Source organism: Algibacter sp. YIN40 (assembly GCF_057219435.1).
Window position 1 is genome coordinate 115,343 of sequence record NZ_JBXVVC010000001.1, and the last position, 57,671, is coordinate 173,013.

Consider the following 57,671-nt stretch of genomic DNA (forward strand, 5'->3'; position numbering starts at 1 on the left):
TATCTGATTTGCTAAACCAATAATCATCAGGTGTTTTTTCTTTAAACGAAAGATGACCTGTCACCTTTAATTCATCCATTAATTTTATAAAATTGTCAAAACGATACTTATATAAATTATTAAACGCATCAAAATCAGCTTCATCATAAATCTCATGAATTGTTTTATTTCCAACGTCCTCATATTTTATATATGGGATTTTATAAAACTCTGCTATTTCTTGAACTCTAATGTCTCTGGCCACCATAACAGCTGGTATTCCTTGTATTAGTGCTGCTACACATCCATGAAGGCGAGCTCCCAATACAAAATCATACTCTCTAATCTCAGAAAACCATTCATCAAATGTTCTATAAAATAATCCGTTCTCAGATACTTTTTTTAATGTATAATTACCATTTTTATGTTTATCATAATTATCTAGTTCTATTTGCTTTAAAACATGATTTTTTTCTATTCTATCATCAAAAATAACTTCATCTAAAAAGTCCTGCCCCAAAAGTGTCGCTCCTCCTATTAAATCTTGATTTAGATCTGCCATAGTACGATGGAATACAATTAGCGGTTTAGTAAAAGTTTTATTCTTATTGATTTTTAAATTTCTATTTAAAGGTTTAAATAAAGTAGGGCAGCCTATTCTTATTATATTTTCAGGGTTGTACCCTGCTTTTATTAAAACAGAAGCTGTATTAGGCCCTCTTACCCCACAAAAACCTGATGAAGCAATAACATAATTTAATAATTCCTTTAAAGAAGGGTGAATTTTATTGACTTTATAGGAAGCATCTGCATAATCTTGAATTCCTAACGAAAAAGCGATAGTTTTTATTCCTAGCTCTTTAATAAATGCGCTATAACGGGAAACATCTCTCCAATCGGTAACATGTGTAGCAAAGGCTATTATACATAAATCATATTCCTTTTTATATAAATCAATCTTTGTAAAATCATCAACATAATCCGCATTAAAGAATTCTAATAATGTTCTAGAAATTAAACTTGCCCCATGATTACTTGCATATTTTGTATTATCATTTCCCCAAATACTATGATCTTCGATATTGTAATTATATTCTGGTCCAAGACCAATTACCATTGATTTCATTTAACATGTTTTTTATTATTAAGAGCAAAACTAAATTTAGACATTGGCGAACTTAGATTTTAATAAAAATGGCACCCAAACTTCTTCTTCATCTAGAATTTGAAACACTAAAACGTTATTCACTCTTAATATGGGTTCTTTTCGTTCACTGGTAACTACAGAAATACTTACTGAATAAACCCCCTTAGATAATTGAATATCCTTATGAGTAACAATAAACTCAAAATAATTATCTTTTACACTAATTGTAGAGTTTTCATTATTTCTTTCAAGCATTGCCACTTGTCTCTGCTCCTTATCTAAGATTATTATTGAAAACAAGGGAAGTTTTATTTTTTCTAGACACTTAAATTTAAAATATAGTTTAAAATCACTAGTTCGTCTCAACTGGGCTACTGAATTTAAAACTCCCTCAGTTTGAATCAATTTTACATCGCTTAATTCCAAAAAGTCATTCGTATATACTATATTTTGATCATTTGAGGCAAATTTATTGTAATATAAATCTAAAGCTTTACTCACATTACCCCCTTGAAATAAAGACATCCCCTTTTCTAATAAAATTATTTGACTACATATTCTAGACACCATGGGCATACTATGAGACACAAAAATAATAGCAGTATTTGGTAAAATGGTATCAATAGTTTTATAACATTTTAGTACAAACCCCAAATCGCCTACTGCCAAAACCTCATCAATAATTAATACATCCGGTTGCATTTGGGCCGCCACGGCAAAGCCCAAGCGTACCTTCATACCAGAACTATAGTTTTGAACCGGCATATCAATAAATTCCTCAAGTTCTGCAAAAGCAATAATTTCTTGAAGTTTATTATCAATTTCCCTTTTTGAAAAACCTAAAATAGCCCCATTATTATAAATGTTTTCACGCCCACTAAGAATGGGATTAAAGCCTGCACCTAACTCAATAAGCGCTCCTACTCTACCTTTTATGGTTATTTTACCAGCATCGGGATTAATTAATCCGTTTATTATTTTTAACAAGGTTGATTTTCCTGCACCATTATGGCCAATGAGCCCTAAACACTCCCCTCTTCTTAACTCGAAACTAATATCTTTTACTGCCCAAAATTCTTTAGGACGGAGCAACCTGTCGTTTTTATTACCTCTAACACCTGCAAATAAATCGAGTACGCCATATTTAAGGCTTGTTTTTAAGTCTTTACAAAACTTTTTACTTAAGCCTTCAACTTTTACTAATATGTCGTCTTCAATGTTCATTTACAAATATTATTTTGTTTTTATAGATTAAAGTAAATATTAAGCGTTCATACGTTCTACAATTATTGGAATGGATATGCGATAAAACACCAATGCCATAAAAAATAAAGGCATGCAAATAAGCATAACCAAAAAGAAATAACCTAAATACTCTGGATTGGCTCCAACCATTAAATCACGCATGGTAACTATTATGGGGGTTAAAGGATTTATTTCCATAAGGGTTTTTAAAATACCTGTTTTTGGTATAACATAGACTACCGGTGTTATGTACATTAAAAAATTTAGCCCAAATCCTACTATGCGACCAACGTCGCTATACAATATAGACAATGGTGTAATAAACAAGCCAATGGTTACACCAAAAAACACAGCACCCAAAATAGCAAAAGGTACAAATAACAGACTCCAATGAAAACCTACTCCAAATGCAAAAACAAAAACGATTAACAATACTAATTTTATTGAACTATTAAAAAACATTTTATAAATACCAGAAAGGACTAAGGCCTCTTTTGGAAAGTTAATTTTAGACAATATAGATTTAGCACCTCTAGTACTTTTTCCTGGTATATTTATAGACTCTCTTATAATAGACCAGAGCAATGTACCTGAAAAAGCATAAACAGGATACGGCATACCAGTATCTGTTAGTTTTATAGTACCTGAACTGTTAAGAAATATCCACACAAAAGCTGTAGTTAAAGGGGTAATAAAGGCCCAAATAATTCCTAAATAAGATTGCCTATACTGGGCTTTTATATCTCTAACTGCCAACTGTTTTGCTAAAAAACGAGATGTATAAACATCGCTAAGGCTTGCTTTTAATTGTTTTAAAAAGCGAATATTATTTTCTTTTTGATATACTCTTATTTCCAAATTAATACATTATTAAATTAGCAGAACTTGCTTTTAACCTTCGCTTAAAAATCTAGAGTATCCTGCTTCAATTAAAGCCATTTCTAACTCCTTATAATTTATAACTAAATCCTTTAATGGCTCAGTATTCTGTTTTTTTAAATTTGAAGTCACCTTCATACTAGACAACCCTAAAAATTTATATAGATAGTTCATTATATTTTGCTTGTCTAGAATAAAATCTTCGTATGCAACTTCTTTGTAACAATGACTTTTAAACTTTTTCTTAACTTTTTGAAATGACTTTTCAGTTTGTTGAAAATAATTTAAACAATCTGTAATATTAATAGTCACTCTTTTATCTTTTAGTAAAACGTTATTGCCTCCATCTCTATTTACCCAAACATCCGATTTATAAGCAATTTGTAAAGATGCATAGGTTTTTAATAAATTATTTCTTTTTAAATGTATTATTTTTATTGACTTATTGTTTTCTACTAAATCCCAAATAAATTGATTGTCAATATTTAAAGGATGCTCATAAAAAAGTTTAAATCCAACATGCTGTCTTTTAGTATTCGCCTTTTGAAAAATAGTATCCCAATTTGATTGTAGTGACTCCTTGTTAGTATAAACTTTAAAGACCTCGCCATGACAACTAATTTCCGGATGTGCATTAAGCAAACTCACCAAGAGATTTGAGCCCGTTCGGGCAGTAGCAATAATTACAAACTTATTAGGTCGCTTTTTAAGAGCTAAATCTAAAATAGTCTTTTTAATTTTCTTAATCACCACTAAATTAATCAGTTATTTCCTAAACACCTTTAAAATTATTGGAGGAATTAACTCTTTCAAAACTTTTTTACATTGTGATTTAAAATTAAACTCCTTTTTATTAAAATCGTCTTCGTTTTCTCGTTCTTTAAAAATAGTCCCATGGCTAGTAATAGTTGCGTTTAATTCATGCTCCGGCCTACCATTTGTATAATAATATAAAGCTAGTGATTTTCTACTCATGTTTTCAGGGCATTTTAATGGGTTAGGGTGCCCATGAAAAGAATAATCTGTTGTAGAAAAAATTGCCATGGTATTAAACTTTGGTGATATTTTCTTGTTACAAGCTTTCATTTCTTTATCCCATAATTCAAAATGCCCACCATATTCGTCTTTCCAGTCTTTATTTAAATAAATTAAAACATTTAAACGTCTATCTAACTTTGTTCTTTTATGTACATTAAAATCTGCATGAATTTTTAACAAACCCTCTCTCTTGATTTCGTGCAATCCTCCGCCTTCGAAATATGGATCTCCAATGAGTGTTTCCTTAATCCCAGTTAATTCTTGAAGAAACTCTAAAAACGGTTGAGAATTTAAAGTATGCATCAGTTTTTTGGTATGATAACCAAAATAAGATTCGCCATTACCAGCAAACTTTTTTTCTTTTACGTTATTGTATTTTATAGACCCTACTTTAGACAAATCTGGGAATTCGTTTAAAATATTTTCTAAAAATTCTGAATCAAAAAAACCCGAAAAACTTATGTTTGGAAATGGCGCTGCACTGTTATAAGCTTCCTTACTAGCTAAAGCGACTTGATTTAAATTAGTAAACTTTGGTCCTAGAATATTTTTCATATGAATAACAAATTACTAAAGCTTTTTTAATTTGGGCTCATTTTACTAAGTCCTTTTTTTAATTGTTTAACTTTTGTACTAGAATATACTTTATTATATAGCTTAAGTCTTTTTAATTCGAAATTAAAATTTGGAATTTCCTCTAGTTGAGATTTAAATCGTCGTAAACAAAAATCATACAAAACATTATCTTCTTTATTAAGTTTATTAATAATATTTAAATCATTTGCACTTAAAGTTATGTTTTTAGATTTATTTAAATTAACATTCCTCTTTTTGTAATAAGGCACGTTCCAATTATATAAATACTTTAACAACAGTAATGATTCGTTAAAATGCTCTTTAAACCCTATCATTGAAAAACTTCTGTCGATATTTTCTAATGCTTTTTCTAGCATTAAATCTCCTCTATCATCAATTCCACTTATCATTCTTACTTGCGCATTATTTATATCTTTGTGTTTCATTTGCTGTGCAAATTCAACCAACGTGGTTTTATTCTCAATCATTTTTTTGTAAAGTGAATGATTAGGTAAGGATAATATATAATAATAGTAAGAAATTATTCGTTCTTCTGGTTTTCTTAAAAAAGAAACATAGTCGTATTTCCCTTTTAGATAATTATGCAATCCATGATACAAATGACCTTTTAAAAGAAGAATATTATCTCTTTCTGATTGAGGTAAATCTATAAAACTCTTAGTATCGATATCGGTATCATCGATAATATTGTATATATTCTCGTTTTTGTAAAGTCTATTAAAAATAGAATGCATTGTTGTACCTCCATTTTTAGCTATATGTATATAAATAATTCTATCCTTCGACATAAAATTATACAAGGTTTTATTTATAATTATAAAATTGTAAAAGCACTAAACCTTTTTTATCCAACTTCTAATTTTATTATAAAAATTTCGATTTTTAGATGCTTCATGATAAGATTCTCCATATACTCCATACCCATACCCATACCCATAGCCATAGCCATAGCCATAATTTTGGTTGGTTTTATGCTTATAAAAATTTAAAATGATACTAATATCCTTCAACTCACCACTTCTATATTTTGTATTTACAAGCTGTAACATCCCTTTCTTGGTATAGTCTAACCTCACTACAAACAAAGTAGCATCTGCATATTGCGTAAGCTCTAAGGCATCTGTAACTAAACCAAGAGGTGGTGTGTCTAAAACAATAATATCATACTCTTCTCGAAGTTTTTTCATTAATGTCTCCAATAATTTCCCCATAAGTAATTCTGAAGGGTTTGGTGGAATTGGTCCAGAAATTGCAACGTCAAGGTTATCAATATGTGTCTTATTTACAATATTTTCGAAGGTATCATCACCAATTAAATAATTAACAATCCCTTTATCATTAACTAAATCAAAATCATTGAAAATTTTTGGTTTGCGCAAATCTAGACCCAAAAGGATGGTTTTCTTTCCAGATAACGCATAGGCTGTCGCTATATTAATAGAACAAAATGTTTTTCCTTCCCCACTAACAGAGGAGCTAACCATTACTGTTTTACCTAAACCTTTTGAAATCTCTCTTTTTTTATAAAAAAATTGTAAGCTTGAGCGGATAGCACGAAAAGACTCTGCTACAGCCGACTTGGGTCTTTCATAAACAACTAAATTATTTTTGTAACGGTATTTACCAATTAAACCAATTATAGGAATGTTGGATAAACGTTCTACTTCATCAGACCCATGTATGGTTGAATCTAATAAAAATATAACAAATATAAGCGCAAGAGGTGCAAAAAAGCCAATCATTAAAGCCATCATATAATTCAAGCTTTTATTTGGCCCAATTAAACCACCACCAATATCTTTTGCTTCATCTATTACTGTAATATCTGATACATTGGCTGCTTTAACAATAGCTGCTTCACTGCGTTTTGCTAAATATACGTTGTATGCTTCCTGACTTAAATCTAGTTTACGTTGTATTTTTAAAAACTTTTGTTGCTCTTCGGGCAAATCATTTAATTTGGCCTCATTGGTTGCAATTTGATAATTAACTGTACTTAATTTCGCCCGTATCGTCTTGACTGTAGCATCTATAATTTCTAATAAGACATTCTTCTCAGCATCAATCCTATTATCTATATCCATAAATAAACTTGACCCTTCTTTGGTTGTCATTTCTAAATTTTGTCTCTCAATGGCTAAAGATGTTATTTTTGAAACACTATTTAAAATATTTGACTCTTCTATACCAACTGAAGAGGGTGCTGCTATTTTTGTGTAATCGGTCTTGGTCCGTAAATATTTCTCTAAAAGATTTAAGTAGTTTAATTTAGCATCAATTGCTTCTTTTTCACGATCTAAACCTTTTAATTTACTGGAAATATCTAGCACCTCTGAATCCATATCGAAAACCTTACTTTGTTTTCTAAAATCGTTCATCTCTTCGTTAACAACCTTCAAGTCTGCATTTACTTCGTTAAGACTGCTATCAATAAACTTAATGGTATTGGAAGCATACAGGTTTTTACGCTCTAACTCACTACGACTCAAAATAGCCACCGTAGCATTTAAATAATCAACAATTTTTTGTTTGTTGTTCCCCGTCATTGATAATCTTAAAACGGAGGATGACTGGGAGTTTAATTTGGCCCTGACCACCCTTTTATATCGATTAACAATCCCATCAAAACTTAAAAACTGAATAAAAAACTCAGATTGTGGATTAATAATTGCCTTAGGTCGCTTAAACAAAGTGAAATTAAGGAACGGTAAGCTCACAACCTCTCCTACATGATAGGTCTTGCTAAATGACCCTAAAGGCAATGAAACTCTTTGCCCTTTCTTTGTTTCATCGTATTTCTGCCCCCATGCATGCGGCGTTGTGAAATCTGTAAATAATTCATACAAACTGTCATTTAAAAAACGCACCCCAATAGGCATGTTCAACAGTTGTGGTTTTTCTTTATTAAGAACAATTTTAAATGGACCACTTTTATATATATCTACCTTACGATACTTTCCCTGTACTAAATATTGCATATAATACTGCAGAGAATCTACAACTTTTTCATTATGTCGTCTCGTATTTAGGGATGTAATAATCTTACCAACTTTACCAGAAACACCTCCCCAATTAAAAGATATACTTGTATTAGCAGTAAAAAAAGGGTTTTGTTCATTTTCTATTGATATCAAGGATTCTAAACTATAAATATTTTGTTTCCTAACATTAATAGAATAAGCTATAATTAAAGCAACTCCAATGCATAAAAAGACTAATTTCCATAAATGAAGCACCTTAAATAAAAAACCCTTAAAATCAAAAGTCATGCCTTTTGATTCAATATGGTCTAAGTCTTCAAATTCATTATATGACATATCTTAAAGGCGATTAAATAATAAAATTGTAGTGGTAACTAAAGAAAGAATGGTTGCAATAGATCCTAAATTTTGAAGTACCGTAGTTCCGCCCCCTAATGATTTTTGTTTTAACGGCTTTACATATATCATATCGTTAGGCTGAATATAATAATAAGGCGAATTCATAATATTTATATCTGTTAGATCTAAATGATGGATCTTTTGTCCTCCAGGGTATTGCCTAATAAGTAATACGTCCTTTTTATCTCCAGTAATAGGAATGTCTCCAGCATTAGCAATAGCCTCAAAAACATTAACACGATCCTGAAATAAAATTCGTGTGCCTCGAGTTCCAATTTCGCCATTAGTAACATAGCGCAATCCTGTAAGTTTTACAGTAACAAAAATATTAGCCGTTTCTTTAAATTGGTCTTTTAAAAGCTTAACCTTAATAAGTTCTTCAACTTCAAAAGTTGTAAAACCTAATACATTTATCAATCCCAACTCTGGTATGCGGATATTCCCGTGGAGATCAACCGTAAAGCCATCAAAATAAGCGCGCTCGCCAGCGGTAGCATTTAGACTACCCTCCCCTATAGGATTAAAAATTTGAACATTGTCTTGATCGGTCACTTTAATACGAATATTTAAAATATCGTTAATTTGTACCCGATACGGCTTTTGATTTTCCACAATAACTTGAGTGGAATCGGTTGCTGTATTTTTATTCTGTAAATAAATAGTGTCCTTATAAGGAATACAAGATGCCAACAAAACACTTATAAATAAGCATGTAGCAAAAAAAAATCTCTTCATATTGAGGCATGATTGATTAATCACAAATCTACATATTTTTTTGGTTAATGACGAATAGGTAAAACCTAAATAGATAATACCATTCTTCATTATTTTTGTAAACGTATCATCTTACTAATTTTTACATAAATTAAATCTACGGATTCGTCAATAGTATGAAGTTCTGTTAATTCTATATCTGGGTTTATAGGTGCTTCGTAGGGTGCCGAAACACCAGTGAAATTTTTAAGCTCTCCAGCTTGTGCCTTTTTATATAAGCCTTTTACGTCGCGTCGCTCACACTCTTTAAGGCTCGTATTAACAAAAACCTCTATAAAATTATTTGCACCAACGGTTTCTTTTATAAATGTTCTGTCCTTTTTATACGGGGAAATAAAAGCACATAAAACAACAATACCTGCATCAATAAACAATTTTGATATTTCAGCTATCCGCCTGTTGTTTTCAGATCTATCCTCTGGTGAAAAGCCTAAATTTTTATTAATACCTTTTCTAACATTATCGCCATCTAAAACATAGGTATGAATACCTTCATTATATAATCGTTCCTCCAATCTATTTGCCAAAGTAGATTTACCAGCACCCGACAACCCAGTAAAAAAGACCAAAAACGAATGATGCTTATTTAAGGCGCGTCTTTCATCGCATGATATTTTATATGTATGCTTTGTAATATTCTTTTTCATCTGTTTAAATTTTATTGTTTTTTATCGGTCAGATGTAATGCGTCAATAATCATTTCGGTTAGCATCAACTTCTTGTTATGCTTATTTCATAGTTTAATAATAACTAATTCTGTTGATATTTATTTTTACGTCTTTTTTCAATTCCATAATCTAACTTATACCATACACGTTCATGCAGGTAATAAAAAACCATTTTGGTAATAATTTCCACAACACCAATTTTAACTCCTGTTAATGGATTTCCAGTAATAAACCAAGCGAGTAAAATGGTGTCTACTGTCCCAATAATACGCCATGTTATGGTTTTAAGTAAATGTCTTTTATTTTTTTCTCGAACATTACTTTTAAACCAAATACGTTCATGCGTATAATATAATATCATTTTCGTTATACTTTCAAGAAGTCCAATTTTTAAACCCACCAAAGAATCTCCAGAAATAAGCCATGACAATAAAATGGTGTCTAATGTACCTACAACTCGCCAGGTAATGGTTTTTGCTATATGCCTCTTATAAGACTTATCTGCCATTTTTAGAGACTAAAAAATGACTGTTCAATAAATCCTTCCTATTATACAGCATATTTTTCTTGGTTTTCATATCCATAACACCTACCCCCGCAGCTTCACATATAGCTTGACCCGCAGCCGTATCCCATTCCATGGTTGGTGCGAATCTGGGATATATATCAGCTTTACCTTCTGCTACCAAACAAAATTTTAAAGAACTTCCTTTAGACACAATATTAACGGTTTCATATTTTGATTTCAAGTCATTTATAAAATTTAAGGTAGTATCATCAATATGTGATCTGCTTGCAACAATATTTACAACTTCTTTCGAATCTAATGAAGGTCTTATTTTATCTTGTTCTTTGAAAAGTTTGTCTTCATATTGCTCAATATTTTCTAAATATAACTTATAAGCATTCGATTTGGTGGCATCTGTGTAATACAATTCCTTTAATGCTGGCGCATAAATTACGCCTAAAAGAGTAACACCTTTTTCAACTAGCGCAATATTAACTGTAAACTCATCATTCCTTTTAATAAATTCTTTAGTACCATCTAATGGGTCGACAATCCAGCAGCGTTCCCATGTTTTTCTTTCGGAATAATCTATTTGCTTGTTTTCCTCACTAATTATTGGAATATCTGTTTGCTCTAAATACGAATTAATAACTTGATTTGAAGCAACATCTGCCTCTGTTAACGGCGATTGATCTTTTTTATAATCAATAGTAAAATCTAGACTATAAATTTCCATTATTTCATCTCCTGCCTCAAGCGAAGCCTTTATAGCAACATTTAGTAGTTCTTTTAACATAGTAATTTCATATAGATGCCCCCAATCAATAAAGACATTTTTGGTGTTTTGGGTTTAAACAAAGATTAAAAAAATTAAAAACCTAAACAACTGCTCTTAGTTTACTTGTTCATACATTTTTTCCGTTATTTGCAAAAAACTACCTTTGAATTACCTCACAGTAGAAAATATAGCAAAATCTTACGGCGAACTTGTTCTTTTTGAAGACCTTTCTTTTAGCGTGCATAAAGACCATAAAATAGCATTTGTTGCTAAAAATGGCACTGGAAAAACATCCATTTTGAACATGCTTTCTGGCGACGACCAACCAGACTCTGGAACTATTGTGTATAGAAAAGATATAAAAGTGTCCTTTCTATCTCAAGACCCAAAATTTGATAATACCCTTACTATTGAAGACAGCATTCTAGCTAGTGACAATCCTATTTTAAAAATAATTTCAAATTACGAAAAAGCGCTTTTAAACCCTGAAGATACCGAGGTCTACCAAGATGCTTTCGACGCCATGGAACGCAATCAAGCTTGGGATTTCGAAACATTGTACAAACAAATACTCTTTAAACTCAAATTAGATAACCTCGATCAAAAAGTTAGTACGCTTTCTGGCGGACAAAAAAAGCGCCTTGCTTTAGCCAATGCCCTTATAAACAAACCAGATTTATTAATATTGGACGAACCTACCAACCATTTAGATTTAGAAATGATTGAGTGGTTAGAATCTTTTTTTGCTAAAGAAAACATAACGCTATTCATGGTAACACACGATCGTTATTTTTTAGAGCGCGTTTGTAACGAAATTATTGAATTAGACGAAGGACAACTGTACAGCTACAAAGGCAACTACTCCTATTACCTGGAAAAGCGTGATGCGCGTATTGAGCGTGATGCTGTAGAAACAGGTAAAGCAAAACAGTTATTTAAAAAAGAGCTGACCTGGATGCGTCGACAACCTAAAGCGCGAACCACGAAATCTAAATCTAGAATTAACGATTTTGCCGATATAAAGCACCGGGCACACCAACGAAGAAACGACCATGAAGTCCAGTTAGAACTTAATATGGAACGCCTTGGGAGTAAAATTCTAGAATTCCACAAGGTTTCCAAAGCGTTTAAAGACAAAACCATTCTTAACAGTTTCGATTACACGTTTAAAAAAGGAGAACGCGTTGGTATCATTGGAAAAAATGGTACTGGTAAAACCACCTTTTTAAATATTTTAACCCATACCGACCAACCAGATTCTGGAAAAGTGGTTAAAGGGGATACCGTAAAGTTTGGTTATTACACACAAGATGGTATTACTATAAAACCTGAGCAAAAGGTTATTGATGTAATTAAAGAGTTTGGGGATTACATTCCACTTAAAAAAGGGCGTCAAATTTCTGCACAACAACTACTAGAACGTTTTTTATTTAGCAGAAAAAAGCAATATGATTTTGTTGAAAAACTAAGTGGTGGCGAGCGTAAGCGCCTGTATTTATGTACTGTATTAATTCAGAATCCAAACTTCTTAATTCTAGATGAGCCTACAAACGACTTAGATATTGTAACCTTAAATGTTTTAGAAAGTTTTTTACTAGATTTTCCTGGATGCATTATTGTCGTATCTCACGACCGTTATTTTATGGATAAAGTTGTCGATCACTTATTTATTTTTCAAGGCGAAGGTATAATTGAAGATTTCCCTGGAAATTATAGTGATTATCGCGTTTATGAAGATAGTCAACCTGTTATTTCAACTACCTCGGAAGACAAAAAAGACAAACAGTCTTGGAAACAGAATGAAGCCTCTAAGCTCTCATACAACGAAGAAAAAGAATTGAAGAATATAGAGAGTAAACTGAATGCTTTGACTTACGACAAGAAAGAACTCGAGTCTAAATTTAATAATCCAGATTTATCTCAAGAAGACATAAACAAACTTTCTGAAGAACTACAAGCTATAATTGTAACGATTGATACTAAAGAAGCACGTTGGTTTGAGTTATCGTCTAAGTTGGAAGAATGACTTCTCGATACAATGCTCCTGCGTCGCATCACTCGAAGTGACAGCATAGATTCTTGTCACTTAATTAATAGTTAATGTCAGTTCGAGTGAAATTCTGAGGTAGGAAGAATTTAGTATCGAGAACCTAATGAAAGGATTTTAAAAATGAAAATATATTACGTTTACATTCTTAAATGCTCAGATAAAACTTATTACACAGGTATCACATATAATTTAACTAAGCGCATAAAAGAACACAAAGCAGGAAAACACATAGACAGTTATACTTTTAAACGTAGACCCGTAACTTTAGAGTTTTATGCAGAATTCACTAATGTTGAACAAGCTATCGATACCGAAAAACAAATAAAAAAATGGTCGAGAGCAAAAAAGCAAGCGCTTATTAACGGTGATTTTGAAAAGCTACCTAACTTAGCTAAAAAGAAATTTAAATAATCATAATGTTCTCGATACAATGCTCCTGCGTCGCATCACTCGAACAGACAGTTCGTTAAAAAAATTGTCGTTCAACTGTCCAGGTAGTTCAGGACAAAATTACACGAAGTGCCATGAAAAGTTAGTTGTCAGTTCGAGTGAAATTCTGAGGCACTAAGAATTTAGTATCGAGAACCAAAAATATCGAGAACCAAAAGTATCGAGAACAAATCAAAATAATGTTTTACCAAATAAAACAATACATAAAATTCCTTTTCAAATCAACCAACCAACATGGAGTGCACTCCCCTTTTGTTTATGCTTTGATAACTAAATGCCTTTATGACAACACGCACTACTCAGATTATAACAAGATTTTAAAGTACCGTAAATCATTACTTAAGAATAATGCTCGAATTAAAGTAACCGATTTAGGTGCAGGGTCTCATGTAATGAAACAACAAGACCGAAGCATATCTAATTTGGCGAAAAACGCAGGTACGACCAATAAAAGAGCACAACTTTTATACCGCCTTATCGCCTATTTTAAACCCACAAACATATTAGAATTAGGAACTTCATTAGGAATTGCAACGTACACCATGCGATTAGGAAATACTAAGTCTAATATCACCACCATAGAAGGCTGTCCTAATATTTCGGAATTTGCTTCAGAGCAATTTCTTAAATCTAAAATAAAGAATATTCATTTAATTAATGGTGATTTTAATAATGAAATTAAAGCGCTTACTTCCAATAAATATGACTTTATATTCTTTGATGGTAATCATCAAAAAGAGGCTACACTTCACTATTTTGAATCTTTATTAGAGACGGCAAATAACAATTCTGTTTGGATTTTCGATGACATCTACTGGTCGAAAGGAATGACAGAAGCTTGGGAGATCATAAAGCAGCACCCAAAAGTAACCGTGACTGTTGACGTCTTTAATTGGGGAATTGTATTTTTTAGAAAAGAACAGGAGAAGGAGCATTTTGTTATTAGGGTTTAGTTGTCATTCTGAGGGAGGCACGACCGTAAGAATCTGTTTAATGAAATAAACAAACTTTATCAATAAATTCTGTAAAGAAGAAGATTGCTACGTCACTTCGTTCCTCACAATGACATTATGTTTATTATCTTCCGTCATTCTGAGGGAGGAACGACCGTAAGAATCTGTTTAATGAATAGAATTAAATTTCATTTATGAAACAATCATACGTTTACATTTTAACAAATAAGAACAATACCGTTTTGTACACAGGGGTTACTAGTGATTTAACAAAGCGTATATATCAGCATAAATCAAAAACCTTTAAAGGTTTTGCAGCTAAATACAACTGTGAAAAGCTAATCTATATTGAAACCCTAGACTCAATTGAAATGGCCATTGAAAGAGAAAAACAAATTAAAAATTACAAACGCTATAAAAAGCTTAACTTAATTGAGCAAGATAACCCAGAATGGAAAGATTTGTCTGATGGGTGGTTATTTTATTTTAATTAGCACCTAATTTGATGAGATTGTTACGTCATTCTGAGGGAGGCACGACCGTAAGAATCTGTTTAATGAAATAAACAAACTTTATCAATAAGTTCTGTAAAGAAGAGATTGCTACGTCACTTTGTTCCTCACAATGACGTTATGTTTATTATCTTTCGTCATTCTGAGGGAGGCACGACCGTAAGAATCTGTTTAATGAAATAAACAAACTTTATCAATAAGTTCTGTAAAGAAGAGATTGCTACGTCACTTTGTTCCTCACAATGACGTTATGTTTATTATCTTTCGTCATTCTGATGGAGGCACGACTAAAGAATCTACTTAATTAAATAGACAAACTTTATCAACAAGTTCTGTAAAGAAGGAGATTGCTACCTCACTTCGTTCTTTACAATGACGATTTATAAATTGTCATTTCTCACCTTGAAAAGAAGATTAAATGACTGTGAGATTCTTCGATGTACTCTGAATGACAAAAAACACTTTGAATTAAAATTCATAACAAAATGTTTTACTTTTAATTATTAACTTTGAGCTATGAAAATCTACACAAAAACAGGGGATAAAGGCACAACTGCTTTATTTGGCGGCACAAGAGTGCCGAAACATCATATAAGAATTGAAAGCTACGGAACTGTAGATGAGCTAAATTCTCATCTAGGATTGATTCGCGATCAAGATATACATCAAGATTATAAAGATTTAATAATGCGAATTCAAGATAGACTCTTTACTGTAGGAGCTATTTTAGCAACAGATCCTGAAAAAGCCATTTTAAAAAATGGGAAAGAACGCCTAAATATTCAGAAAATAACTACTGAAGATATAGAACGTCTCGAAAAAGAAATGGATAAAATGAATGATGCTTTGCCTCCTATGACTCATTTTGTGCTTCCTGGAGGGCATCAAACGGTGTCATTCTGTCACATTGCACGTTGCGTCTGTAGACGTGCAGAGCGATTAGCTTCGGCATTAAATGAAATTGAACCATTTGAATCGAACGCCTTAACCTATCTAAACCGCCTTTCTGACTACCTTTTTGTGTTGGCACGAAAGTTGTCCAGTGACTTACAAGCAAATGAAGTTAAATGGATTCCTGAAAAAATATAAACTCTTCAGAATTTTAATTAACAACTGTAATTATTAACATCGCAGAAATAATTTGCAAGAATTTAGATTACAAAGAAATACGTTCTTTTAATTTTTGATTAAATGAGATTAAAAACCTATTGAATAATTTGAGATATATTCATTAAGGTTTTAAGCGAAAGCGAAGCAATTGATATTCTAAAAAATCTTTTAATTTTTTATTTAAAAGAATTAAAAATTAAAAGAATATGAAATAATTCATTTTTTTCTTGTGTGTTTAAACTAAAAAATTATTTTTGCAAAAAATTAAACGCATAAAGCATGTATTGGACTTTAGAATTAGCATCTTATTTAAGTGATGCACCATGGCCAGCAACAAAAGACGAATTAATAGATTACGCTATTAGAACGGGTGCTCCTTTGGAGGTTGTTGAAAATTTACAATCTATAGAAGACGAAGGTGATTCGTATGATTCTATAGAAGAAATCTGGTCTGATTATCCAACTGACGAAGATTATCTTTGGAATGAAGATGAATATTAAATAAAAGCATAAAGAATAGTTAAAAAGTCTCAATTTGAGGCTTTTTTTTTATCCTAATCTTAGAGTCTGTTTAAGAATTTGTGATTAGAATTTTTATAGGCTATTTTTGAGGGAGTATGAGGCAAAATTTTTAAGCATAGCCGCAGCTACGGTTCAAAATTTTAACGAAATAACGCCCAAAAAAAGGCGCAAAAAAATAATTGACTAATTTTTAAACAGGCTCTTAATAAATAAGCCCAACAAAATGTATCTTTGAGTGCTTTAAAAAGCACTTAAGAATTAACGACATAACCTAGGTCAGTCCTAGTTAAATATAAAATATAGATATATGAGTTTTTTAGATTCAGTCCTAAAAGTTTTTGTAGGAGACAAATCAAAACAAGACGTCAAAGCTATTTCGCCACTAGTTGATGAAATAAAAACCTTTGAATCTGCCATTGAAGCCTTATCGCATGACGAATTAAGGGGAAAAACATTCGAATTTAAGGCTAAAATTGCCGAAGCTACAAAAGACATTAATGAGCAAATTTCTAATCTTTTAGAAGAAGCAGAAAACACAGAAGACATCGATAGGCGCGAGGATATTTATCAAGACATCGATAAACTTAGAGATGATATTTATGTGGTTACTGAAGATGTTTTAAAGACTATTCTACCTGAAGCGTTTGCGGTGGTTAAAGAAACAGCTAAACGTTTTGTAAACAACACTGAAATTAAGGTTAAGGCAAATGAGTTTGACCGAACCTTATCTGGCGATAAAACATATGTAACCCTTGATGGTGATAATGCTATATGGGCAAATTCTTGGGATGCCGCAGGAAAACCAATTACTTGGGACATGGTGCATTACGATGTTCAATTAATAGGTGGTATTGCATTGCATCAAGGTAAAATTGCCGAAATGCAAACTGGTGAAGGTAAAACCTTAGTAGCTACACTTCCAGTATATTTAAATGCATTAGCTGAAAAAGGTGTGCATCTAGTAACAGTTAACGACTACTTAGCAAAACGTGATAGCGCGTGGATGGCACCAATTTTTGAGTTTCACGGCATGAGTGTTGATTGTATAGATTACCATCAACCAAATTCCGATGCACGTAAAAAAGCCTATAACGCTGATATTACTTATGGAACTAATAACGAATTTGGATTCGATTATTTACGTGATAATATGGCGCATTCTCCAGACGACTTGGTACAACGCCCACATCATTATGCTATAGTCGATGAGGTCGATTCCGTATTGGTTGATGATGCACGAACACCGTTAATTATTTCTGGCCCTATTCCTAAAGGTGACCGTCATGAGTTTAATGAATTAAAACCAAAAGTTGAGGATATTGTTTCGGTGCAACGTAAATATTTAACTGGCGTTTTAGCCGAAGCTAAAAAACTAATTAAAGAGGGTGACGCTAAAGAAGGTGGTATCCAATTACTACGTGTATACCGCGGTATTCCTAAAAATAAAGCGCTAATCAAGTTTTTATCTGAAGAAGGTGTGAAGCAATTACTTCAGAAAACTGAAAACTTTTACATGCAGGACAATAACCGTGAGATGCCAAAGGTTGATGCCGAATTATACTATGTTATTGAAGAAAAAAACAATCAGATTGAATTAACCGATAAGGGTATTGAATATCTTTCTGGAAAAGACAATCCGAACTTTTTCGTAATGCCGGAAATAGGTTTAGAAGTTGCGAAGATTGAAAATCAAGGCCTTTCTGTTGAAGATGAAGCGAATTTAAAAGAAGAGTTGTTTAAAGAGTTTGGTGTAAAATCAGAACGTATTCATACACTTAATCAGCTTTTAAAAGCTTATGCTTTGTTTGAAAAAGACACCCAATATGTGGTAATGGAAAACAAAGTAATGATTGTTGATGAGCAAACTGGTCGTATTATGGATGGGCGTCGTTATTCTGACGGGCTCCACCAAGCGATTGAAGCGAAAGAAAATGTAAAAATTGAAGACGCGACCCAAACTTTTGCGACTGTAACACTCCAAAATTACTTTAGAATGTACCGCAAACTTTCTGGTATGACAGGTACTGCGGTAACAGAAGCCGGTGAGTTTTGGGAAATATATAAGCTAGATGTGGTTGAAATTCCAACCAATCGCCCTATAGCTCGTGATGATAAAGAAGATTTAGTTTATAAAACGAAGCGTGAAAAATACAATGCGGTTATTGATGATGTTACAAATTTATCGCAAGCTGGACGCCCAGTATTAATTGGTACGACTTCGGTAGAGATTTCTGAGTTGCTCGGTAAAATGCTAAGTATTCGTAAAATACCTCACAACGTATTAAATGCTAAGCAGCATAAAAAGGAAGCTGAAATTGTAGACCAAGCGGGCAAAAATGGACAAGTTACTATTGCTACCAATATGGCTGGTCGTGGTACCGATATTAAATTAAGTGACGAAGTGAAAGCCGCTGGTGGTTTAGCCATTGTAGGAACAGAACGTCATGATTCGCGTCGTGTAGACAGACAGTTACGTGGTCGTGCAGGTCGTCAAGGAGATCCAGGAAGCTCACAATTTTACGTTTCCCTTGAAGATAACTTGATGCGTTTATTTGGTTCTGAGCGTATTGCAAAAATGATGGATAAAATGGGATTAAAAGAAGGCGAAGTAATTCAGCATTCTATGATTTCAAAATCTATTGAGCGTGCACAGAAAAAAGTTGAAGAAAACCAGTTTGGTGTTCGTAAGCGATTGTTAGAATATGATGATGTCATGAACGCACAGCGTGAAGTGGTTTATAAACGTCGATATAATGCCCTAAACGGAGAACGTCTTCGTGTGGATTTAGCAAATATGATTTTCGACACTTCGGAAGGTATTGCAGAAACTAATAAAGCCGCTAACGATTATAAGAACTTTGAGTTTGAATTGATTCGTTATTTCTCAATGAGTTCTCCTGTTACCGAAGAAGAATTCGGAAAGCTATCAGAACAAGAAATAACTTCGAAAATATACAAAGCAGCTTTTGAGCATTACAGAGAAAAAATGGCCCGTAATGCTGACATTGCTTTCCCTGTTATTAAGAATGTATATGAAACGCAGCGCGATAAATTCAAACGAATAGTTGTTCCTTTTACCGATGGTGTTAAGAGCTTAAATGTAGTTACAGATCTTGAAAAAGCTTATGAAACAAATGGTAAACAATTAATTACCGATTTCGAAAAGAACATTACACTCGCCATTATTGACGATGCGTGGAAAACGCATTTACGTAAAATGGATGAATTAAAACAGTCGGTGCAATTAGCGGTTCATGAGCAAAAAGATCCGCTTCTAATATATAAATTCGAAGCTTTTGAGTTATTTAAAAGCATGATTGATCAAGTGAATAAGGATGTGATTTCCTTCTTATTTAAAGGAGAATTGCCTCAGGAAACACAAGATACCATTCAAGAAGCCCGAGCTAGAAAGAAGGAGAAGCTTAACGTACAAAAAGACGAAATTCCAAATTTAGATGAACGTTCGGCTCAAAACCGAGCCGCTGGTAATACACAACGCAATCAGGAAGTAGTTGAAACCATTGTTCGCGATAGACCGAAAATTGGACGTAACGACCGTGTTACTATTAAACACGTTATGAATGGCGAAAACAAAACTGTTAAGTATAAACAAGCAGAACCATTAATTGCGAAAGGTGAATGGGTTTTGGTTGAAGATTAACCCATAGCTGTAAAGCAGTAAAGCAGTAAAGCAGTAAATATAATAATTTTAAAGTCCCGATAGTTTTTAAAGCTAACGGGATTTTTTGTTATTATTACTAAATGGGTAGAAATTGTAATATATTTAGAACTAATAATATTTCTAGCACATCGCAAACCTTACCTTTTAATTGATTTCTAGCATGATAGACTTTACTCTAATTACAGCAGTTCTAACAGGAATTATTATTTTACTCATACTTGTATTAAGATTAAAAATACAAGCTTTTATTGCCTTACTAATAGCCAGTATTTCAGTTGGAATTGTAGCCGGAATGCCACCACAAACGATTATTAGAACTATGCAAGAAGGGATGGGAAGCACACTTGGTTTTGTTGCATTAGTTGTAGGCTTAGGCGCCATGTTTGGCGCTATATTAGAGCATTCTGGGGGTGCCGAAGCACTAGCCAATTATTTGTTAAACAAGTTTGGAGAAAAACGTGCATCTTGGGCATTAATGCTCACAGGCTTTTTTGTAGCAATTCCAGTTTTTTTTGATGTGGCATTTATCATATTAGTACCACTTATATATTCTTTACAGAGAAAAACAAAAAAATCACTTCTACTTTATGCTATTCCATTATTGGCAGGATTAGCAATAACACATTCATTTATTCCTCCAACGCCTGGACCAGTAGCAGTGGCCGATATATTAAATGCCGATTTAGGATGGGTAATATTATTTGGTTTCATTGTAGGCATACCGACCGCTATTGTAAGTGGCCCCATATTTGCAAAATATATTTCTAATAAAATTTATATTGAAGCACCAAAATTGAATCCAGAATCTACCAAAGCAGCTAGTTATCCTGCAGTTGGATTAATACTTTCTATTATTGGGATTCCTATTGTATTAATAGTTGGAAACACATTACTTAATAGTCCTTTACTAGATAGTTTTAATATTTCTGAAAAAGTAAAATTATGGCTAAAAATGGTTGGTCACCCATTTACTGCATTGATAATAGCTAATATGGTTGCCTGGTATGTCTTAGGAATTCGCAGAAAAACTACTAAGACTATTTTATTGAATATATCGACAGCATCCATGGCTCCGGCCGGAATTATTATATTACTAACTGGAGCGGGTGGCGTTTTTAAACAAATGCTTGTGAACACCAAAACAGGTGAAATGTTGGCCACATATTTTGCTGATAAAGGTATAAGTATTCTAGTCTTCGCTTTTTTGGCCGCTGTTCTTGTTCGAGTTCTACAAGGATCTGCAACTGTTGCAATGATTACAGCTGCGGGACTTACTGCACCTTTACTATTAACCGATGTTACCGAAATTGATCGTGCTCTCTTAGTCATTGCAATTGCATCTGGAGCATCAATAATGTCTCATGTAAACGATAGCGGATTTTGGCTTGTAAGTAAATATTTAGGTCTAACTGAAAAACAAACTTTTAAAAGTTGGACCGTAATGACTACTATTTTAGCTTTAGTAGGTTTTTGTTCTGTATTTGTTATATCTCTTTTCTTCTGACTATTAATTCTTTAAAAATTTAAAACCAAATTCAAACCATTCACTTAATAGTAGAATTCAATTTTACATAAGTGTATTAAGGTCATTACTTACACATGATAGATTAAAAGGTCATCGCGCTTTTATTAAATTTAATTCTTCTCACTTTATAATAAGATTCGTAATTATTTAGCAACATCTACTATAATGTATGCTCTAAATCTATTGAATATTTTTCATCAATAAGCTATTATACCTAAATAAATCTCAATAATTATTGAATATAATTACACTAATTAATAATATGACAAAAGTCATTTTAATATGGATTATTAAGATTGACCTTTGTATAAATAAAAATAAGATCATGAAAATGCTTTTAAAACGCAACATCATAATACAGCTATTTGTTATAGGATTTTTATTTCAAACTAGCAGTGCTCAAAATTTTGAACTAGTTCCAGAAGAATCCAAACTAATTATAAACGGTACCTCTAATCTACATGATTGGACTATTACTTCTAATTCATGTAGAGGTACTATAACTTTTAATGATATAGATAAATGTTCGATTAATAGTTTAAAATTTGAAGTACCTCCAATCTCTTTAAAGAGTGGTAAAAAAGGAATGGATAAAAACACTTACAAGGCATTAAAAACAGATGAATTTAAAAATATAAAGTTTCTATTAACAGAAGTTACAACTTTAAATAATAGCGACCCAAACAATTATAGTATAGAGGTTAAAGGAGATTTATCCATCATGGAAAACACTAAAAAAATCTTATTGAAGAATAATATTCTATTAAACAATGACCATGTATGCATTGAAGGTTCTAAAAAGATAAAGATGACAGATTTTGGTGTTGAACCACCAAAAGCTCTTTTCGGAACAATTACTACTGGCGATGAAATTACAATTGATTACAAATTAAATTTTAAAACTATATAACAACCACAATTAATTCAAATACTATGAAAACAATGTATAAAAATGCGTTAATCGCAATTATTTTAATGGTGAGTTTCACCATGAATGCTCAAAATAGGCAATTAGATAATTTTAGATCACCTGACAAAAACGGCATTAACGTTTTTGAAACCCCAAAAGACACAGTAAGCACATTTGAAAATGTAAAAGTACGTGTTGGTGGGTCATCAACCCTTCAATATCAAGCATTGGATCACGAAAACTCTGGCGCTGTGGAATTAGCAAATATTGGTGCTAACTTTAATTTAGCAACTGCTAATTTAGATTTAGATGTTGCTTTGGCAAAAGGTGTTCGTATGCACTTACGTACTTATTTATCATCCCGTCACCATCCAGAACCTTATGTAAAGGGTGGCTATTTTCAAATTGATAATTTAGACTTTATTAGCGAGGGTTTTTTAGAGAATTTCATGAAACATGCTACTCTAAAAATCGGTCATATGGAAAACAACTATGGTGATGCCCATTTTAGGAGAACTGATAACTCTCAGGCAATTTATAATCCGTTTGTTGGCAACTTGATAATGGATGCGTTTACTACAGAAGTAGGTGCAGAATTATACTACTATGGAGACAGTGGTTTTTTTGGAATGTTAGGTATCGCTAACGGCAAATTAAACCAATCAACAGAAGACCCATTAAGGAGAGGAACAACTGACTACACAAGCGATTTAACTGGTGGTGCTTCTCTTTTAGCAAAACTAGGTTACGATAAGCAATTTAATGAAGAATTCAGATTCCGATTGACTGGTTCTATATATAACACGGGATTTACTCCAAACTTATATCTATATTCTGCAGACAGGACTGGCTCAAGATATTACCACGTAATGGAACCTGTAGCATCATCTGGTTTTAGATCAGGAAGATTTAGTCCTGACATCAGAAATAGTGTTACTGCTATTATGATAAACCCATTCTTTAAGTATGGAGGCTTGGAGTTTTTCGGAACTGTTGAAACTGTATCTGGTAAATCGACTGGAGATTCAGATACTAGAGCAACAACCCAAGTTGCAGGTGAACTAATTTACAGGTTTGGTGAATCAGAAAATTTCTACTTAGGATCTAGATATAATAATGTAAACTCAGAACAAGCTTCTGGTAACGATGTAAGTATAAATAGATTTCAACTCGGCGCTGGTTGGTTTATGACTAAGAACATACTCCTCAAGGCTGAATATATGAGTCAAAGTTATAATGACTTTTCAGGAATCTTAGAGGATGGTAAGTTCAATGGCCTTATGGTTGAAGCTGTTATAAGTTTCTAAGGTAATTTATATTACTTTTGATTAAGTCTTGGTGTGAAAAAAATGACTCTAATATTTTAATTTACACCAAGGCTTATCCCTATAAATAAAATAAAATGAACAGATTTTTTGCATATATAATGATACTGCTAATGTTTAGCTTTAATGATTATTCAGACATTAGAGAAACTTTCGTGGTTATTACGCCTTCTAGTAAAGTAGAAATAAAGGGGAAGACAAATATTAACAAGTTTAATTGCTATTTTGATTGTTCAAACATTAAGAATCCCATCCCAATTAGCTACCAATTTAATGACACAAATATGTTATTTCATAATACTAAATTGATATTACAAAACTCTTGTTTTGATTGCAGAAATAACGGAATGAACAAGGATTTTTATAACTTACTTAATTCTGATATACATCCTTCAATTATGATGGAGTTAGTATCTGTTAAAAAACAGGACCTAAATACAAATTTTAATGCCCTTGTAAATATTGAATTATCAGGTGTTAAAAAATCTTATTACATACCAGTTATAATAGAAAAAAATGAGTCGATTTCCATTAGTGGCTCGATTAAATTAAATATATGTGATTTTAATTTAGACCCACCGACCAAAGCATTAGGTTTAATAGTAGTAAATGAAGAAATAGAAATTATGCTACAATTGGAGGTCAAAGAACAAATAAATTAGTGCCTTAAATATTTAATCTCTTATAAAGCTCAAACAGAAAGCCTTCAATTACTATTAATTATTAGTTTTACTACATTCGTTCGGGAACCTCAATCCCTAAAACATTAAAAGCATTCTTAATAGTTAAAGCTACTTTATTAGAAAGTTCTATTCTAAATATCTTTTCATTTTCAGAATCTGCGCCTAAAATGGATACGTTCTGATAAAACGAATTAAATTCTTTAACTAAATCGTATGTGTAATTAGCAATTATCGCTGGACTATGTTGTGCTGCAGCGTTTTGTATAACTTCTGGAAAAAACTGTAATTGCTTTATAAGTTCACGCTCTTTAATATGCAGAGACATTTCGGTCACGCTGAATGTGGCATTAGAATCTAAATTGGCCTTTCTTAGAATAGACTGAATTCTAGCGTAAGTATATTGAATAAAAGGCCCTGTATTCCCTTGAAAATCAATAGACTCTTTTGGATTAAACAAAATACGCTTCTTTGGGTCTACTTTTAAAATGTAATACTTTAAGGCCCCTAAGCCAATTGTTTTATATAATGCTTGTTTTTCTTCACCGCTATATCCCTCAAGTTTTCCTAATTCTTCCGAAATCTCTTCAGCAGTTTTAGCCATCTCATCAATTAAATCGTCTGCATCAACAACGGTTCCTTCTCGGCTTTTCATTTTTCCGCTAGGTAAATCTACCATCCCATAACTTAAATGATACAAGTTTTTAGCCCATTCGAAACCTAGTTTTTTAAGAATTAAAAACAATACTTTAAAGTGATAGTCCTGCTCATTTCCAACGGTATAGACCATACCTCCTACATCTGGAAAATCTTTAATTCGTTGAATGGCTGTCCCAATATCTTGAGTCATATATACTGCTGTACCATCGGAACGCTGCACAATTTTTTTATCGAGACCATCTTCAGTTAAATCGCACCAAATAGAGCCATCGGCTTCTTTTACAAAAACACCTGATTTTAGACCTGCATCAACAAACTCTTTACCCAATAAATAGGTGTTACTTTCGTAGTACAAGGTATCAAAATCGACACCTAGGTTTTTATAAGTTTCATTAAAGCCTTCATATACCCAAGCATTCATTTTTTTCCAAAGTGCAACGACTTCATCATCTCCAGCCTCCCATTTACGAAGCATGTCTTGTGCTTCAACTAAAATTGGCGCATTTTTTTTCGCGGCATCTTCACCTTTTCCTTGGGCAATTAAACTTTGTATTTCCTTCTTATACTCCTGGTCAAACTTCACATAATAATTCCCAACTAGCTTATCTCCTTTTAAGCCAGTGTTTTTTGGAGTTTCTCCATTTCCAAAACGCTCCCAAGCTAACATACTTTTACAAATATGAATACCACGGTCGTTAATAATTTGCGTTTTATAAACTTTCTTGCCAGCTGCTTTTAAAATTTCGGCAACGCTATATCCTAGAAGATTATTTCTAACATGACCCAAATGCAATGGTTTATTGGTGTTAGGTGAGGAATACTCGACCATAACAGCCTTGTCCCCTTGTCTAGGTTTAACAAATCCGTAGTTATTATCGTCCTTTATAGAATTGAAGAAATTGATATAGTAGGTATCATCAATTTCGATATTTAAAAATCCTTTTACAGCATTAAATCCTTTAACCTCATCGACATTATCCACTAAATAATTACCAATGGCCTCACCCATTTGTAATGGATTTCCTTTGACATATCTTAGCATTGGAAAAATAACTACCGTAATATCACCTGCAAATTCCTTACGCGTTGCTTGAAATTCAACAGTTGAAATATCAACTTTATAATTCTCTAAAACAGCTTGCTTTACTTGATAATTTATAGTCTCTTGAAGGCTCATTAACAGTCACTTTTTACGTGTGCAAATATAGAATATTTATTACTTTATAGCTTTCAAATGATTGCTAAAAGAAGATCAAGAATTTATTTCAAAAAATAAAATGGTCAGCAATTAACCAAAAAAGCTAAAATTCTATCTTTGAAGCACTTATGATTGAAGAAATATTAGCACCTTTCGTAAGTAAAAGTGTTGTTTTTCCATGATTTATGCCGTTAATCTATTCATCGGTTTTTCGCTAAAATTTCATGCTCATTTCATCTAATTTATTGGTAGTAAAACCTAGAAATTAGTTTTTAATAGAGGTTTTCGACACTTTTGTTAAAGCTATTAATCAATCTGATAAGTTTATATCATTTTTTTAGGCTAACTATCAAATACATTTAAACATAAAATAGAGTTTTATTATTCCCTCAATAAAGACCTCTATATATAACTACTCATTAAAAACTTTTGGTTATATATCATAAATTGTATGAATAAAATAATTACGTTAGGTCTATTATTTACTTTCTTCTTAGGGTTCTCTCAAACCCAAGACATAGATAGCCTAACCATACAATTAGCCTTTCAAAAACAAGATACTTTAAAAGCAGACACTTCCTTAAAACTTATTAAGTCACTCTACGATGCAAGCGATTATAATAGAGCTTTAAAATATATTCTTGAAAGTGAAAAACTTGCGACCGAATTAAATTACAATCAGGGTCTTGCTGAAATTAACTATTACAAAGGGTTAATTTATACTCAAAAAGATGATTACATAAATGCTATAAGTAGTTATTCCAAATCAAAATCACTTTTTATCCTAATACAAGACACCCTTGGTATTGCTAGAGTGAATAATAGCATAGGGGTAATTGAAATAAAACGTGGTAATTATGCTAAGGGATTACAACACGCTTTATCTGCTATAAATATTTTAGAAAAACGTGATTTAAAAAACGAACTTAATTTAGCATACAGTAATCTTGCTGAAGCATATTTTAGTATTAAAGCTTACGATAAAGCGACAGAGTATTACTTGAAAGCTCTGAATATTCAGGAAATTTTGAATGACACTAAAGGTGTTAACGAATCTAACAGTCAATTGGCGAGGTTGTATTCAATGAATAAAGAGCATAGAAAAGCTATTGAATATTATACAAAGGTTTTAAATGCGAACCAATCTAACGATTCAATAAGAGGCCATATATCAGCTAAATTAGGTGGAGAGTATTTGCAGTTCAATGACTTTAAAAATGCTTCAAAATATCTATTAGAAGGGCTAAATATAAACCGCCAAACTAAGAATGATGCGGGTTTATTGACCTCATTAAATAATCTAGGCGCTTTAAATTTACAACAAAAACGCTTAATTCTAGCCGAAAGACAATTGTTAGAAGCGGGTGTTATTGCTAAGCGAATTGACAACAAACAAGAGCTATTAATCTACTACGGCTTAATGAAAACTTTAGATTCTACTAAAAGAAGGTTTGATCGTGCTTTTGTTTGGCAAAGAGAATATTACGACTTAAAAAACAAGTTGAACACCAATACAGCTGCTGTTAATGTAATACCTGATATGGATTTAGAATCGGATTTAAGTATTACAAAAACGAGTACTTCCAACAACTTGTCTGCAGCAAATAATCAAGAAATTTCTGAGAGTCAAGAAAAAATGAAACGCTTTAAATTGTTGTTTTATATTCTATTGGCTGCATTGATTCTGATGGGTGTTTTCTTAGCATTAATTTATTCTAAACGTAACGACAATGTTAAGTATGTACAAGAATTAGAAGAAAAGAATTTAAAAATTGAATTGCAAAATGTAGCTTTTGCTGAACAAACCAAACATTTAGAGAATGTAAATGAAGTAAAAGACAAATTATTTTCCATTATATCTCATGACCTAAAAGATTCGCTGTCATCAATTAATGGATTTATTAATTTGCTTAAAGATGGAAGCCTATCAAGAGAAGAGTTCGACAATTTAATACCAGAACTTAGCGAGAATGCAAACAATGCATCATTGTTATTATTTAACCTATTGAATTGGTCTAAATCTCAAATGCAATCCTTAGAGCCTAAACCAAGTTTATTTGATATTCAAGATGTTTTTGAAGACAAAGTAAAACTTGTAGAACAGCGCATGGAAAGCAAAGGCATTAATTTAGTAGATCACTCCTTACGTGATTTTGCTTATGCCGATAAAAGTATGATTGAAATTGTAGTGCAAAATCTACTTGCCAATGCACTGAAATTCTGTAATGCAGGCGATACAATTACGGTCTCAAATCATATTAGTAACGGTCATTGCATTTTAAGTGTTGCAGACACAGGTGTAGGTATTTCAAAAGAAAATATTGGTAAACTTTTTAAGAGTAGTTCTTTTACAACCACTGGAACAAATAATGAAAAAGGCACTGGTTTAGGCTTATCAATTTGCAAAGAACTTGTCGAACTTAACAAAGGAAAAATCTGGGTTGAAAGTACCTTAAATGTTGGTAGTACATTTTATGTGCAATTGCCAAAACAGAAGCCAGAAATATAAATTTAAGCTTTAGGCAAAAACACCTCTGCCATCATACATCGAGCACTACCGCCACCACAGGCTTCAATGGTATCTAATGAACTTGACAGAATATTAGTGTGTTCCTTAAGTGTTTTTATTTGGTTTGTAGTAAGTGAATCGTAAGCAGCTTGACTCATAATTAAATAAAGTTCATCATTTGCTCCTTTTACCTGCAACATGTTTCCCGCAAAATTATTCACCTGACTCTCAGTTATAGTTATAATCTCCTTACCATCTTCCTTTAAATGTTTAATCACATTTTTACGTTCCTTTTTATCGTCAATACTACTCAAACAAATTACAGCAAAAGTTTCACCAATACACATCATCACATTGGTATGATAAATAGCTTGGCGTTCCCCATTAATGGTTTGATTAGAGGTAAACACAATTGGGAAGAACTCAAAGTCCTCACAAAATTCAATAAACAGATCTTCATTTGCTCTAGGTGATAATGCGCAATAAGCCTTCCTATTTACACGGTCGAGTATAACGCTTCCAGTTCCTTCGAGAAATACCTCTTCCTTTTCTGCATCGGTGTAATCAACTATTCTATTAATAACAAAGCCTTTTTCCTCCAGGGTTTCTAATATATCTTCCCGTCTTTCTAAACGTCTATTTTCGGCAAACATAGAATACAATCCAACATCGCCATTTTCATGAAAAGACACCCAGTTATTAGGGAAAATAGAATCTGGGGTATCTGTTTCTTTCGTATCGTCTACAACAACGACATTAACACCTATACCTCTAAGCTTTTCTACATAATCATCAAATTCCTTTTGTGCTTTAGCATTAACAGTTTCAGGTAACATATTATCCAAAACTTTTTGGTAATAATTATTTACAGCAGTTTGCTCGTTCATCCTGAAACCTATGGGACGAATCATCAATATGTTATTTGTAGTTTGTTGCATTTTAATCTCTTATTAGTGGCATTGTGGTACAGCGCAATAACCCTTCTTGCTTTCCTATTTCGGCATAAGGGACTTCTTCTACTGTAAAACCTTGTTCACGAAGCCATGTATTCAATCGGGTGAAATTTTTTTCTGAAATAACGACATCATCAGAAATTGAAAAAACATTGCTATACATTTGATACATTTCTTCTTTCGAAATTTCAAACACATTGTCTTTTCCAAAGAATTCAACTAGCCAATCATATTCATGTTGAACTAAAAAGCCGTTTTTATGAATAATCGCCTTACCCTTACCCAATGGATTAAAACAACAGTCTAAATGTAAAGCATTTTCTTTAGGATTGGTATTTGATTTTCTGAGTTCGAATGACTTAACTATTTTGTTTGGAAAAAGTTCTTGAAGCGCCATAACAGCATCTATATTAGTTCGTGCTGTAATTAATTCTGGATAATCTGCACCAGAATAGGTGCCAACAAAAATATAATCGTTCCAAGGCATAACATCACCTCCTTCGACATGACATTCTTCAGGAAGAATTACTCTATTTTCTTCGGCAACCTGCTTCCATATATAATCTATTGCTTCGACTTCTTCCTCTCGATGTGGCAATATATTAGCCTCAATAATTTTATCTTCTATAACAAACGCAATATCCCTTGAGAATATCTGATTACAATTTTTTATAACCTCTGGTCTATAGACTTTAATATCGTATTTCTTGAAAACAGCTTCAACAGCATTCATTTCAAGGATCATATCTTCTTCTTTGGGATAAGTTCCAGCTTTTATATGCTCAATACTCTTAGGATCGTAACAGTCTTCAATTTTTGGAGTAGGTCCATTACTTTCTGCCGTACCCAAAACAACGGTTCTTAACCTTGAAGTTTCATTTTTTACATTTAATTTTAACATACACTAGAACTAAAATAATTAAGGATTCAAAGCTAACAATAATTAAGCAATTTTTGAATTATTCGTAAAAATATTGCTTAAAAAAAGAAAAGCTTCATGAAAAATTCACGAAGCTTAATAATATTGTAAAAAAAGACTATTGACTATCTGTTTTCAACAGACTTAAAAAGTCTTTCTTTTTCTCCTATATATAATTGTCTTGGTCTTCCAATTGGTTCCTTACGTAATCGCATTTCTCTCCATTGTGCAATCCAACCAGGTAAACGCCCTAAAGCAAACATTACTGTAAACATATCTGTAGGAATTCCCATAGCTCTATAAATTATACCTGAGTAAAAATCTACGTTAGGATACAATTTACGTTTAACAAAATACGGATCATTTAAAGCTTCTTGCTCTAGTCCTTTCGCTATTTCTAAAATTGGATCTTCTACACCTAAATCTGCAAGTACTTCGTCTGCTGCTTTTTTAATAATTTTAGCGCGAGGATCGAAATTTTTGTAAACACGATGACCGAAGCCCATTAATCTAAAAGGATCTTCTTTGTCTTTTGCTTTAGCCATATACTTTTTAGTATCGCCACCATCTTCTTTAATTGCTTCCAACATTTCTAGCACTGCTTGGTTTGCACCTCCATGCAAAGGTCCCCAAAGTGCTGAAATACCAGCTGATAATGATGCAAATAATCCTGCATGCGACGAACCAACAATTCTTACAGTAGAAGTTGAACAGTTTTGTTCATGATCAGCGTGAAGTATTAATAACTTATCTAAAGCATCTACAACTATTCTATTTTGTACATATTCCTCGTTAGGTTGTTTAAACATCATTTTTAAAACATTTTCAACATAACCCAGAGAATTAGAGCCATAATCTAAAGGAAGCCCTTGCTTTTTACGCATGGTCCAAGCTACTAATACAGGAAACTTACCAAGTATTTTAACAACAGAATTATACATATCATCTTCAGAGTTTACATTTACCGAAGATGGATTAAAAGCAGTTAAAGCACTTGTAAGTGATGATAACACGCCCATTGGATGTGCCGACTTAGGAAAGGCGTCAATAATCTTTCTAATATCATCATCTACAATCGATTTTGATTTAATGTCCGCATGAAATTTATCGTGTTGCTCCTTTGTAGGTAGTTCTCCAAAGATTAAAAGAAAAGCCACTTCCAAGAAATCGGCTTTTTCGGCCAATTCCTCGATAGAGTAACCTCTATATCTTAAAATTCCTTTTTCACCATCCAAAAACGTCACACCACTCTCACAAGAACCTGTGTTCTTGTATCCTGGATCTAAGGTTATATAACCTCCAGTGGCAGCTCTTAGGCTTTTAATATCAATTCCAACTTCATTTTCGGTTCCTTCAACTAAAGGAAATTCATGTTTTTGACCATCTATTTCTATGGTAGCAGTATTTGCCATAAGTACACGTTAATTTAAATTATTTAAGCGGAACGCTAATTTACGAAATATCCCCTTATTTTTAAAGCTAACTGGTAATGTTTTAATCAATTTAAATATTATTAAAATTGATGCTAAATAAAAAAAGCGATTGTTAAAAATAACAATCGCTTTTTGAATATAATTTAAGGCTATTATTTGATTTTAAATGCTTTTTCTTGTGGAAAATAAGCAACTTCTCCAAGTTCTTCTTCAATACGTAATAATTGATTGTACTTTGCCATACGATCACTACGCGATGCTGAACCTGTTTTAATTTGACCTGTATTTAATGCTACCGCTAAATCTGCAATAGTATTATCTTCAGTTTCTCCAGAACGGTGAGACATTACAGACGTATAACCCGCATTATGCGCCATATTTACAGCTGCAATTGTTTCGGTTAAAGTCCCTATTTGGTTTACTTTAATAAGAATTGAATTAGCAATACCTTCATCAATACCTCTTGATAAACGCTCTACATTCGTTACGAATAAATCATCACCAACTAATTGTACTTTATCTCCAACTAATTCAGTTAAGTATTTCCATCCATCCCAATCGTTTTCGTCCATCCCATCTTCAATAGAAATAATTGGATATTTAGATGCTAATTCAGCTAAATATTCAGCTTGTTCTTTAGATGTTCTAATAACACCTGAATCGCCTTCAAATTTCTTATAATCGTATTTACCATCAACAAAAAATTCAGCGGATGCACAATCTAGAGCAATTTTAACTTCGTCTCCAAATTTATAACCAGCGTTTTCAACAGCTTTTGCTATAGTATCTAAAGCATCTTCTGTCCCTCCAGCCAAATTAGGTGCAAATCCACCTTCATCACCAACAGCAGTACTTAAATTTCTATCGTGTAATACTTTTTTTAGATTATGGAAAATCTCTGTTCCCATTTGCATAGCATGTGTAAAGTTTTTAGCTTTTACAGGCATAATCATAAACTCTTGAAACGCGATAGGTGCATCACTATGAGAACCACCGTTGATTATATTCATCATTGGTAACGGTAAAGTATTTGCAGAAACGCCTCCTACATAACGATATAAAGGTAATCCAAGCTCTCCAGCCGCCGCTTTAGCAACTGCTAAAGAAACACCCAAAATAGCATTAGCCCCTAATTTAGATTTATTTTTTGTGCCATCTAAATCAATCATGATTTGATCGATTAAGTTTTGTTCTAATACAGAAACACCAAGTAATTCTTGAGCAATGATAGAATTTACATTATCTACGGCTTTTAAAACACCTTTACCCATATATGCTTTACCACCATCACGTAATTCAACAGCTTCATGCTCACCGGTTGATGCTCCAGATGGTACTGCAGCTCTTCCTAATATGTCATTTTCTGTTACAACATCAACTTCTACTGTGGGGTTTCCTCTTGAATCAAGAATTTGTCTTGCGTGGATATTAATTATAATACTCATAATTGGTTTATTTTTAATCGTTTAATACTTCAAATTTACGGCTAAATCTTATCTTTTTTTAGATGTTTTTAACAAAACAAGCAAAAAAACATCTATAACGTTTTAGTTAAATTCAGCCTATTTTAGAAGTTATTTGTTAGCTACTTCTAACTTGTTTTTTTTAATATTTTCAATGAATTGATCGAACAAATATTCAGAATCATGTGGACCAGGACTTGCTTCTGGATGATACTGAACTGAAAAACAATTTTTATTTTTCATGGCTAAACCAGCAACTGTATGATCATTTAAGTGTACATGTGTCACTTGTAAATCTTCATTTGCTTCTGCGGATTCTCTATTAACAGCAAAACCATGATTTTGAGAGGTTATTTCTCCTTTACCAGTTATCAAGTTTTTAACTGGATGGTTAATACCTCTGTGTCCATTATGCATTTTATAAGTGGAAACACCATTTGCCAAGGCAATTACTTGATGTCCTAGACATATACCGAATAATGGTAAATCTCTTTTTATAATTTCTTTTGCAACCTCCTGGGCTTCTACCAATGGCTCTGGATCTCCAGGTCCGTTAGACAAAAAATAACCATCTGGATTAAAAGCCTCTAAATCTTTAAATTTTGAATTGTATGGAAATACTTTTATGTAGGCTCCCCTTTTTGCAATATTGCGAAGAATATTCTTTTTGATACCAATATCTAATGCCGCAACTCTATAAGCTGCATTTTCTTCTCCAAAATAATATGGTTCTTTGGTTGACACCTTTGAAGCCAATTCTAAACCTTCCATATTCGGTACTTCAGCTAATTGCTTCTTTAAACCATCAATATTATCAACATCGGTTGAAATTACAGCATTCATAGCACCATTATCTCGAATATAACTTACTAATGCCCTTGTATCAACATCTGATATTGCTAAAAGATTATTTCTTTCAAGAAAATCTTCTAATGAACCTTCTGAATCTACTCTAGAATACTCATAGCTAAAGTTTTTTACTATAAGACCCGCTATCTTTATAGAATCTGATTCTACTTCATCTGCATTTGTTCCGTAATTACCAATATGAGCATTAGTGGCTACCATTAATTGTCCATAATATGATGGATCTGTGAAAATCTCTTGATACCCTGTCATGCCCGTATTAAAACAGACTTCGCCAAAAGCTGTACCTTGCTTATTTCCCACTGCCTTACCGTAAAAAATAGTACCATCTGCTAGTAGAATGATGGCATTTTGTCGTTTTTGATATTTCATTTATTCACTTAAATTCATAAGATTCCTGCCTACACAGGAATGAAGTTTTACAAAATTGCATAAAAAAAAGGATAAACTAAAATAGTTTATCCTTTATATTTAAATGCTTATTAACATTTATTCTTCTTCGTTAGATGCTTGAGTTTCAACTGGAGCAGTAGCAGGTTTAGAACCTCCTCTTCTACTTCTTCTAGTTGTTTTCTTTTCTTTCCTACCAGCATTATAGATTTCGTTGTAATCTACTAACTCAATCATTGCCATATCAGCATTATCACCAAGTCTGTTTCCTAATTTGATGATTCTAGTATAACCTCCCGGGCGATCAGCTACTTTTACTGCTACATCTCTAAATAATTCTATTACCGCATCTTTTTGCCTTAAAGTTGCCATAACGATACGTCTGTTATGAGTTGTATCTTCTTTAGATTTAGTAATCATTGGCTCAACAAATTGTTTTAAAGCTTTTGCTTTGGCAACTGTAGTGTTAATACGTTTGTGTTCAATTAATGAACAAGCCATATTAGCCAACATTGATTTTCTATGGGCAGTTTTTCTACCTAAATGGTTTACTTTTTTTCCGTGTCTCATGACATTTTAAATTTAATCATCATCTTGCTCAACCCACTATTGAGGAGCAAACTATGATGTATTAGTCTTTATCTAATTTATACTTTGTTAAATCCATTCCGAAATTTAAGCCTTTAACATTAACAAGCTCTTCAAGCTCAGTTAAAGATTTCTTACCGAAGTTACGGAACTTCATTAAATCATTTTTATTGAATGATACTAAGTCTCCTAAAGTATCTACCTCTGCAGCTTTTAAACAATTTAATGCACGAACAGATAAATCCATGTCAATTAATTTAGTTTTAAGCAACTGACGCATGTGTAATGATTCTTCATCATATGTTTCAGTTTGTGCAATTTCATCAGCTTCTAAAGTTATACGCTCATCTGAGAATAACATGAAGTGGTGAATTAAGGTTTTAGCTGCCTCTGTTAATGCGTCTTGAGGTGTAATAGAGCCATCTGTTATGATTTCAAAAACTAATTTTTCATAATCAGTTTTTTGCTCAACACGATAGTTTTCTATACTATACTTAACGTTTTTAATTGGTGTGTAAATAGAATCGGTAAAAATAGTTCCTATTGGTGCAGAAGCTTTTTTGTTTTCTTCAGCAGGTACATATCCTCTACCTTTTTCTATAGTGATTTCTATATTGAAATTTACTTTAGGGTCTAAATTACAGATTACTAATTCTGAATTTAAAACTTGGAATCCTGAGATAAACTTCTGAAAATCACCAGCTAATATTTGTTCTTGACCAGAAATTGATATAGAAATAGATTCGTTATCAATATCTTCAATTTGTCTTTTAAAACGTACTTGTTTTAAGTTTAAGATAATTTCGGTTACATCTTCCACTACTCCTGCAATTGCAGAAAATTCATGGTCTACACCTTCTATTCTAACCGATGTGATTGCAAATCCTTCTAATGAAGAAAGCAAAACTCTTCTTAATGCATTACCTACTGTTAATCCATAACCAGGCTCTAATGGTCTGAATTCGAATTTACCTTCGAAATCAGTAGAGTTAATCATGATTACTTTGTCGGGCTTCTGAAAATTAAATACTGCCATATTTTTCTTCGTTTTAATTGTTATTTAGTTGCGCGGTCTAAAAGTTTGAAGAAATACTTATAAACCCTTTGGCCAAATACCAATATGATTAATTTATTATTTAGAATATAATTCTACGATGAATTGTTCGTTTATATTTTCTGGAATTTGAATTCTTGCAGGAACAGAAACATAAGTTCCTTGTTTCGTGTCATCATTCCAAGTAATCCATTCATAAACATGACTTGAATTTGAAAGCGATCTTTCAATAGCTTCAAGTGATTTAGATTTTTCTCTAACTGCAACAATATCTCCTGCTTTTAATGAGTAAGAAGGAATATTTACTAATTCCCCGTTTACAGTGATATGTCTGTGAGATACTAATTGTCTAGCACCACTTCTTGTTGGAGCGATCCCCATTCTGAATACTACATTATCTAATCTAGACTCACAAAGCTGTAATAATACTTCACCAGTAATACCTTGTGCAGCTCTAGCTTTTTTAAATAATCCTCTAAATTGACGTTCTAAAATACCATAAGTATATTTAGCTTTTTGCTTTTCCATTAATTGGATAGCGTACTCAGATTTTTTTCCACGTCTTCTATTGTTTCCGTGTTGACCTGGAGGGTAATTTCTTTTTTCGAATGATTTATCATCTCCGAAGATAGCTTCGCCAAATTTACGAGCTATTTTAGTTTTAGGACCAGTATATCTTGCCATTTTAAATTTGTTTTTAAGAGTGATTATGAATTAAGGTCTTAATCTTATCCTTCGATAATCGTTGATCTCTTGTTGATACTTGTTATTATTAATTTATTTAAACTCTTCTACGCTTAGGAGGTCTACACCCATTGTGTGGCAATGGAGTAACATCGATAATCTCAGTTACTTCAATACCTGCATTGTGGATAGAACGGATAGCAGATTCTCTACCATTTCCCGGTCCTTTAACATAAACCTTTACTTTTTTCAATCCAGCTTCTTGAGCTACACCAGCAGCATCTTCAGCAGCTAATTGAGCAGCATAAGGCGTGTTTTTCTTAGAACCTCTAAATCCCATTTTACCAGCTGAAGACCATGAAATAACGTCTCCTTTTTTGTTGGTAAGTGAAATAATGATGTTATTGAAAGAAGCAGTAACATGTGCTTCTCCAACAGAGTCTACAATAACTTTACGTTTTTTAGTGCTTGTCTTTGCCATATTACTTATTATTTAGTTGCCTTTTTCTTGTTAGCAACTGTTTTTCTTCTACCTTTTCTTGTTCTAGAGTTGTTTTTAGTACGTTGCCCTCTTAAAGGAAGACCCGATCTATGACGAATTCCTCTGTAACATCCAATATCCATTAATCGCTTAATGTTTAATTGCGTTTCAGAACGTAATTCACCTTCGATAGTAAAAGAACCTACAGCTTCACGAATACCATTAATTTGGTCATCGGTCCAATCTTGAACTTTAATACTTTCGTCTACCTTAGCTACAGCTAAAATGTCTTTTGCTCTACTTCTACCTATTCCATAGATATAAGTTAAAGAGATTACTCCTCTTTTGTTTTTTGGTATGTCTACACCTGCAATTCTTGCCATAATTACCCTTGTCTTTGTTTAAATCTAGGATTCTTTTTGTTTATCACGTAAAGTCTACCTTTTCTACGCACGATTTTGCAATCGGCACTTCTTTTCTTTAATGATGCTCTTACTTTCATCGTATTCGTATTAGTATCTGTAAGTTATTCGAGCCTTAGTTAAATCGTAAGGACTCATTTCTAATTTCACTTTATCTCCTGGTAACAATTTAATGTAATGCATACGCATTTTACCAGAAATATGTGCTGTCACGATGTGACCATTTTCTAATTCCACACGAAACATAGCATTCGATAATGCTTCATTAATCGTTCCGTCTTGTTCTATTGCTGCTTGTTTTGCCATAGTATAAAATTAAGCTACTGCTTTTCTATTTTTACCAGTTTTCATCAAACCATCATAGTGTCTATTTAACAAGTATGAATTTACTTGTTGCATAGTATCAATCGCAACTCCAACCATAATTAATAATGAGGTTCCTCCGAAAAATAAAGCCCATCCCGCTTGAACGTTCATAAGCTTAACTATAAATGCTGGGAACACAGCTATCAATGCTAAGAATATAGAACCTGGTAAGGTTATTTGAGACATTATTTTATCTAAATATTCAGATGTTTCAGAACCTGGACGGATACCAGGAATAAAACCTCCACTACGTTTTAAATCGTCTGCCATTTTATTAGTAGGTACCGTAATCGCTGTATAGAAGTATGTAAATACTATAATTAACAAAGCAAATACTACATTATACCAGAAACCAAAAATATCAGAAAACTGAGTTTGCATCCAAGCACCTACAGTTGTTTCTTTTAAGAAAGAAGATCCTCCTATTAAACTTGGTACAAACATAATTGCTTGAGCAAATATAATTGGCATTACCCCAGAAGCATTAAGCTTTAAAGGAATATATTGTCTTGATCCAGCCATAGCACTTTTCTCGTAGCCACCAGAAGCAGTTCTTCTTGCATATTGCACCGCTATTTTTCTAACAGCCATTACAAGCAAGATTGAAGCTAATATGATTACAAACCATACAACCAATTCAAAAAGAATTAACATAACGTTATTACCTTCTAACCTCGTTGCTGCATTTTGTAAAAATGCTTGTGGTAACGTAGCAATAATACCCACCATAATTAACAATGAAATACCATTACCAATACCTTTATCGGTGATTTTTTCACCTAACCACATGGCGAAAATACATCCTGTAACCAAAATCACAATAGATGAAAAATAGAACAATCCGCCTGTTCCTAATAAGAAAGCAGATGGTGGAATACCTAAAGCAGGTAAACTCGCTAAATAACCAGGAGCTTGTACTAAACAAATTGCAATGGTTAACCAACGTGTAATCTGAGTTATCTTTTTCTGACCACTAGCGCCTTCCTTCTGTAGCTTCTGTAAATAAGGAATTGCAATTCCCATTAACTGCACTACAATAGAAGCAGAAATGTAAGGCATAATACCAAGTGCAAAAACCGAAGCATTTGCAAAAGCTCCACCAGTAAAGGCATTAAGTAAACCTAATAACCCACCATCTGTACTATCTGCTAAACCACCTAATTGGGCTGCATCAATACCTGGTAAAACTACCTGTGCACCAAAACGATAAACTAATAACAAACCCAAAGTCACTATGATTCTGTTTCTTAGTTCTTCTATTTTCCAAACATTCTTTAATGATTCTATAAATTTCATACTTATAATAAGTCTTATATAGTTACAGCTTCTCCACCAGCAGCTTCTATAGCAGCTTTTGCTGATGCAGTAAACTTATGAGCAGTTACTTTTAATTTTGCTTTTAATTCGCCACGACCTAATATTTTAACTAAATCATTTTTTCCAGCTAAACGGTTTGAGAATAAAATATCAAAATCTACTGTACCTTTTATTTTCTTATCATCAACCAATTGTTGCAAAGTATCTAAATTAATACCTTGATAATCAACACGATTAATATTAGTAAAACCAAATTTAGGAACACGTTTTTGAAGAGGCATTTGACCACCTTCAAATCCTAGTTTCTTAGAATAACCTGAACGAGATTTTGCTCCTTTGTGACCACGTGTTGCCGTACCACCTTTACCAGAACCTTGTCCTCTACCTATTCGTTTTCCTTGGTTTTTTACTGAACCTTCTGCAGGTTTTAAATTACTTAAATCCATTTTTCAGTTTATATTTTTAAGCTTCTTCTACAGAAACTAAATGTGAAACTTTAGCAACCATACCAAGAATATTTGGTGTAGCTTCATGCTCTTTTACTTGACCAATCTTTTTAAGACCTAAAGCCTCTAAAGTTCTTTTTTGTCTTTGCGTACGATTGATTGCACTTTTAACTTTCGTTACTTTAATCTTTGCCATCTCTGTCCTTATTAAGCTTTAAAAACTTGTTCAAGTGAAATACCTCTATCTCTTGCAATTGCCCTAGCATCTCTTAATTGTAATAAGGCATCAAAAGTTGCTTTTACTACATTATGAGGATTTGAAGACCCTTGAGATTTTGATAATACATCATGTACACCGACTGCTTCAAGTACTGTTCTTACAGCACCACCAGCAATTACACCTGTACCAGGAGCTGCAGGAATAATGTTTACTCTTGCACCACCATATTTACCTTTTTGTTCGTGAGGTAAAGTTCCTTTTATAATAGGAATTCTAACAAGGTTTTTCTTTGCATCTTCAACCGCTTTTGCAATAGCACTAGCAACATCTTTAGATTTTCCTAAACCTTGACCTACAACACCAGCTTCATCACCAACCACTACAATCGCTGAAAAACCAAATGCTCTACCACCTTTAGTTACTTTAGTAACTCTTTGTACACCAACTAAACGATCTTTAAGATCTAATCCACCTGGTTTTACTAACTCTGCACTTTTATATTTTTGAAACATAATTTCTTAGAATTTTAGTCCTGCTTCTCTAGCTCCTTCAGCCAATTGTTTAACTCTACCATGATATAAATAACCACCTCTATCAAAAGAGACAGTTTCTACACCAGCTTTTAAAGCTTTTTCAGCAAGAGCCTTACCTACTAATTTAGCTACTTCAGATTTAGTTGCTTTTGCAGCACTAATATCTTTATCTCTTGAAGATGCTGAACTGATAGTGTTACCAGTTACATCATCTACTAATTGAGCATAAATTTCTTTATTACTTCTAAAAACAGCTAATCTTGGTCTTGCTTCTGTACCAGAAACAACCTTACGGATTCTGTTCTTTATTCTTACTCTTCTTTGATTCTTTGTCAATGCCATAACTTAATTATTAAGCTGATTTACCTGCTTTTCTTCTTATTTCCTCACCAACAAACTTAACACCTTTACCTTTGTAAGGTTCTGGTTTTCTAAAACCGCGAATTTTTGCAGCTACTTGACCTACAAGTTGTTTATCAAAAGAGGTTAGTTTAACAATTGGGTTTTTTCCTTTCTCTGATATTGTTTCTACTTTTACTTCTGGAGCAATATTTAAAACAATATTATGAGAAAAACCTAAAGCTAAATCTAATTTCTGACCTTGGTTAGATGCTCTATAACCTACACCAACCAATTCTAATTCTTTAGTCCATCCTTTAGATACACCTTCAATCATATTATGCATTAATGATCTGTATAAACCATGTTTTGCTTTTTGATCTTTAGTATCTGATGAGCGAGTAACCCACACGCTTCCGTCTTCCACTTTTATTTCTATAGAATCGTAATTTTGTGTTAACTCTCCTAATTTTCCTTTTACAGTTACTACGTTTTCTTTAACGTCTACTGTTACACCTTCTGGAATGGCTACTGGATTATTTCCTATTCTTGACATTTCTTTCTGGCTTTAAAATTAGTATACGTAACATAAAACTTCTCCACCTACATTATCCCTTTTAGCTTGCTTACCTGTCATCACTCCGTGAGAAGTTGAAACTATAGCAATACCTAAACCATTTAAGATACGTGGTAAATCGTCAGCACCGGCATACTTACGCAAACCTGGTGTACTAATTCTTTGAAGTTTTTTAATTACTGGTTCTTTTGTTTCTTTATTGTACTTAAGCGCTATTTTGATAGTGCCTTGTACAGAAGAATCATCAAATTTGTAACTTAAAATATATCCTTGTTCGAATAATATTTTAGTGATGTCTTTTTTAAGATTAGAAGCAGGAATCTCCACAACTCTGTGGTTAGCACGCACTGCATTTCTAATTCTTGTCAAAAAATCCGCAATTGGATCTGAATACATAATGAATTGATTTTGCGGTTTTGGTTTTCAGATTATTCTGAACCTTAAACCTGATTATTTAAATAATATTACCAACTTGCTTTTCTAACTCCAGGGATAAGACCTTGATTGGCCATTTCTCTGAATGTTACACGTGAAACTCCAAAAGTTCTCATGTACCCCTTTGGTCTTCCAGTTAATTTACATCTATTATGCATACGAATTGGAGAAGCATTTTTTGGCAGCTTTTGTAATGCTTCGTAATCTCCAGCTTCTTTTAAAGCTTTACGTTTCTCTGCATATTTAGCTACTGTTTTAGCTCTTTTTACCTCACGGGCTTTCATTGATTCTTTAGCCATAACTTAGTTCTTTTTAAAAGGTAACCCTAATTCAGTTAATAATGATTTTGCTTCTTTATCAGTATCTGCAGTTGTAACAAATGTAATATCCATGCCAGAAATTTTATTGACTTTATCAATATTTATTTCTGGGAATATAATTTGCTCAGTAACCCCTAAATTGTAGTTACCTCTACCGTCAAATCCTGTAGCTTTAATTCCGTTAAAATCTCTTACACGTGGAAGTGCAGAAGTTACTAAACGGTCTAAAAACTCATACATTCTCTCACCACGTAAAGTTACTTTAACACCAATTGGCATCCCTTTACGTAATTTAAATGATGCAACATCTTTTTTAGATAATGTAGATATCGCTTTTTGTCCAGATATAGTTGTTACCTCTTCTACAGCGTAGTCGATTAACTTTTTGTCTGCAACTGCTGCTCCAACACCTTTAGATATTACTATCTTAGTAAGCTTAGGAACTTGCATTACATTCTTATATCCAAATTCGTCCGTAAGAGCTGCAATTACTCTGCTTTTATACTCTTCTTTAAGTCTAGGTGAATATGCCATAACTATATTACTTCATTAGATTTTGTTGAAAATCTTACTTTTTTATCGCCTTCTACTCTATAACCAATTCTTGTTGTTTCTCCTTTTGAAGTTAACAATGATAAATTAGAAATATGAATAGCAGCTTCTTTCTCTACGATTCCTCCCTGAGGGTTTTGTGCACTTGGCTTAGTATGTTTCTTAACCATGTTTACACCCTCAACAATCGCTTTGTTCTTTTCTATTAATACTTTTTGTACTTTCCCTTCAGATCCTTTATGGTCTCCAGCAATTACTTTAACAGTATCTCCAGTTTTTATTTTAAGCTTTGTCATCTTACAAATAATGTATTAAAGCACCTCTGGTGCTAATGATACAATCTTCATGAATTGTTTATCACGAAGTTCTCTAGCAACAGGACCAAATACGCGAGTACCTCTCATCTCACCCGTTGGGTTTAATAAAACACATGCGTTATCATCGAATCTAATATAAGATCCATCTGGTCTTCTTACTTCTTTCTTGGTACGTACAACAACTGCTGTAGAAACTGCTTTTTTCTTAATGTTTCCATTAGGAGTTGCATCTTTAACAGAAACAACTATCTTATCACCAACAGAAGCATATCTTCTTTTAGTTCCTCCTAAAACACGGATAACTAAAACTTCTTTTGCTCCAGTATTGTCTGCTACTTTTATTCTTGATTCTTGTTGTAACATAATTATTTAGCTCTTTCTAGGATTTCTACTAATCTCCAACATTTAGATTTACTTAAAGGTCTAGTTTCCATGATCTTTACAGTGTCTCCAATATTACAGTCGTTTGTTTCGTCGTGTGCAACGTATTTTTTCGTTTTTAACACGAACTTACCATACATAGGATGTTTTACTTTTTTAACTTCTGCAACAACTATTGATTTTTGCATTTTGTTACTAGTAACAACTCCTATACGTTCTTTTCTTAAATTTCTTGTTTCCATCTTTCAGCAGAATTATTGTAATTCTCTTTTAGTTAATTCGGTCGCAATTCTAGCTACAGTACGTCTAATTGCACGTAACTGAATTGGATTTTCTAAAGGAGATATTGCATGAGCCAATTTTAGGTCTGAATAACTCTTTTTTGTTTCACCAAGCCTCTCTTGTAACTCAGCTACAGATAATTCTTTAATTTCTGATTGTTTCATCTTATTAAATAAATTATGCTTCGTAATCTCTAGCGATTAAAAACTTAGTTTTTACAGGTAGCTTTTGCGCTGCTAAACGTAATGCTTCTTTTGCAACGTCTAATGGCACTCCTCCCACTTCAAATAAAATACGCCCTGGTCTACATACAGCTACCCATAATTCTACAGCACCTTTACCTTTACCCATACGTACTTCAAGAGGCTTTTTTGTGATAGGCTTGTCTGGAAATATTTTAATCCAAAGTTGCCCTTCTCTTTTCATGTAACGTGTAGCGGCAATACGAGCTGCTTCAATTTGACGTGCTGTAATAAACGTAGCGTCTAATGCTTTTATTCCAAAAGTCCCGTTTGAAAGTTGATGCCCTCTTCCAGAGAGACCTTTCATACGTCCTTTTTGTTGTTTACGAAATTTTGTTCTTTTAGGCTGTAACATTTTTCTTTAATTTATAAAAAATTACTTTCTACGACGAGGTCCTTTATTTCCACCACGTCCTCCGGCTCCACCTTTTCCTTGCTTCTTAGATAATCCAACAAGCGGAGAAAGTTCTCTTTTACCATATACTTCACCTTTCATGATCCATACTTTAACACCCAATCTACCATAAGTAGTATGTGCCTCAACTAAAGCATAGTCAATATCGGCTCTAAAAGTTGATAAAGGAATACGTCCTTCTTTGTAGTGTTCTGAACGTGCCATTTCTGCACCATTTAAACGTCCACTAATTTGGATTTTAATTCCTTCAGCATTCATACGCATTGTAGCAGCAATAGCCATCTTGATTGCACGTCTGTATGAAATTCTATTTTCAATTTGACGAGCGATGCTTGATCCTACTAAAAACGCATCAAGTTCAGGTCTTTTAATTTCAAAGATGTTAATCTGAACTTCTTTTTCAGTAATTTTTTTAAGCTCTTCTTTTAACTTGTCTACCTCTTGACCGCCTTTACCAATAATGATACCTGGACGAGCCGTTGTGATAGTAACGGTTACAAGTTTTAAAGTTCTCTCAATAATTACTCTACTTACACTAGCTTTAGATAAACGCGCATGAACGTATTTTCTAATCTTATCGTCTTCGGCAAGTTTATCACCATAATCGTTTCCTCCGTACCAGTTAGATTCCCATCCTCTGATAATTCCTAAGCGATTTCCGATTGGATTTGTTTTTTGTCCCATACTCTATTAAGCTTGTGTGTTATTGTTAGCTCCAACTACGATTGTTACGTGGTTAGAACGTTTTCTAATTCTGTGTGCACGGCCTTGAGGCGCTGGACGTAATCTTTTTAACATAGATCCGCTATCAACTTTAATCTCTTTTACTACCAATTCAGCCTCTTCAATATTAGCTTCTTCGTTTTTAGATTGCCAGTTTGCAATTGCAGACAATAACAATTTCTCTAAACGACCTGATGCTTCTTTTTGGTTGAATTTTAAGATATTAAGTGCATGTTCTACTTTTTCGCCTCTTACTAAATCGGCTACTAAACGCATTTTTCTTGGTGATGTAGGACAATTATTAAGTTTAGCAAAAGCAACATGCTTTTTAGCTTCCTTAATAGCGTCTGCCATTTGTTTTTTACGACTTCCCATAGCTTACTACTTTTTACCTTTATTTTTAGCACCTGCATGTCCACGGAATGAACGTGTTGGTGAAAATTCTCCTAATTTATGACCTACCATATTCTCAGTTACATAAACTGGTACAAATTGACGGCCATTGTGCACTGCTATAGTTTGTCCAACAAAATCTGGAGTAATCATACTAGCACGAGACCAGGTTTTGATTACCGTCTTTTTGTTGTTTTCAACATTAACAGCTACTTTCTTTTCTAATTTATAATGAACGTAAGGTCCTTTTTTTAATGATCTTGCCATGTCTTATTTCTTTCTACGTTCTACAATATATTTATTACTTGCTTTAGTCTTAGAACGGGTTCTGAATCCTTTAGCTGGTATACCGTTTCTAGAACGTGGATGCCCACCTGAAGATTTACCTTCACCACCACCCATTGGGTGATCAACTGGATTCATTACTACTGGTCTAGTACGTGGTCTTCTTCCTAACCAACGTGTTCTACCTGCTTTACCACCAACTAATAATTGATGATCTGAGTTAGATACAACGCCTATAGTAGCCATACAGTTCGCAAGAATTAATCTAGTTTCTCCTGAAGGTAATTTAACCGTAGCAAACTTCCCGTCTCTTGCCATTAATTGAGCAAATGCTCCAGCACTACGAGCCATAATAGCTCCTTGACCTGGACGTAACTCTATACAAGAAATAATAGTTCCTAATGGAATTTCACTTAAGGGCATTGAGTTTCCAATTTCTGGAGCAACACCTTCTTTACCAGATACTACATTTTGTCCAACCTGAAGTCCATTTTGAGCAATAATGTATCTTTTCTCACCATCTTGATAGTTCAATAATGCGATAAAAGCTGTTCTGTTTGGATCGTATTGAATAGAAGCAACTTCACCAGGAATCCCAGCTTTGTCTCTTTTAAAATCGATAATACGATACTTTTTCTTATGACCTCCACCAATATAGCGCATGGTCATTTTTCCTCGATTGTTTCTACCACCAGACCTTTTATTCGGAACGAGTAAACTCTTTTCCGGCTTATCAGTAGTAATGGCATCGTAACCGTTTACTACTCTAAATCGCTGTCCTGGTGTGATTGGTTTTAATTTTCTTACTGACATTGTTGTCTAATTACATGTTACTGTATAAATCAATCATTTCACCTTCCGCCAGTTGTACAATTGCTTTTTTAACAGCATTTGTTTTACCATTTTGAATACCAGTTTTTGTGTGCTTGGTACTACGATCTGGACGGACATTTATAGTACGAACTTTTTCAACAGAAACACCATAAGCAGCTTCTACCGCTTTTTTGATTTCTACCTTGTTCGCCTTTGTATTCACTGAGAACGTATAGCAGTTTCTCAACTCACTATTAGCTGTCGCTTTTTCTGTGATTATAGGTTTAATTAAGATATTCATTATTTCTATTTACTTAAGTTTGTTTCAATTCCCGCTAAAGCTCCTTCTAATAGCACTACTTGATTTGCATTTAAAATCTTGTAAGTGCTTAATTCTGATGAAGTTATAACTTCCGAGCTTTTTAAATTGCGCGATGACAAATATACGTTATTATTTGAGCCACCCAACACAAAGAGAGTTTTTTTGTTTTCAAGCTGTAAAGCCTTTAAAACTGCTGTAAAATTCTTAGTCTTTACAGAATCAAAATTAAAGTCTTCAAGAACCGTAATTGACTTCTCCCCTGCTTTAATACTTAAAGCAGATTTACGTGCTAAACGCTTTAAGTTTTTATTAAGTTTGAAGTTGTAATTTCTTGGTCTTGGACCGAACATACGACCTCCGCCTTTAAATATACCAGACTTAATACTACCTGCTCTAGCAGTACCAGTTCCTTTTTGCTTTTTAATTTTACGTGTACTTCCAGTAATCTCAGCGCGTTCTTTCGATTTGTGAGTTCCTTGACGTTGGTTTGCTAAATATTGTTTAACATCCAAATATACCGCGTGATTATTAGGCTCAATAGCGAACACATCTTTAGAAAGGTCTGCCTTTCTACCTGTGTCTTTTCCGTTTATATCTAAAACTGCTACTTTCATTATTTTCTAATAATTACATAAGCGTTTTTGTGACCAGGAACACATCCTTTAACCACAAGTAGATTTTTTTCAGTAACTACTTTTAAAACTCTTAAATTTTGAACTTTAACTGTGTCTCCACCCATTCTTCCTGCCATTTTCATCCCTTTAAAAACACGAGCAGGATAAGATGCAGCTCCAATAGATCCTGGCGCTCTTAAACGGTTATGCTGACCGTGGGTAGCTTGACCTACACCACCGAAACCATGACGTTTTACAACACCTTGAAATCCTTTACCTTTAGATGTTCCTGCTACATCAACGAATTCTCCTTCGTTAAAATGCTCTACAGTGATTGCATCTCCTAATTTGTACTCCTCATCAAAACCTTGAAATTCAACGATTTTACGCTTTACAGAAGTACCCGCTTTTTTAGCATGACCTAAGTCAGCTTTAGTAGCGCTTTTTTCTGTCGCGTCATCGAAACCAAGTTGAACAGCTTCATAGCCATCAACTTCTTCGGTTCTGACTTGGGTAACGATACATGGTCCAGCTTCGATTACAGTACAAGGAATGTTTTTTCCATTGTCATCAAAGATGCTGGTCATACCGATTTTTTTTCCAATTAACCCAGACATAATTATTTATTTAATTTATTACTATTTATTAAAATTCAAGGCTGAAAATACGTTTCAGCCTTGAATTGTATTTTTACCGTTTTTCCTTCGCTCGCAGCTCAGGACATGTAAGTTTATAACTAAACTTTAATTTCCACTTCAACACCACTTGGTAACTCAAGCTTCATTAACGCATCAATTGTTTTTGATGACGAAGAGTAAATATCAAGTAATCTCTTATATGAGCTTAACTGAAATTGTTCTCTTGATTTCTTGTTTACGTGTGGAGAACGTAACACAGTGAAAATTTTCTTGTGAGTTGGTAATGGAATTGGTCCAGTTACTACAGCTCCAGTACTTTTTACTGTTTTTACAATCTTATCAGCAGACTTATCTACTAAGTTAAAATCGTAAGACTTTAATTTTATTCTGATTTTTTGACTCATTTTCTTAACTTTTAAGATTGTTCTCCTTTAGCTGCTTTGATAACCTCTTCAGATATATTTGAAGGTGTTTCAGCATAATGTGAAAATTCCATTGTTGACGTTGCACGACCTGATGATAATGTTCTTAATGTTGTTACATATCCAAACATTTCTGATAATGGCACAGTAGCTTTTACAGTTTTTGCACCAGCTCTATCACCCATATCACTCACTTGTCCTCTTCTTCTGTTTAAATCTCCAACAATGTCACCCATATTTTCTTCAGGAGTAATTACCTCAAGTTTCATAATTGGTTCCATGATTACAGCTTTGGCAGCTCTAGCACAGTTTTTAAATCCAAGTTTAGCAGCTAATTCAAAAGATAATTGATCTGAATCCACATCGTGATACGAACCATCTCTTAAAGTAACTTTCATAGCATCGATTTCGTAACCTGCTAAAGGTCCGTTAACCATTGCCATTTTAAATCCTTTTTCAATTGAAGGAATAAATTCTTTAGGAACGTTCCCACCTTTAATTACAGATTCAAACTGAAGTCCTGTTGTACCTTCTTCAGCTGGCTCAACCGTAAATACAATATCTGCGAATTTACCACGACCACCAGATTGTTTTTTATAAACTTCTCTATGATCTGCAGCTTGTGTAATAGCTTCTTTATATTCAACCTGTGGCTGACCTTGATTTACTTCTACTTTAAACTCACGACGTAAACGATCTACAATTACATCAAGGTGAAGCTCACCCATTCCTGAAATAATAGTTTGCCCAGAAGCTTCGTCTGAACGTACAGTAAATGTTGGATCTTCTTCAGCTAATTTAGCTAAACCCATTCCTAATTTATCAACATCTGCTTTGGTTTTAGGCTCAACCGCGATACCAATTACTGGATCTGGGAAGTCCATAGATTCTAATACAATTGGATGTTTTTCATCTGAAAGTGTATCTCCTGTTTTGATAGATTTAAATCCAACAGCAGCTCCAATATCACCAGCTTCTATAAAATCAATTGCATTTTGCTTATTAGCATGCATTTGATAAATTCTTGAAATACGCTCTTTTTTACCAGAACGATTATTTAGAACATAAGAACCTGCATCTAAACGACCAGAATATGCTCTAAAAAATGCTAAACGACCTACAAAAGGATCTGTAGCAATTTTAAATGCTAAAGCAGCAAATGGCTCCTTTACATCTGGCTTGCGTAAAATTTCTTCTCCAGAATCTGGATCAGTCCCAACAATTCCTTCTTTATCTGTTGGAGAAGGCAAATAACGACATACAGCATCTAATAAGAATTGCACTCCTTTATTTTTAAATGCAGAACCACAAATCATTGGAATAATTGCCATATCCATTACAGCAGCTCTAAGCGCAGCATGCACTTCTTCTTCTGTAATAGAATCTTCATCTTCCATGAATTTTTCTAAAAGATCCTCGTCGTAACCAGCAACTTCTTCAATAAGCAATGCACGGTATTTATGAGCTTCTTCTTTAAGTTCTTCTGGAATTTCGATTACGTCAAAAGTCGCCCCTTGAGTTTCATCATGCCATATAATAGCACGATTTTTCACTAAATCGATAATTCCTTTAAAATCTTCTTCGTCACCAATATTTAAAACGATTGGCACCGCGTTAGATTTCAACATATCTTTTACTTGTTGACAAACACCTAAAAAGTCAGATCCTTGACGGTCCATTTTATTAACGAAACCAATTCTAGGTACTTTATAGTTATCAGCTAGTCTCCAGTTAGTTTCAGATTGTGGCTCAACACCATCAACTGCACTAAATAAGAATACCAACCCATCAAGCACACGTAATGAACGATTCACCTCTACGGTAAAATCAACGTGACCTGGTGTGTCAATTATATTAAAGTGATATCCTTTAGTATCTGGTGTAGGTTCTCCATTTTCAATTGGAAACTCCCATGTACAAGTAGTAGCAGCAGAAGTAATTGTAATACCTCTTTCCTGCTCTTGCTCCATCCAGTCCATTGTTGCAGCACCATCGTGTACCTCTCCAATTTTATGCGAAACACCTGTATAATAAAGAATACGTTCTGTAGTAGTAGTTTTTCCTGCATCAATATGTGCAGCAATACCTATATTTCTAGTAAATTTTAAATCTCTTGCCATTACCTATTAAAATCTAAAGTGAGAGAATGCTTTGTTTGCCTCTGCCATTTTATGAGTATCAACTCTTTTCTTAACAGCTGCTCCTTCTTCTTTAGCTGCAGCTAATATTTCTGCTGCTAAACGGTTAGCCATAGATTTTTCGTTTCTTTTACGAGAATAGCTAATAAGCCATTTCATCGCAGTTGAAACTTTACGGTCTGGACGGATTTGCATTGGAATTTGAAATGTTGCACCACCAACACGACGACTACGTACTTCTACGTGAGGCATCACATTTGATAAAGCATCTTTCCATATTTCTAATGCTGTTTTTTCTTCGTCAGTTTTTTTCGAATCTACCATATCAATTGCATCGTAGAATACTTTAAAAGCTACGGACTTCTTACCATCCCACATCATCATATTAACGAATCGAGTTACTAACTGATCGTTAAAACGTGGATCTGGTAAAAGCGGTCTCTTTTTTGCTGCTCTTTTTCTCATGTCTTCTTCTTAAAGTTTAAATTACTTCTTAGGGCGTTTAGCACCATACTTAGATCTACGTTGCGTTCTACCTGAAACACCTGCTGTGTCTAAAGCACCACGCACAATGTGATATCTAACTCCTGGCAAATCTTTTACCCTTCCACCTCTAACCAATACTATCGAGTGCTCTTGTAGATTATGTCCTTCTCCACCAATGTATGCATTAACCTCGTTACCGTTTGTTAAACGAACCCTTGCTACCTTACGCATTGCTGAGTTAGGTTTTTTAGGAGTTGTTGTGTAAACACGAGTACATACACCACGTCTTTGCGGACAAGAATCTAAAGCAGCCGATTTACTCTTCTTGGTTATTTTGGCTCTTCCTGTTCTTACTAATTGTGAAATTGTTGGCATATATAATATATATAAATTTAAAAATCCTCTTATTAGAGGGCTGCAAAGGTAGAAATTAAAATGAATTATTCAAACCCTAAAACATTAATTTTTAAGAGTTTTTAAAAATAATATAATCGTATATATTATAAGTGTCTATTTTCCGTTAGATTTACAGCATCTAAGAGCTGATTTTAACGTGCAGAAAACTTCTTTTTTACTCCTTATTATATATACACTTTTTTCTTCGGAAACATTTTGCCAAAATTTAAATCTTAAAGTTAGTGGAGAAAATGAATTCGAGACACAAATAATTGATTCCTTAAATTACAGAATAAATCATAAGAACTATAACTCTTTAGAATCTGAAATTGACTCAATACAAAATGTGCTATACAAAAAAGGATACATTGAAAACAAACTTGATAAAATTAGCAAAACATCAGATACAGTTTTTAATGCAGAAATTCATTTAAAACAAAAATATAACACCATATATATATACTATAAAAAATCACAAGTAGATGTCTCAAATATTAATTTGATTTCAAATAAAGTTTTTGTCAATTATTTTATAATTAATTTTATTGAAATTGAAAATGCTTTAAACTTTATCAATTCAAAAATATCACAACAAGGTTTTCCTTTTTCTAAATTAAAACTCTCGAACATAAAAATTAGAAAAGACTCAAATCTAGAAGCACAATTAATAATAAGCTCTGAAGAACAAAAAAGAAACATTGATAATATAATTATTAAAGGATATGAGAAATTCCCCAAATCTTACCTCAAGCATTATTTAAAGATAAAAAAGAACAGTCTTTTTGATTTAAATGAAATCAAGAAAAAAAATGAGCGCCTGGATAATTTAAAATTAGCCAATCAAATAAAACCAGCTGAAGTTCTATTTACTAAAGATTCCACTACATTATTTTTATATATAGAAAAAGCTAGAAGTAATTCGTTTGATGGTTTTTTAGGTTTCGGCACTAATGATGAAACCAATAATTTAGAATTCGATGGCTATTTAAACCTAAATCTAACAAATAACTTAAATTTTGGGGAATCATTTAGGCTTCTTTATAAGAGTGATGAAAATGACCAAAAAACATTTAATGCAAATGTATCAATGCCATACTTATTTAAATCTCCAGTAGGGGTTGATTTTTCACTACAAATTTTTAAACGCGATTCATCTTTTACTACGGTAAATCAAAGTGCGAAATTACATTATCAAATAAATTCAAAAAACAAAGTTTATTCTGGTGTTAACTCAACTACTTCTAATAATCTATTATCCAATAGCATATCATCGATAAGTGATTTTGATACTACCTTCTATTCTTTGGCTTATGAATATATATCACGACAATCGTATAACCAACTATTTCCTATTAAGACCTCACTATATCTTGAAGCAAACTTTGGAGAAAGAACTACATCTGTCATTTCTGATAAGCAAACGCATCTTTTTATTGACGCATTTAAATTAATAAACTTCAATAATAGGAATAGCTTGTTTATAAGAGCAAATAGCTCAACTTTAAATTCCGAGAATTATTTTGAAAATGAGCTACTTCGTTTTGGCGGGATTAATTCCATAAGAGGCTTTGAAGAAAACAGTTTATATGCTTCGTTGTTTGGTGTTATAAATACCGAATATAGATTTCAACTTAGTAATAGCATATACATTCATACTATTACGGACTTGGCTTATTTTGAAAATGAGGTAATCAAATCCAAAGAAAAGCTTTTTGGTTATGGCTTTGGTTTCGGATTATTAACCAAAGCAGGCCTTTTAAAGTTTAACTACGCAAATGGCAAAACCGAAAATCAGCCATTCAAGCTTGCTAATTCCAAGATTCACATAAGTCTTTTAGCCAATTTTTAATTCTTTTTTTAACATTTTCTTAGTTTTTTTAACTTCTTCAAGAAATTTTAACGAGAAATTGTTGTTTTATTAACTTATTATTAAGATTTTTGGCATTGACTAATTCAAATAATTATAAAATGAAAACAAAGTTTAGTGGAATGCTAACGCTTTTACTGGCGTTTGCTGTGCAACTAACGTTTGCGCAAGAAAAGACAATATCTGGTACGGTATCCGATCAAAGCGGATTACCACTACCTGGAACTACTGTCTTAGTTAAAGGTACAACTTCTGGTGCCTCTACAGATTTCGATGGTAATTACTCAATTAAAGCGAGTCAAGGTGATATCCTTGTATTTAGTTTTGTTGGGTATTCTAGTCAGGAAGCCGCTGTAGGAAATTCTAATACCATTAATATTGCTATGCAGGAAGATGCGCAAGCGCTTGATGAAGTAGTAGTAACAGCATTTGGTATTAAAAGAAATGCTAAAGATTTAGGGTACGCAGTAAGTAAAGTAGAAACTGAAGAACTTGTTGAAAATTCTGAACCAGATTTATTAAGATCTTTATCTGGTAAAGTAGCAGGTGTAAACGTAAACTTCTCCAGTGGTGTTGCTGGTGCTTCGAATCAAATTAGTATTCGAGGGCAAACTACAATTGGTGGCGCAAGTCAACCTTTATTCATTGTAGACGGTATTGCTTACGATAATACACAAATAACAACTTCAAGTCAAACTACTGGAGGTGGTGGATATGAATCTGGTATTTCAAGTTTAGATCCAAATAATATTGCATCTGTAACTGTATTGAAAAGTACAGCAGCAGCAGCTTTATATGGATCAAGAGCAACTAACGGAGTTATCGTTATTACTACAAAATCAGGTTCTGCTGGAACTGGAGACACTAATAACAAATTAAGCGTTAATGTTAGCAGTGGTACTTATTTTGAAAAGATAGCTAATCTTCCAGAATATCAAAACAAATATGGTCAAGGTACTCAATTTGATTTTGGTGCAGGTTCTAATGGATCTTGGGGAGCTGCCTTTGATTCTAGAGAAACTATACCAGTATGGAATAATTGGGTAGCAGCATTTCCAGATATATATGGACCAGGTCTTATAGAGACTTTGCCTTATGTAGGGCAACCAAATAATGTTGAAGGCATGTTTAGAACTGGAGTTGTTAATGACAACTCGGTTACGGCATCATACGGAGATGAAAATGGGAGTTTTAGTGTTACATTGTCCGATTTAGCACAGGAAGGTTATATCCCTTTTAACACTTATGACAGAACATCATTTTCTGCTGGAGGTAATTTTAAATTAAAAAATAACATTACAGTTGGTGGAAACATAAGTTATTCTGATACAAAACAAGTTGGTGGTTTCTTTGGTAACAATCAGTTTGCTGGTTCAGCATCCTCTTTTGCAAGAACTTTATGGTTTGGTAGAACATGGGATACAACTACTGTTCCTTACACAAACCCACTTACTGGAGCATCGGTAACTCCTAATGATGGATGGGATCATCCATTATGGTCTTGGGAAAACGATCAAATTACAACAGATAGCAATAGAATTGTTACTAACCTAAGTGTTGGTGTTCCTATTAACGATAATATTTCTGCTTCATTTAGAGTAGGTTATAACAAGTATAACTTAGATAGAAGACAAATACGTCATCCGCTTTCAAGAGCATCAGCGTTAACTGGAGGAACTTTAACTACAGATTCTGCTGTTAATACTGATATTGAATCAACATTATTAGTGAATTTTGACTATGAGTTAACAGATGATATTGGCTTATCTCTTATAACTGGTATGAACTCATATCAAAACCGCTTTGAGCGTTTTGCAAATATTGGAACTACTTTTGCTTTACCAGGTATATATACCTTAGCAAATACTATTACGGTTTCGAATGCTTTTGACAATTCTTCTGAAAAAAGCAATATAGGTGTTTTTGGAGATCTTACTTTATCATATAAAGAATTTCTATTCTTAAATGCTACAGGAAGAAACGATTGGTCGTCAAGTTTACCGCTTGATAATCGTTCATACTTTTACCCATCTGCCAGTTTATCATTAATTGTTACTGAAGCTCTTAAATTAAATAGCGATGTGTTAACCTTTGCAAAACTAAGAGGTGGTTGGGCATCTGTAGGTAACGATGCGCCAGCAGAATTTTTAAATACAACATTCGCACCTGGAACGCCATTTTCGGCCATTCCTGTAATTGCCAATAGAGTGTCTCTTGGAGATCAAGAAATTACGCCTGAATTCACAGACGAAATTGAAATTGGAGCAGATATTGAATTCTTTAATAGAAGAATTGCCATAGATTTTACTTGGTATGAAAAAACTACAACAGATTTAATATCTCCTGTAAGTGTACCATCTAGTAGTGGTTTTACAACCTTAAACACGAATATTGGTGAAATGGTGAATACTGGTATTGAAGTTGGTTTAACATTAGTTCCAATACAAACAGAAAATTTCAGTTGGACTTCTTTTACAACATTTACTAAAAATGATAATGAAGTTACAAAGTTAGTTGAAGGATTAGAAAGAATTCGTTTAGATGGTAACCAAGTTGCATATGCAATACCAGGCCAGCCTTTTGGTGTATTTTTTGGATCTGATCATGCTAGGGACGATCAAGGAAATTTATTAATTGATCAATCTACTGGTTTTATTTGGGAAGACCCAACTAGTAGTATCATTGGTGACCCTAATCCTGATTTTAAAGTTGGATTTATCAATACTTTTAAATACAAAAATCTATCACTTCGCGCTCAGTTTGACTGGAGAGAAGGTGGAGATATTCAATCAATTAGTATTGGTTCTTTACTAGGACGTGGTGTTACAAAAGATACTGAAGACAGAGAGCGTACACACGTTATACCAGGAGTATATAGTGATGCTAACTTAAATGTGCTTACAGATTCAAGTGGAAGCCCAATTCAAAATACAACTCAAATAGACACTAATGCCCTTTATTTTACAGGAGGAGGTCCAAGTTCTACTTGGGGGATAAATGCGCCTGATGGTGCAACTGTATTCGATGGTACGGTTTATCGTTTAAGAGAGTTAAGCTTAGGCTATGACTTTCCTCAAAAATGGTTAGATAAAACACCGTTTGGGAAAATTTCTGTGAGTGTTATTGGTAATAACCTATGGTACTTTGCTCCTAATGTACCAAAGTATACTAACTTCGATCCAGAAGTAACTTCTTTCGGTTCAGGTAGAATTCAAGGTATAGAAAACTCATCGGCTCCAACGTCAAAACGCTACGGGTTTAAAATTAATTTAACTTTTTAAATAAAAAATAATGAAAAATATAAAATTAAAAAGGCATTATTTCTATTTAATGTCATTGGTAATTACTTCTAGTCTGTTTTTATCAGGTTGTAGTAAGTATTTAGATGTAGATACAGATACAGACAATCCTACGGAGGCACCAATTAATCAATTATTGCCAAACATTGAGATTGCAACTGCAAATCTTGTTGATTACAATTTTTGGAGCGGTGATATGC

64 protein-coding genes (2 of these 64 running past the window's edge) are annotated in these 57,671 nt (G+C 33.1%); 15 read left to right on the top strand and 49 right to left on the bottom strand.

Annotation, left to right across the window (positions count from 1 at the left end; translation table 11 throughout):
* The 11 genes from AC2D6V_RS00545 to cysQ form a co-directional block, all read right to left on the bottom strand.
* Nucleotides 1–1,105, bottom strand: partial view of a polysaccharide pyruvyl transferase family protein gene (locus tag AC2D6V_RS00545; RefSeq protein ID WP_484646100.1) — the 5' portion only. The gene continues 206 nt to the left of window position 1, outside the view; 1,105 of the gene's 1,311 nt are visible here — the first part of the coding sequence; the start codon lies at nucleotides 1,103–1,105; the stop codon falls past the left edge of the window.
* 36 nt (nucleotides 1,106–1,141) lie between these two features.
* Nucleotides 1,142–2,350: an ABC transporter ATP-binding protein gene (locus tag AC2D6V_RS00550; RefSeq protein WP_484646101.1), complete on the bottom strand. Its 1,209-nt coding sequence runs from the start codon at nucleotides 2,348–2,350 to the stop codon at nucleotides 1,142–1,144.
* Between the two features lie 39 nt (nucleotides 2,351–2,389).
* Nucleotides 2,390–3,229 (bottom strand): ABC transporter permease, encoded by an 840-nt coding sequence (locus AC2D6V_RS00555; RefSeq protein WP_484646102.1) that lies wholly within the window; start codon nucleotides 3,227–3,229, stop codon nucleotides 2,390–2,392.
* A 33-nt stretch (nucleotides 3,230–3,262) separates the two neighbouring features.
* Nucleotides 3,263–4,000 (bottom strand): sulfotransferase, encoded by a 738-nt coding sequence (locus AC2D6V_RS00560; protein ID WP_484646103.1) that lies wholly within the window; start codon nucleotides 3,998–4,000, stop codon nucleotides 3,263–3,265.
* Nucleotides 4,001–4,015: 15 nt separating this feature from the next.
* Nucleotides 4,016–4,843 carry a 2OG-Fe(II) oxygenase gene (locus AC2D6V_RS00565; RefSeq protein ID WP_484646104.1) on the bottom strand — a complete coding sequence of 276 codons (828 nt, stop codon included), beginning with the start codon at nucleotides 4,841–4,843 and terminating at the stop codon, nucleotides 4,016–4,018.
* A gap of 26 nt (nucleotides 4,844–4,869) precedes the next feature.
* Nucleotides 4,870–5,673, bottom strand: coding sequence for a sulfotransferase family 2 domain-containing protein (locus AC2D6V_RS00570; RefSeq protein ID WP_484646105.1), 804 nt, complete (start codon nucleotides 5,671–5,673; stop codon nucleotides 4,870–4,872).
* 45 nt (nucleotides 5,674–5,718) lie between these two features.
* Entirely contained in the window at nucleotides 5,719–8,202 is a 2,484-nt protein-coding gene (locus tag AC2D6V_RS00575) for a GumC family protein (protein WP_484646106.1), read from the bottom strand.
* Nucleotides 8,203–8,205: 3 nt separating this feature from the next.
* Nucleotides 8,206–9,000, bottom strand: coding sequence for a polysaccharide biosynthesis/export family protein (locus AC2D6V_RS00580; protein ID WP_484646107.1), 795 nt, complete (start codon nucleotides 8,998–9,000; stop codon nucleotides 8,206–8,208).
* An 89-nt stretch (nucleotides 9,001–9,089) separates the two neighbouring features.
* Entirely contained in the window at nucleotides 9,090–9,686 is a 597-nt protein-coding gene (cysC, locus tag AC2D6V_RS00585; protein ID WP_484646108.1) for an adenylyl-sulfate kinase, read from the bottom strand.
* A gap of 103 nt (nucleotides 9,687–9,789) precedes the next feature.
* On the bottom strand, nucleotides 9,790–10,215 hold the full coding sequence (locus AC2D6V_RS00590) for a DUF2061 domain-containing protein (RefSeq protein WP_484646109.1): 426 nt from the start codon (nucleotides 10,213–10,215) through the stop codon (nucleotides 9,790–9,792).
* Nucleotides 10,205–11,011: a 3'(2'),5'-bisphosphate nucleotidase CysQ gene (gene cysQ / locus AC2D6V_RS00595; protein ID WP_484646110.1), complete on the bottom strand. Its 807-nt coding sequence runs from the start codon at nucleotides 11,009–11,011 to the stop codon at nucleotides 10,205–10,207. Before cysQ ends, AC2D6V_RS00590 begins: the two co-directional genes overlap by 11 nt.
* A gap of 145 nt (nucleotides 11,012–11,156) precedes the next feature.
* On the opposite strand from cysQ, the gene AC2D6V_RS00600 reads away from it, so the two are divergent.
* The 11 genes from AC2D6V_RS00600 (at nucleotide 11,157) to AC2D6V_RS00650 (ending at nucleotide 24,694) form a co-directional block, all read left to right on the top strand.
* A complete protein-coding gene (locus AC2D6V_RS00600; protein WP_484646111.1) occupies nucleotides 11,157–13,019 on the top strand; it encodes an ABC-F family ATP-binding cassette domain-containing protein in 1,863 nt (620 codons plus the stop codon).
* Between the two features lie 144 nt (nucleotides 13,020–13,163).
* Complete coding sequence (locus AC2D6V_RS00605; protein ID WP_484646112.1) at nucleotides 13,164–13,454, top strand: GIY-YIG nuclease family protein; 291 nt, start codon at nucleotides 13,164–13,166, stop codon at nucleotides 13,452–13,454.
* A 218-nt stretch (nucleotides 13,455–13,672) separates the two neighbouring features.
* The gene (locus AC2D6V_RS00610) at nucleotides 13,673–14,446 is read left to right on the top strand and encodes an O-methyltransferase (RefSeq protein WP_484646113.1); all 774 of its coding nucleotides are present in this window, start codon (nucleotides 13,673–13,675) and stop codon (nucleotides 14,444–14,446) included.
* A 194-nt stretch (nucleotides 14,447–14,640) separates the two neighbouring features.
* Nucleotides 14,641–14,940 (top strand): GIY-YIG nuclease family protein, encoded by a 300-nt coding sequence (locus tag AC2D6V_RS00615; protein ID WP_484646114.1) that lies wholly within the window; start codon nucleotides 14,641–14,643, stop codon nucleotides 14,938–14,940.
* Nucleotides 14,941–15,474: 534 nt separating this feature from the next.
* Nucleotides 15,475–16,047, top strand: coding sequence for a cob(I)yrinic acid a,c-diamide adenosyltransferase (locus AC2D6V_RS00620; RefSeq protein WP_484646115.1), 573 nt, complete (start codon nucleotides 15,475–15,477; stop codon nucleotides 16,045–16,047).
* Nucleotides 16,048–16,347: 300 nt separating this feature from the next.
* A complete protein-coding gene (locus tag AC2D6V_RS00625; protein WP_019387375.1) occupies nucleotides 16,348–16,569 on the top strand; it encodes a DUF2795 domain-containing protein in 222 nt (73 codons plus the stop codon).
* Nucleotides 16,570–16,897: 328 nt separating this feature from the next.
* Nucleotides 16,898–20,251, top strand: coding sequence for a preprotein translocase subunit SecA (gene secA, locus AC2D6V_RS00630; protein ID WP_484646116.1), 3,354 nt, complete (start codon nucleotides 16,898–16,900; stop codon nucleotides 20,249–20,251).
* A gap of 181 nt (nucleotides 20,252–20,432) precedes the next feature.
* Nucleotides 20,433–21,776: a GntP family permease gene (locus tag AC2D6V_RS00635; protein ID WP_484646117.1), complete on the top strand. Its 1,344-nt coding sequence runs from the start codon at nucleotides 20,433–20,435 to the stop codon at nucleotides 21,774–21,776.
* A 346-nt stretch (nucleotides 21,777–22,122) separates the two neighbouring features.
* Nucleotides 22,123–22,707 (top strand): YceI family protein, encoded by a 585-nt coding sequence (locus tag AC2D6V_RS00640; protein WP_484646118.1) that lies wholly within the window; start codon nucleotides 22,123–22,125, stop codon nucleotides 22,705–22,707.
* Between the two features lie 23 nt (nucleotides 22,708–22,730).
* Entirely contained in the window at nucleotides 22,731–24,014 is a 1,284-nt protein-coding gene (locus AC2D6V_RS00645; protein ID WP_484646119.1) for a hypothetical protein, read from the top strand.
* Nucleotides 24,015–24,109: 95 nt separating this feature from the next.
* Nucleotides 24,110–24,694: a hypothetical protein gene (locus tag AC2D6V_RS00650; protein WP_484646120.1), complete on the top strand. Its 585-nt coding sequence runs from the start codon at nucleotides 24,110–24,112 to the stop codon at nucleotides 24,692–24,694.
* 70 nt (nucleotides 24,695–24,764) lie between these two features.
* Here AC2D6V_RS00650 and argS read toward each other — a convergent pair whose 3' ends face one another.
* Complete coding sequence (gene argS / locus AC2D6V_RS00655) at nucleotides 24,765–26,549, bottom strand: arginine--tRNA ligase (protein WP_484646121.1); 1,785 nt, start codon at nucleotides 26,547–26,549, stop codon at nucleotides 24,765–24,767.
* 472 nt (nucleotides 26,550–27,021) lie between these two features.
* On the opposite strand from argS, the gene AC2D6V_RS00660 reads away from it, so the two are divergent.
* Entirely contained in the window at nucleotides 27,022–29,079 is a 2,058-nt protein-coding gene (locus AC2D6V_RS00660) for a tetratricopeptide repeat-containing sensor histidine kinase (protein ID WP_484646122.1), read from the top strand.
* Nucleotides 29,080–29,081: 2 nt separating this feature from the next.
* On the opposite strand, the gene ctlX is transcribed toward AC2D6V_RS00660, so the two are convergent.
* From ctlX to rpsL, 37 genes are all read right to left on the bottom strand, one after another.
* Nucleotides 29,082–30,017, bottom strand: a complete 936-nt coding sequence (ctlX, locus tag AC2D6V_RS00665) for a citrulline utilization hydrolase CtlX (protein ID WP_484646123.1) — start codon at nucleotides 30,015–30,017, stop codon at nucleotides 29,082–29,084.
* A 1-nt stretch (nucleotide 30,018) separates the two neighbouring features.
* The gene (locus AC2D6V_RS00670; RefSeq protein WP_484646124.1) at nucleotides 30,019–30,933 is read right to left on the bottom strand and encodes a dimethylarginine dimethylaminohydrolase family protein; all 915 of its coding nucleotides are present in this window, start codon (nucleotides 30,931–30,933) and stop codon (nucleotides 30,019–30,021) included.
* Between the two features lie 143 nt (nucleotides 30,934–31,076).
* The gene (locus AC2D6V_RS00675) at nucleotides 31,077–32,363 is read right to left on the bottom strand and encodes a citrate synthase (RefSeq protein ID WP_484646125.1); all 1,287 of its coding nucleotides are present in this window, start codon (nucleotides 32,361–32,363) and stop codon (nucleotides 31,077–31,079) included.
* A 173-nt stretch (nucleotides 32,364–32,536) separates the two neighbouring features.
* Nucleotides 32,537–33,829: a phosphopyruvate hydratase gene (eno, locus tag AC2D6V_RS00680; protein ID WP_484646126.1), complete on the bottom strand. Its 1,293-nt coding sequence runs from the start codon at nucleotides 33,827–33,829 to the stop codon at nucleotides 32,537–32,539.
* 129 nt (nucleotides 33,830–33,958) lie between these two features.
* The gene (carA, locus tag AC2D6V_RS00685; protein ID WP_484646127.1) at nucleotides 33,959–35,086 is read right to left on the bottom strand and encodes a glutamine-hydrolyzing carbamoyl-phosphate synthase small subunit; all 1,128 of its coding nucleotides are present in this window, start codon (nucleotides 35,084–35,086) and stop codon (nucleotides 33,959–33,961) included.
* Between the two features lie 117 nt (nucleotides 35,087–35,203).
* Entirely contained in the window at nucleotides 35,204–35,674 is a 471-nt protein-coding gene (gene rplQ / locus AC2D6V_RS00690; protein ID WP_484646128.1) for a 50S ribosomal protein L17, read from the bottom strand.
* A gap of 61 nt (nucleotides 35,675–35,735) precedes the next feature.
* On the bottom strand, nucleotides 35,736–36,728 hold the full coding sequence (locus AC2D6V_RS00695) for a DNA-directed RNA polymerase subunit alpha (RefSeq protein ID WP_298239227.1): 993 nt from the start codon (nucleotides 36,726–36,728) through the stop codon (nucleotides 35,736–35,738).
* Nucleotides 36,729–36,824: 96 nt separating this feature from the next.
* The gene (gene rpsD / locus AC2D6V_RS00700) at nucleotides 36,825–37,430 is read right to left on the bottom strand and encodes a 30S ribosomal protein S4 (RefSeq protein ID WP_484646129.1); all 606 of its coding nucleotides are present in this window, start codon (nucleotides 37,428–37,430) and stop codon (nucleotides 36,825–36,827) included.
* A gap of 97 nt (nucleotides 37,431–37,527) precedes the next feature.
* Nucleotides 37,528–37,911: a 30S ribosomal protein S11 gene (gene rpsK, locus AC2D6V_RS00705; RefSeq protein ID WP_238675662.1), complete on the bottom strand. Its 384-nt coding sequence runs from the start codon at nucleotides 37,909–37,911 to the stop codon at nucleotides 37,528–37,530.
* 8 nt (nucleotides 37,912–37,919) lie between these two features.
* The gene (gene rpsM / locus AC2D6V_RS00710; protein WP_484646130.1) at nucleotides 37,920–38,294 is read right to left on the bottom strand and encodes a 30S ribosomal protein S13; all 375 of its coding nucleotides are present in this window, start codon (nucleotides 38,292–38,294) and stop codon (nucleotides 37,920–37,922) included.
* Nucleotides 38,295–38,296: 2 nt separating this feature from the next.
* A complete protein-coding gene (ykgO, locus tag AC2D6V_RS00715; protein ID WP_010181906.1) occupies nucleotides 38,297–38,413 on the bottom strand; it encodes a type B 50S ribosomal protein L36 in 117 nt (38 codons plus the stop codon).
* 10 nt (nucleotides 38,414–38,423) lie between these two features.
* Complete coding sequence (infA, locus tag AC2D6V_RS00720) at nucleotides 38,424–38,639, bottom strand: translation initiation factor IF-1 (RefSeq protein WP_298239224.1); 216 nt, start codon at nucleotides 38,637–38,639, stop codon at nucleotides 38,424–38,426.
* Between the two features lie 9 nt (nucleotides 38,640–38,648).
* Nucleotides 38,649–39,995 (bottom strand): preprotein translocase subunit SecY, encoded by a 1,347-nt coding sequence (gene secY / locus AC2D6V_RS00725; RefSeq protein ID WP_484646131.1) that lies wholly within the window; start codon nucleotides 39,993–39,995, stop codon nucleotides 38,649–38,651.
* 14 nt (nucleotides 39,996–40,009) lie between these two features.
* Nucleotides 40,010–40,462 (bottom strand): 50S ribosomal protein L15, encoded by a 453-nt coding sequence (gene rplO / locus AC2D6V_RS00730; RefSeq protein WP_484646132.1) that lies wholly within the window; start codon nucleotides 40,460–40,462, stop codon nucleotides 40,010–40,012.
* A gap of 16 nt (nucleotides 40,463–40,478) precedes the next feature.
* Nucleotides 40,479–40,658: a 50S ribosomal protein L30 gene (rpmD, locus tag AC2D6V_RS00735; protein ID WP_099563536.1), complete on the bottom strand. Its 180-nt coding sequence runs from the start codon at nucleotides 40,656–40,658 to the stop codon at nucleotides 40,479–40,481.
* An 11-nt stretch (nucleotides 40,659–40,669) separates the two neighbouring features.
* A complete protein-coding gene (gene rpsE / locus AC2D6V_RS00740) occupies nucleotides 40,670–41,194 on the bottom strand; it encodes a 30S ribosomal protein S5 (RefSeq protein ID WP_484646134.1) in 525 nt (174 codons plus the stop codon).
* 6 nt (nucleotides 41,195–41,200) lie between these two features.
* Nucleotides 41,201–41,557 (bottom strand): 50S ribosomal protein L18, encoded by a 357-nt coding sequence (rplR, locus tag AC2D6V_RS00745; protein WP_484646135.1) that lies wholly within the window; start codon nucleotides 41,555–41,557, stop codon nucleotides 41,201–41,203.
* A 10-nt stretch (nucleotides 41,558–41,567) separates the two neighbouring features.
* Nucleotides 41,568–42,110 (bottom strand): 50S ribosomal protein L6, encoded by a 543-nt coding sequence (rplF, locus tag AC2D6V_RS00750; protein WP_484646136.1) that lies wholly within the window; start codon nucleotides 42,108–42,110, stop codon nucleotides 41,568–41,570.
* An 18-nt stretch (nucleotides 42,111–42,128) separates the two neighbouring features.
* Nucleotides 42,129–42,527, bottom strand: a complete 399-nt coding sequence (gene rpsH / locus AC2D6V_RS00755; protein WP_484646137.1) for a 30S ribosomal protein S8 — start codon at nucleotides 42,525–42,527, stop codon at nucleotides 42,129–42,131.
* Nucleotides 42,528–42,595: 68 nt separating this feature from the next.
* Nucleotides 42,596–42,865: a 30S ribosomal protein S14 gene (rpsN, locus tag AC2D6V_RS00760; protein WP_484646138.1), complete on the bottom strand. Its 270-nt coding sequence runs from the start codon at nucleotides 42,863–42,865 to the stop codon at nucleotides 42,596–42,598.
* Nucleotides 42,866–42,868: 3 nt separating this feature from the next.
* A complete protein-coding gene (gene rplE / locus AC2D6V_RS00765; RefSeq protein WP_298239216.1) occupies nucleotides 42,869–43,420 on the bottom strand; it encodes a 50S ribosomal protein L5 in 552 nt (183 codons plus the stop codon).
* Between the two features lie 2 nt (nucleotides 43,421–43,422).
* Nucleotides 43,423–43,734, bottom strand: coding sequence for a 50S ribosomal protein L24 (gene rplX, locus AC2D6V_RS00770; protein ID WP_484646139.1), 312 nt, complete (start codon nucleotides 43,732–43,734; stop codon nucleotides 43,423–43,425).
* A gap of 15 nt (nucleotides 43,735–43,749) precedes the next feature.
* Nucleotides 43,750–44,118, bottom strand: a complete 369-nt coding sequence (rplN, locus tag AC2D6V_RS00775) for a 50S ribosomal protein L14 (RefSeq protein ID WP_069831953.1) — start codon at nucleotides 44,116–44,118, stop codon at nucleotides 43,750–43,752.
* 2 nt (nucleotides 44,119–44,120) lie between these two features.
* Nucleotides 44,121–44,378: a 30S ribosomal protein S17 gene (gene rpsQ, locus AC2D6V_RS00780; protein ID WP_019386276.1), complete on the bottom strand. Its 258-nt coding sequence runs from the start codon at nucleotides 44,376–44,378 to the stop codon at nucleotides 44,121–44,123.
* Nucleotides 44,379–44,390: 12 nt separating this feature from the next.
* Nucleotides 44,391–44,582, bottom strand: coding sequence for a 50S ribosomal protein L29 (rpmC, locus tag AC2D6V_RS00785; RefSeq protein ID WP_484646140.1), 192 nt, complete (start codon nucleotides 44,580–44,582; stop codon nucleotides 44,391–44,393).
* Between the two features lie 13 nt (nucleotides 44,583–44,595).
* Nucleotides 44,596–45,015, bottom strand: a complete 420-nt coding sequence (gene rplP, locus AC2D6V_RS00790) for a 50S ribosomal protein L16 (RefSeq protein ID WP_298239215.1) — start codon at nucleotides 45,013–45,015, stop codon at nucleotides 44,596–44,598.
* A gap of 21 nt (nucleotides 45,016–45,036) precedes the next feature.
* Nucleotides 45,037–45,759: a 30S ribosomal protein S3 gene (rpsC, locus tag AC2D6V_RS00795; RefSeq protein WP_484646141.1), complete on the bottom strand. Its 723-nt coding sequence runs from the start codon at nucleotides 45,757–45,759 to the stop codon at nucleotides 45,037–45,039.
* A 6-nt stretch (nucleotides 45,760–45,765) separates the two neighbouring features.
* A complete protein-coding gene (gene rplV, locus AC2D6V_RS00800) occupies nucleotides 45,766–46,173 on the bottom strand; it encodes a 50S ribosomal protein L22 (RefSeq protein ID WP_345192171.1) in 408 nt (135 codons plus the stop codon).
* Nucleotides 46,174–46,179: 6 nt separating this feature from the next.
* On the bottom strand, nucleotides 46,180–46,458 hold the full coding sequence (gene rpsS / locus AC2D6V_RS00805) for a 30S ribosomal protein S19 (protein WP_034043300.1): 279 nt from the start codon (nucleotides 46,456–46,458) through the stop codon (nucleotides 46,180–46,182).
* Between the two features lie 3 nt (nucleotides 46,459–46,461).
* Nucleotides 46,462–47,289: a 50S ribosomal protein L2 gene (gene rplB / locus AC2D6V_RS00810; protein WP_484646142.1), complete on the bottom strand. Its 828-nt coding sequence runs from the start codon at nucleotides 47,287–47,289 to the stop codon at nucleotides 46,462–46,464.
* 10 nt (nucleotides 47,290–47,299) lie between these two features.
* Entirely contained in the window at nucleotides 47,300–47,590 is a 291-nt protein-coding gene (gene rplW / locus AC2D6V_RS00815; protein ID WP_484646143.1) for a 50S ribosomal protein L23, read from the bottom strand.
* A gap of 5 nt (nucleotides 47,591–47,595) precedes the next feature.
* On the bottom strand, nucleotides 47,596–48,225 hold the full coding sequence (gene rplD, locus AC2D6V_RS00820) for a 50S ribosomal protein L4 (RefSeq protein WP_484646144.1): 630 nt from the start codon (nucleotides 48,223–48,225) through the stop codon (nucleotides 47,596–47,598).
* On the bottom strand, nucleotides 48,225–48,842 hold the full coding sequence (gene rplC, locus AC2D6V_RS00825) for a 50S ribosomal protein L3 (protein WP_484646145.1): 618 nt from the start codon (nucleotides 48,840–48,842) through the stop codon (nucleotides 48,225–48,227). The genes rplD and rplC overlap by 1 nt, the downstream gene beginning before the upstream one ends.
* A gap of 119 nt (nucleotides 48,843–48,961) precedes the next feature.
* Nucleotides 48,962–49,267: a 30S ribosomal protein S10 gene (rpsJ, locus tag AC2D6V_RS00830; protein WP_295985741.1), complete on the bottom strand. Its 306-nt coding sequence runs from the start codon at nucleotides 49,265–49,267 to the stop codon at nucleotides 48,962–48,964.
* 11 nt (nucleotides 49,268–49,278) lie between these two features.
* A complete protein-coding gene (gene fusA, locus AC2D6V_RS00835; protein WP_484646146.1) occupies nucleotides 49,279–51,405 on the bottom strand; it encodes an elongation factor G in 2,127 nt (708 codons plus the stop codon).
* Between the two features lie 6 nt (nucleotides 51,406–51,411).
* Complete coding sequence (rpsG, locus tag AC2D6V_RS00840; protein WP_298239210.1) at nucleotides 51,412–51,888, bottom strand: 30S ribosomal protein S7; 477 nt, start codon at nucleotides 51,886–51,888, stop codon at nucleotides 51,412–51,414.
* 21 nt (nucleotides 51,889–51,909) lie between these two features.
* The gene (rpsL, locus tag AC2D6V_RS00845; RefSeq protein WP_102756994.1) at nucleotides 51,910–52,284 is read right to left on the bottom strand and encodes a 30S ribosomal protein S12; all 375 of its coding nucleotides are present in this window, start codon (nucleotides 52,282–52,284) and stop codon (nucleotides 51,910–51,912) included.
* Between the two features lie 367 nt (nucleotides 52,285–52,651).
* On the opposite strand from rpsL, the gene AC2D6V_RS00850 reads away from it, so the two are divergent.
* The 3 genes from AC2D6V_RS00850 to AC2D6V_RS00860 form a co-directional block, all read left to right on the top strand.
* Nucleotides 52,652–54,154 (top strand): POTRA domain-containing protein, encoded by a 1,503-nt coding sequence (locus AC2D6V_RS00850; protein WP_484646147.1) that lies wholly within the window; start codon nucleotides 52,652–52,654, stop codon nucleotides 54,152–54,154.
* A gap of 119 nt (nucleotides 54,155–54,273) precedes the next feature.
* Entirely contained in the window at nucleotides 54,274–57,453 is a 3,180-nt protein-coding gene (locus AC2D6V_RS00855; protein ID WP_484646148.1) for a SusC/RagA family TonB-linked outer membrane protein, read from the top strand.
* A 10-nt stretch (nucleotides 57,454–57,463) separates the two neighbouring features.
* Nucleotides 57,464–57,671 carry the start of a SusD/RagB family nutrient-binding outer membrane lipoprotein gene (locus AC2D6V_RS00860; protein ID WP_484646149.1) on the top strand. The gene runs 1,487 nt beyond the window's last position, so 208 of the gene's 1,695 nt are visible here — the first part of the coding sequence; the start codon lies at nucleotides 57,464–57,466; the stop codon falls past the right edge of the window.

Excerpts from the sequence above, each read along its gene's own strand:
- AC2D6V_RS00550 (WP_484646101.1), bottom strand. The coding sequence starts at position 2,350 with ATGAACATTGAAGACGACATATTAGTAAAAGTTGAAGGCTTAAGTAAA.
- AC2D6V_RS00565 (WP_484646104.1), bottom strand. The coding sequence starts at position 4,843 with ATGAAAAATATTCTAGGACCAAAGTTTACTAATTTAAATCAAGTCGCT.
- AC2D6V_RS00570 (WP_484646105.1), bottom strand. The coding sequence starts at position 5,673 with ATGTCGAAGGATAGAATTATTTATATACATATAGCTAAAAATGGAGGT.
- AC2D6V_RS00575 (WP_484646106.1), bottom strand. The coding sequence starts at position 8,202 with ATGTCATATAATGAATTTGAAGACTTAGACCATATTGAATCAAAAGGC.
- AC2D6V_RS00580 (WP_484646107.1), bottom strand. The coding sequence starts at position 9,000 with ATGAAGAGATTTTTTTTTGCTACATGCTTATTTATAAGTGTTTTGTTG.
- cysC (WP_484646108.1), bottom strand. The coding sequence starts at position 9,686 with ATGAAAAAGAATATTACAAAGCATACATATAAAATATCATGCGATGAA.
- AC2D6V_RS00590 (WP_484646109.1), bottom strand. The coding sequence starts at position 10,215 with ATGGCAGATAAGTCTTATAAGAGGCATATAGCAAAAACCATTACCTGG.
- cysQ (WP_484646110.1), bottom strand. The coding sequence starts at position 11,011 with ATGTTAAAAGAACTACTAAATGTTGCTATAAAGGCTTCGCTTGAGGCA.
- AC2D6V_RS00605 (WP_484646112.1), top strand. The coding sequence starts at position 13,164 with ATGAAAATATATTACGTTTACATTCTTAAATGCTCAGATAAAACTTAT.
- AC2D6V_RS00610 (WP_484646113.1), top strand. The coding sequence starts at position 13,673 with ATGTTTTACCAAATAAAACAATACATAAAATTCCTTTTCAAATCAACC.
- AC2D6V_RS00615 (WP_484646114.1), top strand. The coding sequence starts at position 14,641 with ATGAAACAATCATACGTTTACATTTTAACAAATAAGAACAATACCGTT.
- AC2D6V_RS00620 (WP_484646115.1), top strand. The coding sequence starts at position 15,475 with ATGAAAATCTACACAAAAACAGGGGATAAAGGCACAACTGCTTTATTT.
- AC2D6V_RS00625 (WP_019387375.1), top strand. The coding sequence starts at position 16,348 with ATGTATTGGACTTTAGAATTAGCATCTTATTTAAGTGATGCACCATGG.
- secA (WP_484646116.1), top strand. The coding sequence starts at position 16,898 with ATGAGTTTTTTAGATTCAGTCCTAAAAGTTTTTGTAGGAGACAAATCA.
- AC2D6V_RS00635 (WP_484646117.1), top strand. The coding sequence starts at position 20,433 with ATGATAGACTTTACTCTAATTACAGCAGTTCTAACAGGAATTATTATT.
- AC2D6V_RS00640 (WP_484646118.1), top strand. The coding sequence starts at position 22,123 with ATGAAAATGCTTTTAAAACGCAACATCATAATACAGCTATTTGTTATA.
- AC2D6V_RS00645 (WP_484646119.1), top strand. The coding sequence starts at position 22,731 with ATGAAAACAATGTATAAAAATGCGTTAATCGCAATTATTTTAATGGTG.
- AC2D6V_RS00650 (WP_484646120.1), top strand. The coding sequence starts at position 24,110 with ATGAACAGATTTTTTGCATATATAATGATACTGCTAATGTTTAGCTTT.
- argS (WP_484646121.1), bottom strand. The coding sequence starts at position 26,549 with ATGAGCCTTCAAGAGACTATAAATTATCAAGTAAAGCAAGCTGTTTTA.
- AC2D6V_RS00660 (WP_484646122.1), top strand. The coding sequence starts at position 27,022 with ATGAATAAAATAATTACGTTAGGTCTATTATTTACTTTCTTCTTAGGG.
- ctlX (WP_484646123.1), bottom strand. The coding sequence starts at position 30,017 with ATGCAACAAACTACAAATAACATATTGATGATTCGTCCCATAGGTTTC.
- AC2D6V_RS00670 (WP_484646124.1), bottom strand. The coding sequence starts at position 30,933 with ATGTTAAAATTAAATGTAAAAAATGAAACTTCAAGGTTAAGAACCGTT.
- AC2D6V_RS00675 (WP_484646125.1), bottom strand. The coding sequence starts at position 32,363 with ATGGCAAATACTGCTACCATAGAAATAGATGGTCAAAAACATGAATTT.
- eno (WP_484646126.1), bottom strand. The coding sequence starts at position 33,829 with ATGAGTATTATAATTAATATCCACGCAAGACAAATTCTTGATTCAAGA.
- carA (WP_484646127.1), bottom strand. The coding sequence starts at position 35,086 with ATGAAATATCAAAAACGACAAAATGCCATCATTCTACTAGCAGATGGT.
- rplQ (WP_484646128.1), bottom strand. The coding sequence starts at position 35,674 with ATGAGACACGGAAAAAAAGTAAACCATTTAGGTAGAAAAACTGCCCAT.
- AC2D6V_RS00695 (WP_298239227.1), bottom strand. The coding sequence starts at position 36,728 with ATGGCAGTATTTAATTTTCAGAAGCCCGACAAAGTAATCATGATTAAC.
- rpsD (WP_484646129.1), bottom strand. The coding sequence starts at position 37,430 with ATGGCAAGATATACTGGTCCTAAAACTAAAATAGCTCGTAAATTTGGC.
- rpsK (WP_238675662.1), bottom strand. The coding sequence starts at position 37,911 with ATGGCAAAGACAAGCACTAAAAAACGTAAAGTTATTGTAGACTCTGTT.
- rpsM (WP_484646130.1), bottom strand. The coding sequence starts at position 38,294 with ATGGCAAGAATTGCAGGTGTAGACATACCAAAAAACAAAAGAGGAGTA.
- ykgO (WP_010181906.1), bottom strand. The coding sequence starts at position 38,413 with ATGAAAGTAAGAGCATCATTAAAGAAAAGAAGTGCCGATTGCAAAATC.
- infA (WP_298239224.1), bottom strand. The coding sequence starts at position 38,639 with ATGGCAAAACAAGCAGCAATAGAACAAGACGGAACGATTAATGAAGCA.
- secY (WP_484646131.1), bottom strand. The coding sequence starts at position 39,995 with ATGAAATTTATAGAATCATTAAAGAATGTTTGGAAAATAGAAGAACTA.
- rplO (WP_484646132.1), bottom strand. The coding sequence starts at position 40,462 with ATGGATTTAAGTAATTTAAAACCTGCAGAAGGTTCAGTAAAAAACCAA.
- rpmD (WP_099563536.1), bottom strand. The coding sequence starts at position 40,658 with ATGGCAAAGATTAAAGTAACGAAAGTTAAAAGTGCAATCAATCGTACG.
- rpsE (WP_484646134.1), bottom strand. The coding sequence starts at position 41,194 with ATGTTTCAAAAATATAAAAGTGCAGAGTTAGTAAAACCAGGTGGATTA.
- rplR (WP_484646135.1), bottom strand. The coding sequence starts at position 41,557 with ATGGCATTGACAAAGAATCAAAGAAGAGTAAGAATAAAGAACAGAATC.
- rplF (WP_484646136.1), bottom strand. The coding sequence starts at position 42,110 with ATGTCAAGAATAGGAAATAATCCAGTAGCCATTCCAGAAGGTGTAACA.
- rpsH (WP_484646137.1), bottom strand. The coding sequence starts at position 42,527 with ATGTATTCAGATCCAATTGCGGATTTTTTGACAAGAATTAGAAATGCA.
- rpsN (WP_484646138.1), bottom strand. The coding sequence starts at position 42,865 with ATGGCTAAAGAATCAATGAAAGCCCGTGAGGTAAAAAGAGCTAAAACA.
- rplE (WP_298239216.1), bottom strand. The coding sequence starts at position 43,420 with ATGGCATATTCACCTAGACTTAAAGAAGAGTATAAAAGCAGAGTAATT.
- rplX (WP_484646139.1), bottom strand. The coding sequence starts at position 43,734 with ATGACAAAGCTTAAAATAAAAACTGGAGATACTGTTAAAGTAATTGCT.
- rplN (WP_069831953.1), bottom strand. The coding sequence starts at position 44,118 with ATGTTACAACAAGAATCAAGAATAAAAGTAGCAGACAATACTGGAGCA.
- rpsQ (WP_019386276.1), bottom strand. The coding sequence starts at position 44,378 with ATGGAAACAAGAAATTTAAGAAAAGAACGTATAGGAGTTGTTACTAGT.
- rpmC (WP_484646140.1), bottom strand. The coding sequence starts at position 44,582 with ATGAAACAATCAGAAATTAAAGAATTATCTGTAGCTGAGTTACAAGAG.
- rplP (WP_298239215.1), bottom strand. The coding sequence starts at position 45,015 with ATGTTACAGCCTAAAAGAACAAAATTTCGTAAACAACAAAAAGGACGT.
- rpsC (WP_484646141.1), bottom strand. The coding sequence starts at position 45,759 with ATGGGACAAAAAACAAATCCAATCGGAAATCGCTTAGGAATTATCAGA.
- rplV (WP_345192171.1), bottom strand. The coding sequence starts at position 46,173 with ATGGGAAGTCGTAAAAAACAAATGGCAGACGCTATTAAGGAAGCTAAA.
- rpsS (WP_034043300.1), bottom strand. The coding sequence starts at position 46,458 with ATGGCAAGATCATTAAAAAAAGGACCTTACGTTCATTATAAATTAGAA.
- rplB (WP_484646142.1), bottom strand. The coding sequence starts at position 47,289 with ATGTCAGTAAGAAAATTAAAACCAATCACACCAGGACAGCGATTTAGA.
- rplW (WP_484646143.1), bottom strand. The coding sequence starts at position 47,590 with ATGAATATCTTAATTAAACCTATAATCACAGAAAAAGCGACAGCTAAT.
- rplD (WP_484646144.1), bottom strand. The coding sequence starts at position 48,225 with ATGAAAGTAGCAGTTTTAGATATAAACGGAAAAGACACAGGTAGAAAG.
- rplC (WP_484646145.1), bottom strand. The coding sequence starts at position 48,842 with ATGTCTGGGTTAATTGGAAAAAAAATCGGTATGACCAGCATCTTTGAT.
- rpsJ (WP_295985741.1), bottom strand. The coding sequence starts at position 49,267 with ATGAGTCAAAAAATCAGAATAAAATTAAAGTCTTACGATTTTAACTTA.
- fusA (WP_484646146.1), bottom strand. The coding sequence starts at position 51,405 with ATGGCAAGAGATTTAAAATTTACTAGAAATATAGGTATTGCTGCACAT.
- rpsG (WP_298239210.1), bottom strand. The coding sequence starts at position 51,888 with ATGAGAAAAAGAGCAGCAAAAAAGAGACCGCTTTTACCAGATCCACGT.
- rpsL (WP_102756994.1), bottom strand. The coding sequence starts at position 52,284 with ATGCCAACAATTTCACAATTAGTAAGAACAGGAAGAGCCAAAATAACC.
- AC2D6V_RS00855 (WP_484646148.1), top strand. The coding sequence starts at position 54,274 with ATGAAAACAAAGTTTAGTGGAATGCTAACGCTTTTACTGGCGTTTGCT.